Source organism: Selenomonas ruminantium AC2024 (assembly GCF_000687995.1).
Classification (GTDB): Bacteria; Bacillota; Negativicutes; order Selenomonadales; family Selenomonadaceae; genus Selenomonas_A; species Selenomonas_A ruminantium_B.
On record NZ_JIAC01000001.1, the window covers coordinates 807,400 to 865,070 of the forward strand.

Genomic DNA, 57,671 nt, shown 5'->3' on the forward strand with positions numbered 1-57,671 from the left:
CTTTATCTCCATCCAAACCTTTAATTCGCAGGATTTTACCACGAAGACCAGTCCTGACTTTTACGATTTTATCGTGGTGGATGAAATTCATCATGGCCCGGCTGACAGTTACCAGAAGCTGCTGAATTATTACCGGCCCAAGATTTTGTTGGGGCTTACAGCCACGCCGGAACGATTGGATGGAAAAAGTGTTCTGCCTTACTTCGGGGATAGGATTGCAGCAGAAATCCGGTTGCCGGAGGCCATCGAGCGGAAGCTCTTGTGTCCTTTCCAGTATTTTGGTGTTACCGATAATGTGGATTTGACGGATGTAAAATGGACGGCAGGTGGTTACGATAAGCAGGCACTTAGCAATGTGTACAGCCTCAGCGGTAAGGTAGCAGAACGGCGGGCGGATTTAATCGTCAACTCGTTGCAGCGCTATGTGACGGATGTACTGGCAGTAAAGGGGCTGGGCTTTTGTGTCAGCGTCGAACATGCCAGCTTTATGAGTGACTATTTCAATCAGATGGGGATTCCGTCCTTGTGCCTTACGGGGCAATCTCCCCAGGCTGATAGGGATAGCGCACGAAAGCGGTTGGCGCAAGGGAAGCTGACCTTTATCTTTGTTGTGGATATTTATAACGAAGGGGTAGATATTCCAGAAATCAATACGGTACTCTTTCTGCGCCCGACGGAATCCCTGACCATCTTTTTGCAGCAGTTGGGGCGTGGATTGCGCCTTTCGCCGGATAAGGAATGTTTGACCGTACTGGATTTTATCGGGCAGGCCAACAAAAAATACAGTTTTACGCACAAATTTGCGGCGCTTTTAGGCAATACTTCTCATAGTGTACAGCAGGAAGTGGAAAATGGCTTCGTCTCTGCACCAAAGGGATGCTATATTCAGTTGGAAAAACAAGCGGCTAAGTATATTCTGGATAACATCAAAGGGGCTTATGATACCCTGCGGGGGATAGCTGGACATATTGCCAGCTTTGCCGATGATAGTGGGTTGACCTTGACGCTGGCAAATTTTTTGCACTACCATCACATGGACCCGCGTCAGCTTTACCGGCAAAAGAGTTGGCAAAGTTTTACCCGCATGTGTGTGCGGGCGGGCGTACAGGCTGATTTTGAGCCGGAACCATTGGAAGAGCAGGTAAATCTGAGTATCGTCTTTCAGAAGCTCGCCGTGGCAGATTCCCAGCGGTGGATAAAATTTTTGCTGAACTTGTTGCCCCGCTTGGCGGAGACGGATTTTGACTGTCTTTCCTTGTTAGAAGCACGGATGCTACAGATGTTTTACGTAACGGTATGGGGCGAATATGCAAGTGATTGGCAGGCCGGGAACGTGCGGGATAATCTTGCAGCGTTGGCGAATAGTCCCCATATTTTAGCCGAAATGCAGGAGCTTTTGCGTTATCAACTGGATGGCATTGACTTTATTGATGAATCGGTGGATATTGGCTTTGCCTGCCCGTTGGATTTGCATTGCACTTATACCCGTGACCAGATATTGGTAGCGATGGATTTTGACAAGCCAAATACTGTGCGTGAGGGGGTTAAGTGGTTGGAGGACAAGCAAACAGATTTGTTTTTTGTAACCTTGAACAAGGCGGATAAGGAATATTCGCCCACGACCATGTATGATGATTATTCACTCAATGAATGGCTGTTTCATTGGCAGAGTCAGAGCGTAACGACGGTGGAATCGCCTACGGGGCAACGTTATCTTCATCATCAGGAACAGGGCAGTAACATCCTTTTGTTCGTGAGGGAGTTTAAGAAGGACAATCTGACTGGCGGCGCCGCGGCCTATACCTATTTGGGGCGGGCGAATTACGTAAGCCATGAAGGCGAAAAGCCTATCAATATCGTGTGGAAGCTGGAACAGCCCATTCCAGCAAAATTCCTGAAAAAGACCAATAAACTCGCAGTGGGCTGATATATTTTTATGACAAAAAAGCTGTTGCACATTTTTGCGCAACAGCTTTTTCTTTGTTGAACTATTTTGCGGTCTGCACTTCCGGCAGTTCTTCTTTGTTCATTTTACTGGACAGATAATTGGCTGCAAGTGAGCCGGAGATGTTGTGCCAAACGCTGAAGATGGCGCCGGGGATGGCAGCGGCAGGGCCGAAGTGGAGCATGGCTAGGCTAGTCGCTAAGCCGGAATTTTGCATGCCGACTTCAATGGAGATAGCCTTGGCTTTGGCAATATCCATATGAAGGGCCTTTGCCAGCAAAAAGCCGGTGCCGTAGCCCAAAAGGTTATGGCACATAACAACAGCCATAATCAAGAGACCGGTTTCCATGATTTTCTGAGAGCTTACGGCAACTACGCCGCCGACAATCAGCACAATGGCGATAACGGAAACCAGTGGCAGGACTTTGACGACTTTTTGTACCTGCGCCTCAAAGAAGGAATTGATGATAAGCCCTGCGACGATGGGCAGAATGACCACCTGTACAATGGACATCATCATGGCCGCCAGGGAGATTTCCACCCAGGCGCCTGCCAGCCACCAGGTCAGGAGCGGGGTGACAATCGGAGCCAGTACGGTGGTGGTCATCGTCATGGATACCGACAGCGCCACATCCCCGCGGGCCAGGTACGTCATGACATTAGAAGAGGTGCCTCCGGGGCAGGTGCCGACGAGGATTACACCAGCGGCAAGCTCAGGTGGCAGGCCGAAAGCTGTAGCCAGAAAATAAGCCAGCAGGGGCATAATGGTGAACTGAGCCAGCGCGCCAATGAATACATCCCGAGGCCGTTGGAACACCAGCTTGAAATCTGCAAGCTTTAAGGTCATGCCCATGCCGAACATGACGATGCCCAGCAGCATGGTGATGTTCGGGGCTGCCCATTTGAAGCTCATGGGTTCAATCAGGGCAATGGCCGCGATGGCGATAACCAGTACCGCCATGTACTTGGAGATAAGAGCACTTAGTTTTTCCAGATAATACATAAGACCAAATCCTTTCCTCTATGATGTTTACAATGTTACAAGTGTATATAAGAAAAGTCAAGGATAAAAATGGATAATTGTTTCTATATAACGGAAAAAATATTACACCTAGTATTGAACTGGGTGAGAAAAAGTGCTACAATGTGTCCATATTGAGCAAAAGGAGGAGTTTTATGCATACTTTGAATGTAGAAAAAAGCCGCTGGACGGCGCGAGAGATTAGTCTTACGGCGGCCATGACGGCTGTGGTGTTCTTATTGACGTTTGTGCCCAAGATTCCCATTCCTTTGGGCTATGCCCATTTGGGAGATGCGGCCATCTTTGTGATGGTCTGCCTGGCAGGGCGGCGGGAAGCCTTGGTGGCTGCCTGTGCCGGTTCCATGCTGGCGGATTTTATGGGAGGATTCCCCCTGTGGATAGGGCCGACCCTCATCATCAAATGGGCCATGGCTGAAACGTTCCTGCACGTATCTGACATGTCAAATGAGGATTTTATAAAATCTCCCCGCACGCTGTTGGCGCTCGTGCTGGCCTGCCTGGTGATGGCGGCCGGGTATACGGCCTTCGGGGCGGTGCTCTATGACAGTCTGGCCGCAGGACTCGCTTCAGCCCCGGGACTTTTGGCTGAGGGGGCCGTGAATATTCTGGCCTTCTATGGTGCTATCAAGCCGTTGGAAAAACTGTTTCAAAGCCGTTTGTAATTGCATAAGTCATGAAAGGCTGCTAACAAAAAGCAGTCTTTTTTACATCTTGCAATGATATAAAAATAACAAAAATAATATATGATATTGTTTTTGTTATTGCAAATAACAGGAGGGCATGTTATAATGACTTTGTGAATGAAAGATGTATAACATTTTATATAAGGAGTGATGATAGTGAATATTCAATATCGTCAGGAATCCGTTTGGATTGGCATTGATGTGGGAACCACCGGGGTTCGTGCTATTGCCTATGATATTACCGGCAGAAAGGTAGCGGCAGCAGAAGCCTTTTATCCGTTGCTTACGCCGCACCCGAATTGGGCTGAGGAAAATCCGGCGCAGATTTTTTCAGCAGTGCAGGAGGTAGTTGGCAAGGCCGCAGCTGACTTGAGATACAAGAGCCGTCAGCTGGCAGGTATTTCGTTGAGTACGGTCATGCATAGTTTTGCCGGATTGGACGCGAACTATCAGCCGCTGATGGATATGCAGACCTGGGCAGATAGCCGCAGTGCGGAAATCGTGCGGGAAATGAAAACAGATGAAGACTTATGCCACCGTTTTTATGAGAAGACCGGCTGCCCAATCCATGCCTCTTATCCGCTGGCTAAAGTGCTTTGGCTGCGCAAGAATCATCCGGATTTGTTTAGGCAGATGCGCTATGTGGGTTCGTTGAAGGATTATATCTTCTATGGGCTGACAGGTAAATGGCTCATTGATCATTCGGCAGCCAGTACCAGTGGTTTATACAACGAAGTGAAGATGGATTGGGATGATGAAATACTCGACTATGCAGGGCTAAAAAAGGCACAGCTGCCGCCAGTTGTATCTACGACACATATGGAGAAATTGCAGGATGGTGCAGCTCAAGCTATGGGATTGCCTGCAGGCCTGCCGGTGGTTATCGGCGCGACGGACGGTGTACTGGTCAATGTGGGCATTGGGGCCGTACAGCCGGGGCAGCTCAGTGCGACAATCGGCACCAGTGGCGCTCTGCGGATGCTGACGGAAAAACCACTGACGGATAAGAAGATGCGTACATGGTGTTATAATCTCGTGGACGATATGTGGGTAGCCGGTGGAGCTATCAATAATGGCGGTATGATTCTGCGTTGGGTGCGGGACAAGGTTTGTCACTATACGCCTCATCATCTGGAAAATCTCGATGTGGATGGTTATGACCTCATGACCATGAAGGCAGCGCATGTGGCGGCTGGAGCGGAAGGCCTCATCATGCTGCCAAGCTTTACCGGAGAACGCGCGCCTTATTGGAATTCAGAACTTCGGGGGATGTTTTTTGGACTGTCCCTGAATCACAGCCGTTCCCATATGATTCGTGCCTGCATGGAGGGGATTGCTTACAGCATGAACGCGGTAATGCTGGCATTGCGGGATTTTGGGGAAATCAAGGATATTCGGGTTAGCGGCAGTTTCACAAAGTCAGAACTATGGCTGCAGATTCTGGCCAATGTACTCAATGAAGAACTGATTTTGCCCGACAACAGCGAAGGTGCAGCTTTTGGGGCGGCGGTGCTGGGCTTTATTGCCAGTCATGAACTGGCGGGTATCGGCGCGACCAGAGATTTGGTCAAACCCAAGCGGATTATTCGTCCGGATAAGGATGATGTAAAAGTTTATCAGGAACTTTATCGGATTTATGACCAGTTGTATTGGAAATTGCAGCCGGAACTTGCGGCTATCGCAGCGTTCCAACAGGCGCAGGCATAAGGAGGCAGGATAATGGAAAAGAAAATGGATATCGGCATGGTGGGGATGGCCGTGATGGGCAGTAATCTGGCCCTCAATATGGCTGACCATGGCTTTGACGTAGCCTGTTACAATTACACGCCAGATTTGACAGAAAAAGTGTTGCGGGAGCATCCACATAAGCATATGCATGGGTTTTTCAATCTGCAGGAGTTTGTGGATTCCCTGCAGAAACCTCGCCGCATTATGTTGTTGATTATGGCAGGGGAACCGGTGGATTCCATGATTGAGCAGCTCACGCCACTTTTGGAGCCGGGGGATATTATTCTCGATGGGGGGAATTCTTACTTTGGGGATACCCGGCGGCGACAAGCAAAGCTCCAACAGGCCGGTATCCATTATTTCGGGGTGGGAATTTCCGGCGGGGAAAATGGCGCTCGCAAGGGGCCGTGCATCATGCCAGGGGGAGATAAGGAAGCTTATGAATTTGTACGGCCGGTCTATGAGGCTGTAGCGGCTAAGGCAGATGGTCAGCCCTGCTGCAGTTATATCGGTCCGGATGGAGCCGGGCATTATGTGAAGATGGTGCATAACGGCATTGAATATGCGGATATGCAGTTGATTGCCGAAGCTTATCTGCTATTGAAATATGCTGGGGGGTATCGCAACAGGCAGATTGCCGAAATCTTTCATCAGTGGAATCAGGGAGAACTCAGAAGTTTCCTGATTGGTATTACGGCAGATATCTTTGCTGAAGATGATGAGTCAGGCGGACAATTGCTGGATAAGATTGTGGATAGCGCCGGGCAGAAAGGCACAGGCCGCTGGACCAGTATCGAGGCTTTGCGGCAGGGGGTGAATACTTCTCTGATTACGGCGGCCTGCAATGCGCGGGTGATGTCTAATCTGTTATCGGAGCGGCAGGAATTGGGCAGAATCATTCAGCCTGCCTGTGCGGAGACTAAGCTAGATGGTGATTTTGTGGAAATGGTGCGGCAGAGTCTGTACTTGGGCAAGATTGCCGCTTATGCACAGGGGTTTGATCTTTACCGTTCCGCAGATGTGCATTATGGCTGGCAGTTGGATTTGGGGCAGATTGCCGCGATTTTCCGGGCAGGTTGTATCATTCAGGCAGACTTCCTGAATCGAATCACCGCAGCCTTTACCGCTAATCCGCAGCTGGATAATCTGTTGCAGGATACGTTCTTCGCAGGCAAGGTCAATGAAAATCTCGCGGCTCTGCGCCAGACGGTGGCCCATGCTGTACAGCTGGGGATTCCGGTGCCGGCACTGGCTTGTGCGGTGGAATACATGGATGCCCTGCGCGGTACGCCGTTAGGGGCGAATCTGATTCAGGCACAGCGGGATTATTTTGGAGCACACACCTTTAAGCGTATCGATAAAGAAGGCTCGTTCCACCATGAATGGCAGAAAAATTTCTAAAATTCGCATTCAATTTTGACAAGGGAGGTCTATGATTATGCCGCTTATTATTTTGGCAGTTGGTATTCTCTTTTTGTTTTTCCTGATTGTGAAGGTAAGGCTTAACAGTTTTTTGGCCTTGCTCCTGGTTGCTGGTCTGGTCGGGTATGCCGAGGGACTGCCCGAGGGCCAGATTATCCCCGTGATTGAAAAAGGTCTGGGGGGAACCTTGGGGGGCTTGGCTATTGTTGTTTCTTTCGGCGCCATGCTGGGCAAGCTCATGGCAGAAAGCGGCGGTGCCCAGCGCATTGCCACCACGCTGATTGATGTGTTTGGCCGCCGTTGGGTAAAATGGGCTGTAGCTTTGACCGGTTTCATTGTCGGCATAGCGTTGTTCTATGAAATCGGCTTTGTGTTGCTGATTCCTCTGGTCTTTACCATTGCCACGGCAGCGAGAATTCCCTTGCTGGAAGTGGGCATTCCGATGGCAGCAGCTTTGTCCGTAACCCACGGCTTTTTACCCCCACATCCCGGTCCTACGGCCATTTCCATCATTTACAATGCCGACATTGGTTTGACACTGCTCTATGGTGCCATCATTGCCATCCCTACGGCCATCGTGGCTGGCCCGGTCTTTGCCAATACCACGAAGCATATTCAGCCGGAAGTGCCTGAGGGCATGCAGAGCAGCAAAGTATTTGCTGATAATGAAATGCCGGGCTTTGGCCTTTCGGTGTTCACAGCTATGGTTCCCGTGGTATTGATGGCAGCTTCGGCTATCGCCAAGCTGACATTGGCTCCCGCTTCGGCCATTTATCAGTGGCTGACCTTTTTAGGAACGCCGGATATGGCGCTGACCATTGCAGTGGCTACGGCTATTTACACCTTTGGCCTGCGGCAGGGCAAGTCCATTCCTGAAATCATGAAAATATGTGAAAGTGCTGTACTGACCATTGCCATGATTCTCTTGATTGTGGGCGGCGGTGGTGCGCTGAAACAGATTCTTATCGACAGTGGCGTAGGCAATTATATCGGTGAGATTGCCGCCAAGTCGCAGTTATCTCCCCTGTTGCTGGCGTGGACGGTGGCAGCAGTAATTCGTACGGCTTGCGGCAGTGCAACGGTAGCTGCCCTGACTGCAGGGGGCATCGCCGCACCGGTGGTGGCCGTGACCGGTGTGAATCCCGAACTTATGGTGCTGGCTACAGGTGCTGGCAGTCTGATTTTCAGTCCCCCGAATGACCCAGGGTTCTGGCTCTTTAAGGAATTCTTCGGCTTGACGGTCAAGCAGACCGTGCGTACCTGGTGCGTGCTGGAGACAATCATCTCCGTGATGGGGCTGGCCGGGGTTCTGGTTCTCGAAGCGATAATCTGACATTATACAAAAAGCCTTCCGTTTCATTTGGAAGGCTTTTTACATAGGGAAAAATCATGTATAATATCCCTGAAGGATGTTAGAAAAGAGGAACCAATATGAAGGATCAGGTTTTACCGATTTTACGCAGTGCTTATGAGGATTTGACAAAATCGGAAAAAAAAATAGCCGATTATATAACCGGCCATAAGGATGAGATTATGGGGCAGACAGTGGCGGAAATTGCCAAAAACACCGCCAACTCGGAAATTACGATTTCCCGCTTTTGTAAGAAGTTGGGATTCAGCGGTCTGCAGGGATTGAAGATTGCATTGGCCACGGAACTGTCGGCGGCAGGTGAACAGTCCTATCAGGACATTAATAAGACGGATGATGAGGCCGCTGTGGCGGGTAAGATTTTCCGTAATATCACAGATGGTCTGCAAGATACATTGAAGATTTTGGATTTTTCCCTGATTGCAGCAGCGGTGGATCTTTTACAGTCAGCCCGCCGGGTGGCCATTTATGGTTTTGGTAATTCAGCCACGGTCTGTCAGGACATGGAAACGCGCCTTTTGCGTTTTGGCATGGCCGTACAGGCTTTCGATGATGTGCATATGCAGGTGACTTCAGCCGCGTTACTGGATGCCCGCGACGTGGTGATTGCCGTTTCCCATACGGGCGCGAACAAGGATATTTTGGAATCCTTGCGCATAGCCCGCCAAAATGGGGTGAAAATCATTGCGATCACGAGCTATGCACAGTCGGAACTGGCCCGCAATGCCGATATTGCGCTGGTGGGCATGGGGCGGGAGGTCCATTACCGTTCGGAAGCGGCGGCCTCACGGCTGGTGCATATGGCTATCGGCGATATCCTTTATACCTGTCTGGCTATGAAAATGCCAGAGCAGTACCATGCCAATCTGCAGAAGATGCGTGAAGTCATTGCGGCCCGCCGCTTGTAAGCTGTTTCAGCAATGCGCGGCAGCCTTTATCGGCATCCTGATAAGTCACTTCGAAGTTGCCGGTGTACCATGGGTCCGCAACTTCCCGTTCTTCGCCGGCAAAGGTCAGGAGCAGATGGCATTTACCCTGCGGATCGCCGCCGGTCAGGCGATGGAGGTCGCGCATGTTTTCTTCATCCATGGCGATAATATAGTCAAAAGCATCATAATCAGCCCGCTGAATCTGGCGGGCTTTTCGTTTGGCAAAGGGAATGCCGTGAGCCTGCAGGGCACGCTTGGTGCCAGGATGGGTGTCATTGCCGATTTCATCCGTGCGGCAGGCTTTGGATTCCACGAGGATTTCCTGCTCCTTACCCGCCTGACGAACCAATTCTTTCATGACAAACTCGCACATTGTGGAGCGGCAAATATTGCCATGGCAAACGAAAAGTATCTTAATCATTGTTGACCTCCTGGAAAAGTTTTTTCTATCATAGCATGGGTGGCGTCTTTAGGGAAGGTATATTTGGCGGTTATTCTGCAAATTTTTACAGGTGCAAGCGGTGCCTTTGTGGTATCATATAGGGAAGGATATTACGAAGGGGGATTATTATGGAGCCGCAGCAGTTGGGCTTTCAGGTGGACTTATCCCGGTGTGTGGGCTGCCGGGCTTGTGAAAAGGCATGTCAGCACAAGCATCCGGATTTGCCGCGGGCCTTCCGCCATGTGGATGAATGGGCGGGTGACAGGCGGGAGCAGGGCTTTTTGTCCATGTCCTGCAATCACTGCACATCACCGGAATGTATGCGGGTATGTCCAGCTGGCTGTTATGAGAAGCGCCGCAATGGCATTGTCCTGCATAACAGCGCCAAGTGCATTGGCTGTGGCCGTTGTGTAGGAGCCTGTCCTTTCCATGCCCCCAGAATTTTGCCCCATACGGGGAAAGTGGGCAAGTGTGATATGTGCCGGGAGCGGCTGGCCGAGGGAAAGCAGCCGCAATGTGTGGAGGCCTGCCCGGTGGAGGCCTTGCGGCTCTGTGTAATGGATGGGCAATATATGAACTCGCAGGATTATCCCCTGGTGCGTTACACCCAGCCTTCGTTGAAATTTATCAAGGCTAAGCAGCCGAAGTGCTTTTGGCGGGAGGATAGAGATGGAAAAAGATAAGGAAGAACTTTGGCAGGCGGAAGATATCACCGGCAAGCTGATGGTGGTACAGCGTTACACCGGGCTGGAAATGGTCTTGTTGGATAATTTGGGGGAACTGCGGGGCACGACGCCGAAGTTTCAGGCGGAAAAACTTTCTTTGCTGCGCCGCAAGCGGCAGGCTCTGCAGAAAAATGAGTTAAAGACCTTTGCGGGCTTGACGGTTTTGCCGTTGGAGCAGAATAAGCAGCCTTGGGGCTGGCTGGTGGCGGACTGTCCGCAGGAAAGCATGGCGGAACCGGTCTGGTGCCTGTTCTTGGAGCTTAGCCTGCAACTGACCTTCCTGCTCTGGCATGAGGGCGAGCTTAATGCCATGGTGCGCAGACACAGGGAGCAGTTCCTTTACGATATTCTCTATCATAATTTTGCTTCTTCCGAAGAGGTTATTAACTTAGGCAAAAATTGGAATATGCGGTTGGACAAACCGCATCATGTGGTGGTGGTGGAATTTGACCGCCCCTTGCAGGGAAACCGGCAGGAGCAGCTCTTGGCGGAGCTGGATAAGGAATGGATGCGGGTGCTATCGGCTCGCTTTGTGCAGCCGGTTTTGATGCTCTTGCGGATGCAGCTGGTGATTCTCTTTGAAGATGACCGCACGCCGCCACGCAATCAGAGTGAGCTGGCTGAGATTATGACCGATGCCATGGCCAGTATCAAAGAGGCCTTCCCCACGATTCCGCCGTTCTCCGTGGGTATTGGCCGCTTGCATTATTCGGTGTCAGAAATCTGCCGCAGTTTTCAGGAGGCACGGCAGGCGCTTAGTTTGGGGCGCTTCCGTCAGCCAGAGAACGGCATTACCTGTTATGATGAATTGGGCGTCTTGAAATTGTTGTCGCATATCCGTATGGAGGAATTGGACGATTTTGCCCAGGAGGCGCTCGGGGTGCTGATGGAGTATGATGATGCCAACGGCACGGAGCTTCTAAAGACGCTGGAAATTTACTTTCAGGAAAATGAATCCATGCCGCTGGCGGCAGAACGGCTCTTTATTCATGCCAATACTTTGCGCAATCGCTTGAAGAAGATTGAGACGGTGCTGGGCGTGGAGCTGAATCAGGCGGATGTGCGGGTGCGGTTCTATGTGGCCTGTCAGGCGCTGCGGATTGTGCGGCATAGTATGTAATATGATTTCTTGGCGGAAGGCGCGGGGCAGTGGAGGTCTGCCATGCGCTAATCCGTTGGACTAAAAATATTTTTTGCCTTTATATGCGGTCTTAAAAGTCAAAACTCGCTGTGCTCAGACAGTTGACTTTTAAGGCCGCTTTTTTGGTGGGCAAAAAATGTTTTCTTAACGTCCAACGGCTTACGCTGCTGTCAGTCCTCCACTGCCCCGCTTAATGCCGTCATTTTATTTGCTGTCATTGCGGTTGTATTTTTTTACAAGATAAGTTTGAATCCTTGGCGAAAGTTACAGAATAAATCAGTATTATCTGTATTATAATAATTTTTAATGAGGATATTGTTTTAGGCTATATAGGCGGTGACATTATGGAAGATGTGAGGAAGTGGCGGCAGAAGGCGGCTATATACCGGCTTTTGGCGAAGTTTTATGCCGGGGATTTGTCGGCGGGGCAGGAAGCGGCCGTGCGGATTGGCGCTTTGCTGGGTATCAGCCCGTTGGTGCCGCCGGTGGATGATGAGGGCCGGCATGATTTTAACCGGCTGTTTGTGGGGCCGCAGAAGCTATTGGCACCGCCCTTGGAGTCCTATTACCGCAATGAGGAGCATCTGCCCATGCAGGAAGAAACTATGGCGGTGCGAGCGGCTTATGGGGAGGCTGGGCTGGAACTTATCGCGCAGAATAAAATCCCCGATGACCATGCCCAGTTTGAGTTTTATTTTTTGAGCTGTTTGTTGGAAGCGGTGTGCCGCTATCAGGGCGAGGCACTGGCGCGGCAGGCGGCGGAAGCGTATCGGCGTTTTTTGCAGGAGCATCTGCTGCTCTGGGTCTTTGCGCATCTGCGGGCGGTGGATAAGGGCTGTTCTTCCACGTATTGCCGGGAAGTGGCCGGTGCCATATATCATTTTATGCGGTGGGAAAAGGAGGCTGTAAGCCATGAAGTTTGACACGAAAGAGTTTAGCCGTCGTACCTTTATCAAGGGGAGTCTGGCGGCAGGAGCGGCCTTGGGGCTGGGAACAGCTCTGGACCTTTCGGGTTCGCCCTTTCAGGCGGCCAAAGCCAAGGGGGAGAGCAAGATAGTGCATAGCGCCTGCCCGCGTAACTGTTACGATACCTGTTCCATCCTTTCCACGGTGGAAGACGGTGTATTGAAGCGCGTAGAAGGAGATAAGGCCAATACCTATACCCGCGGGCGGCTCTGCGCCAAGGGATTTTCCTATACCCGCAGCGTCTACAGTCCTGACCGCATCAAGTACCCCATGAAACAGGCGAAGCGGGGCAGCGGCAAATGGGAGCGCATCAGCTGGGATGAGGCCTATGACATCATCGCCAAGAAGATTCTGGCCATCAAGAAGGAATACGGCAATACCCTGCCTATCTGTCTCGACAAATACTCTGGCAACTTCAATCTGCTGAATTACTGTGTGGAAGGCATGATGAGCAGCATCGGCCATACCACCCGGGCTACGGGTACGCCCTGCTGGCCAGCGGGGATTGACGCCCAGACCTTTGACTTCGGCACGATTTGGAATAATGACCCGGAGGATATGGTCAACAGCAAGTATCTGATTATCTGGGGGGCAAATCCTTCCTGGTGTTCCGTTCACTCCATGCACCTTGTCATGGAGGCCAAGAAGCGGGGCTGCAAGATTGTGGTCATCGACCCCATTTTGACGCAGACGGCTTCCAAGGCGGATTGGTTTATCCAGATTAAGCCCAGCACTGACGGTGCTTTGGCTTTGGGTATCGCCAAATACCTGCTGGACAATAATATGGTGGATTACGGCTGGCTGGCCGCCAATGCCAAGGGCTATGAGGAATTTTTCAAATACGTCCGGGAAAAGATTACCTTGGATTGGGCCGCAGAAAAGACTGGCGTCAAGAAGGAAATCATCGAGCAGCTGGCTCGCGAATACGGCACGGCTAAACCGGCTAGCATCTGGATTGGCTACGGCATGCAGCGTCATACCAATGGCGGCCAGAATGTCCGCAGCATTGATGCTTTGGCGGCTATGACGGGCAATATCGGTAAGAGCGGCGGCGGTGCTCAGTATGCCCAGCTGCAGACCTGGGGTGTCAAGTACAACGTCATGGGCATGAAGGCTCCGGCGGGCACCACCACGACAAAGGACAGGATTATCAACATCAACAATTCGGCGCAGGAAATCCTCGACGCCAATGACCCGCCCATCAAGATGCTCTGGATTGCCTGCCGCAGTCCGCTGACCCAGGCGGCAGAACCCCAGAAAATCAAAGAGGCTTATGACAAGCTCGATTTGGTGGTGACGGCAGACCTCTTTATGAATCCCACCGTGCAGATGAGCGATATCGTCCTGCCGGTAACCACGCCCTTTGAAACTTGGGGGCTTAATGTGTCCTACTGGCATTACTGGTGTGCCCTCAATGAACCGGCCATCGAACCCCAGTATGAAGCCAAGAGCGACTTGGAAATTGCCATGGGGCTGTCCAAGAAGCTCAATGAACTGGAGCCGGGCAGCTGCACATTCCCAACAGAAGGCAAACTAGAAGATTGGGTAGCCGCAGAATTTACCCCGGACTTTTTGAAGCAGTTCGGCCTTACAAGCTGGGATGAACTCAAAAAAGGGCCCCGCAAGGCGGTTACGGGACTAATTGGCTGGCAGGATGGCAAGTTCAAGACACCTTCGGGCAAATACGAATTTGCTTCGGAGACGGCGGTCAGCGAAGGCCATGAACTGCTGCCGGTCTGGACGGAAGAGATGAAGACGCCGGAGAAATATCCGCTGCGCCTCATGTCACCGCATTGGAAGCTCAGCATCAACGGCCAGTTCCAGAATCTGGACTGGATGATGGATATTCACAGCGAGCCAGTGGTGGAGATGCACCCGGAAACGGCAGCGCGCTATCATGTGCAGAACGGCGATATGGTGAAACTCTACAATGAGCAGGGCGCGATTACCCTCAAGGCAAAACTCACGAAGGTTACGGCCCCTGATACGCTGGTGGTTTATGAAATGTGGCTCAATGACAAGGATTTCAACGTCAACAATACATTAAAATCCCTGCCAGCCGATATGGGTAAAAAAGCTACAGGAGCACCGGGCATTGCCTTCCATGATAATTTTGTAGCGCTGGCGAAAGCCTGAAAGGAGTGAGAAGAATGGGAAAAAGATATGCCTTTTTGGTGGACACCAGCCTCTGCATTGGCTGCAATGCCTGTGAAAATGCCTGCAAGAACTACTATCAGCAGGAGGCTTCCGTCCACTGGCGCAAGGTTTACTATATGCAGGAAAAGGATTTGCCCCAGCCGCTGCGGGTGGGCGTGTCCCTGGCCTGCAATCACTGTGATGACCCGGCCTGTCTGAAAGCCTGCCCTGCCGGCGCTTACAGTAAAGACCAGCATGGTCTGGTGCGTCACGATAATGACCGCTGCATTGGCTGCAAGCTCTGCACCATGGCCTGCCCCTATAACGTGCCTTGCTATGACAAGAATCTGGGCAAGGTGACGAAATGCGAAATGTGTGCTGATAGGCTGGCTAAAGGAGAAGAACCGGTCTGCGTAGCCAGCTGTCCCATGGGGGCCATTCGGGTGATTGACTTAAACGACCCCGAAAATGCCCAGTATGCAGATACTCTGCCGGGCCTGCCGCCTGTGAATATGACAAAACCTGCCACGCGGTTTGTACTGCCGTTGGAACAGAAACAGGATTGGAGGGCTGAATGATGATGGACTTTAGCGAACTGCCCTTGGTGATTTTCACCACCTTATCCCAGATGGCTGTAGGTGCTTATGTGACCATGTACCTTTTGGGGCGCAGCAACCATATTGGGGAAAAGACGATTTCCTTGACCTCTAAAATCGTAGTGGTGCTGATGGCACTGGCCATGGCAGGTGCCTCTACCCATTTAGGCGACCCGTTGGGCGGCCCGTGGGCCCTGCTGGGACTAGCGCATTCGTGGCTGAGCCGGGAGATTTTCCTGATGGGGGCCTTCTTGGGGCTGGCGTTCCTCTATGCGCTGCCCCAGTTGCAGAAAGTGCGGCGCTGTCTGGGATTCTGCGGTTCCGTGGCTGGCATTCTGGGCATTATTGCCACAGCGATGGTCTATACCCTGCCGGCAAGACCTGCCTGGAATACGGCTTATCCCATGATGTTCTTCTTCCTGACGGCTTTGGCCGCAGGCCCGCTGTTGACGGCATTCATTGCGGTTAAAGCAGAAGGGCATGTCTGCAAGCCTGCACTGCAAATGGCAGAGCTGTTATTACTGCTGGAACTCTTGGTCACGGTATTTTATCCCATTACCCAGGGGGCGAATCTCAATATGCCCCTGGGCTGGCTGGCAGTACGCTGCGCCGTGGGGCAGCTCATTCCGGCTGTTATGCTTCACCGTCAGGCTGCGGCGGCTGGAGAACATAATCTGCTTTTGCCGCTCCTGCTGGTTATAGCCGGTGAACTCTTAGGTCATCAGCTGTTTTATGCCAGTGTTCTGCCCTATCCGTTATTTCCCCAGTAAGATGTGAGATTAGAAAAAAGGAGCTGAATGTATATTTTTACAATCAGCTCCTAATATTTTTGTAAAATATTACAGTATAACAAAGACTTATATGTCGTATAATATTTTACATGATGTTCTGCGGCACTGTTCCATCCCTAATCCCCATTGGTCAGTGCTGTCGGCGAGCTTCCCCAGTTCGCAATAAAAAATGGCGCCCCGACTGGAATTTTCCCCAAATATTCCAGTCGGGGCGTATTATTTTGCTGGTGAGAAAAAGCTGTTCACCGCTTAACCTGCAGCAGAGCCAGCATCATCTGGCGCATACCGTTGATGGTATCCTGCAGCTGTTCGATACGTGCTTCCAGCAAAGCGACGTTTTGTTCCTGGTCCTGCGGCATGGAAGGATTCAAGACAATGGGTTCCGTCATAGGTTTCTTGTCATCAACAGCCTGTTCTGACATGTCAGGCTGATAGAGGACATACTGGCCCTTGCCCTGTCCCTTGGCTTTATAGAGAGCCTGGTCGGCGTGGGCAAAGAGTTCCTTGTAACTTTGTCCGTGCGCCGGATATTGGGCCGCACCAATGCTGATGGAAAAGGACTGATGCTTGCCATCGGCATGAAAGACCCGTGTGAGCCGACGGCAGAGGCCGTGACAATGGCGGGCGAGAATATCGGTGCATCCCATACCTGGCAGAAGGATAATGAATTCATCGCCGCCGATACGTCCCTTGATGTCACTTTGACGGAAGTTGCGGCGAATGGCCTGACCCACTTCGTGAAGCACTTTATCCCCAAATAGATGCCCGAAGGTGTCATTTATCGCTTTGAAATCATCGGCATCAACAATCAGCAGCGTTGCTGTGTCCTTCTTGGGACACATGCGCCGCAGAGCAGCCCGGATTTGCGTTTTGACGGCGCCTTTGCTCAAAAGTCCCGTCAAATCGTCTGTGTTGGCACGGCGGCAGACGCGCTCCTGCCAAAGTTTTTCTGCCTGAATGTTGCGGATGTTGCCAAAGGCCATGGCAGGACGCTGTCCCTGGTAATAGGTAACCAGATGGACTTCCGACCAAAGCCAAAGCGGCTTTTTGGTGCTGCGCAGGCGCAAGCGGGCTGTCAGATGGTTGTGCCTGCGGCTGGCAGGTCGTGAATGATAGAGGCGGTGCAGATAGTATTCTAATATGCTGGCATCGTCCGGGTGAACAATACCTTCCAGCGCTAACCGCGTAGAGGCCCGGGGAAAATGGTCAGGCAGGTCATAGCGGTGAGCTGTGTCTGACTCCCGGAGTTGAAATGTGTCGTCGGTCAAATCCCATTGAAAGAAGATAACATCGTTTGCAGCGTCTAAAGCTTCGTATACGGCGGGATTGAAATGGCTGGGAACGACCGCATACGGTATAGCCATAAGAAACTCCTTTAGTTATAATTTTTCCGTAAACTTTATATCATTATAACAAGTAGTAACAACTGTTGCAAGCATAAATTGGGACTTTAGCACTAAAAGCCGCCCCGATGAGGGGGCGGCTTTGCTAATTAGTCCCGCCGAATAAAGTCGGCAATGGATTTGCGGATGGGTTTTTCTGCTGGGGGTGTTCCTGTACTTTGTCCGATGGCTTCGGCAAGTCCCGGAATGTGTTTGCTGGGCTCGGCGTGGTGCATAGGCGTAGCACCGGCTGCGTTGACGGCAGAGAGGCCGGGGATGTTCGGCAGGGAGCCCGCGGGAGCAGCTGGTGCAGCTGCGGGCGCCTCTGCGGCGGGCATGGCAGAACTTGCGCTCAGAGGCGTAGCGGACAGGGATGGCGTGATGGGCACATCCCGGCTGGTGAGTTTTACTTCCAGCGTGTCTCCGTTTTTCACCGGGTCGGTGAAGTCTACGGGCTGGCCGTTGACGAGAATGGTGAAGTTCACCCGGCTGGTGGCAGCGGGGGGCTGGAAGTTTACCGCGAGCAGGGCATCGCTGACGGTTGTGGTCAGGCGCTCGCTGGTATGGTAGGTGACTTCACAGCCATCATCAATGATGGTGCCGGGGCTGGCAGTGCGGCCATTGACCATCAGCTCCACATTGGCAGAGGGAATGGCAAATTCCTTATCTTCGTAATAAATCATCACGCTGGTATCGGTGTTCTTGATGTTCAAAATCTCGCCGAGCTTCGGGTCTTCGTCGGCCATGTATTCCACATGGTCGCCCTCATGGATGGGCATGGAAATGCTGGCCGGGGCATCGTTCAGCAGAATTTCCGGCGTGCAGCTGTAGAGGGTATCCTTGCCGTTGAGCTTATAGTGAATCTTGCGCCCCGTGGGGGGATAGCCTGCAGCCAGCAGGGCTTCGCCAAGGCTTTTGAATTCCCGGCTTTCGATTACATCACCGTCTGCCAGCAGTTGGTCAGCTTCGGCTTCTTTGCCGTTGACCGTGACCCGTTGGCGGATGTGTTTTTCGCGGCCGTTGATATAGATGGTGTATTCCTGTCCAGCCGTGACCAAATCGCCCAGGCGGACCGTGGGCGTAGTGCCGTTTTCGCCGGGGATGACCGTGATGCGGGCGCCGTCACGGATGACGGTATCTAAGCTGGCTTCTTCCTCACCCAGCATGATTTTGGCAAAGGTGCCCAGCGTACCCGGGAAGAATTTTTTCTCGGTGCCGATATTGACCATCAGGCCCAGACCGGGATGGCCGTTATACTTGCGCAGATTGATGCCGGCATTTAAGAGGGCATCGGATACGGTGAGCTCCCGGAAGTTGAACAGGCTGTATTCCTCATCGTTGACATAGACGGAGAGGAAGTGCAGGGTGTTGAGGGAGGCGATTTTGAGAATGCCCAGAGGAGTTACGGCATCGGGATAGTGAAGTTCTTCGGGAATGTCCACAATGCCATCCACCATGTCAGGCTTGCGCACGGCGACGCGGTTTTCCGGCATGCCCAGAGCATCGGCCACGAACTTTGCCAGGCCCGGCGTCTGGGAGCCGCCGCCTACCAGCATAACGGCCTGCGGCGTGTCCCCATTGAGTTCGAAAATCTGCTTGGCAATGGCGTTGGCCAGATTTTCGATATTGGGCAACACAGGTTCCAGAATTTCCTTGGCGGTCAAGGTGTATTCCGTGCCCAGAATATCGGTGAATTTCACATCTTCGCCGCTGGAGGCCTGCCGTTTGATGCGCTCGGCAATATTGAAGTCCAGCAGGAAGCGCTGGCTGATGGCTTCCGTCACTTCATCGCCGGCCAGTGGCACCATGCCGTAGGCAATGACGGAGCCATTCTTGGTGATGGCCACGTCGGAGGTGCCGGCGCCGATATCCACGAGCACCAAATTCAGATGGCGCATGGTGGGCGGAATCAGCACATTGATGGCGGCAATTGGCTCCAAGGTCAGGGCGCGCATTTCCAAATTGGTCGCATGGAGGGCGCTCTGCATGGAGTCGATGACCTGCCGCGGCAGGAAGGTGGCAATGACGACGGCCTTGGCCTTTTTGCCTCGCTGGCCAATCAGCATCTTGAGCTGGATATCGTCCAAAACATAGCGGATGGTGCTGTAACCCACGCAGTAATAGCGGCTGGGGTCATCCACCGTGTGACTTTCCGCCAAAGCGGCCTGTGCGGCCTGCACGCCGGCAAAGTCGAGGTTGCGCTGTTGTTCGGCGGTAATCAGGCCGTTTACTTCCATCTCCGCCTCGGCGGTCATGGTGTAGAGGGCGCGTCCGGCGGCAGCTACGGCCGCGGTCTTTATCGGGCCTGTCTTTTCAATCAGGGAATTTTTGACCTTTTCCACGATGGCGGCCACCTGGGGCACATCGTGAATCTGGCCGTCCAGCATGGCCCGGGTCTTATGTTCCAAGCGGTCGGTCGCAATAACATGGAGGTTTTCATCGTCGCCTTCCTCGGCTACGATGCCGATAACGCTACGGGTGCCGATGTCCAGCGCAAAGATGCGTTCATGCTGTTTCACCGCTTTGGGGGGCGGCGTCTTGATGACATTGATGGCCTCTACCACTTCGGGGCTCAGTTCCTCGACGGGAGGTTCAACCGCTTTGGCCTTCTTAGGCGCGCGGGAAGCTGTCTTTTTCGGTGCCGCCGGTTTGGCGGCTGTTTTTATATCGTCAGTACTTTTCTTTGTGGTCGGCATAAAAAAACTCCTCACTGCTTGTAAAATTGTCAGGAAATTAAAGGTTATTTCTATTATTTCGCGAAGTATACATTATAATCCTGTTTTTACGAGGAAAATCTTATATTTAGTCGTTACAGAAATGAGAGTGATACTATGACAGGAAATAGAGAAGTAATTACCGGCAGTGATTTCAAGCGCATGGTTTCTGGTGCTTACAGTGAGTTCTTGCTGGAGTATGAAGAAATCAATCGCATGAAAGGGGCAGGCAGCATGCCCGGCACCCATGTGCTCAGAACGATGGGCGCAGCCATTATGCCGTTAAAAGACACGAAGGATGATAGCATTGGCGGCCTTAGCCGCCGAGTCGCCGCCGGAGCACAGTTCGGTGCCCGGGGCAGTGCCGGTGTGGTGCTGGCGCAGATGTTCAGAGGTCTGGGCAAGGGCCTTTTGGGCAAGCATAATGCCACGAGTACAGAGTTTGGCAAGGCCTTCCAGTACGGCATCCTTTATGCCCAGCGGGTTATCCCTGAGCAGCCGGAGCGGCCCATCATCACGCTGGCGAAGGAAGTGGCCAAGGGTGCCTATCATGCAGTGCGCGCCAACAAACCCATTTCGGAGATTTTGGAGACGGCCATCGCTGCAGGCGAAAAGGCTTTGGCTAAAGTAGGCGAGGAAGATGCCGGTGCTCGGATTATGTTCTCCTTCCTGCAGGGATGCCTCAAAGGTCTGGATGGCAATTTCGTCTCGCCGGCAGTAAGCCTGTCCTTGGGCCTTGAAGCGCAGCAGGCCGGATTGCCTGACCCCCGCAATGATGTAATGCGTCCCTACTGCGTGCGGTTCTCAGTGAAGAATGTTCAGGTGGACATGGAGGAACTGGAAGCGCACCTGAAGGAATTTTCCACCTTTGCCTTGGTGGAGCGGGCGGCAACCGGTGTGGATGTGCATCTTCATACGGACCATCCCGGCAAGGTCATTGAGCAGGCCATTGGCTGGGGGCCGCTGAAGGGCATTCACGTTACCAATATGAGTGAACCCCATACGCTGGCTGCCCATGATGCCATCATGAAGGTGGCGCTGCTGGCGGTAGCGGAAAACAAGGTGCAGGCCAAGGAACTGCAGGAGCAGGGCGTGCAGATTATCGCTACAGGCAGCGAGATGGAAAGCCCCTCGGTAGCTGAACTGGTCAACGCCGCGCATAGCGATTTGGCGTATGCCTATGTGATGGTGGCCTGGAACCGCGATTTCTGGCAGGCATTCCGACAGGTGAAGCGGCTGCTGGGTGAACGCATTGAACTGGTGCTCTGCGAGACGAAACAGCAGCAGGCGGCAGCTATCCATGCGTTTGACCCGAACCTCACGGCGGTGGAAAATGCCATTGTCATGCGGGAAGCGGCGGAAGAAGCAAAATAAAAGAAGTTCGATAGAATATAAAGCATAGTTCGATATAAAAGAGTTCGATGTAAAAGACGCCCAGTGGCTGATAATACTTTCCCTTTGCTTATACAAGCTTGTCTAACGCGACGGGAAAGCATCATCAGCCACTGGGCTTTGTTCGTCTTTATTTATTTTTCCATCGTTTATGCGTTTGTTGCGGAAAAAATTGCCTTTAGTCTTTCGGCTACCATCTCTGGTGTGATGGCTTGCATGCAGGCGTTGGTCTGGTGCTGGCATTTTGTTTTGAGGCAGCGCCGGCATGCATGGGGCGTGATTACGAATTCGTGTCCTGCGGTCAGCGGGCCGTAGACGTCGGGCTGGGTGGGGCCCCAGAGGGAGAGGGTCTGGCAACCTACGGCATCGGCGATGTGCAAGGGGCCGGTGTCGCAGGCGAGCAACAGGTCGGCAGACTGCAGAAGGGCTGCAAGCTCCGTAAGGCTGGTTTGTCCGGCGATGGAGAGGCTTGGGCGCTGCAGCAGGGCCTGAGCTTTTTGGATATACGCTTTGTCATTGGGTGCGCCGCAAAAGACAATCTGCACCTGTGGAGGCAGGTCTTTCAGCGCTTGTCCGAAGTTTTCCGGTGCCCAGTTCTTGTCCGGCCAGGTGGTGCGAAGGGTGACCATGAGAATGGGGCGGTTCATGTCAATGCCATGCTGCTGCCAGAAGTTTCCTGCAAACTCCTTGAGGTTTTGGGGCAGGTTAAGCGTCAGTCCGGGGGTGAAATTTGACATGTCAAATCCCAGAGGCATCAGGACACTTAGATAGCGATGTACCTTATGCGGACTTTCGATATTGGGTGCCATATCGCTCATGAAGAAGGGGTTGCCCTCGTGGCGCTCGTGAATGCCGATGCGCCGTTTTGCACCGGACAGCAGGGCCAGAATGCCTGTCAGGAACAAGCCCTGAATATCCAAAACCAAATCAAATTGCCGGGCCTTTAAGAGTGCCCGGGCTTTTTTTAGTTCCCGGCAGGCGGCGGGCAGGTTGAAGCTGGCAAAAGCCTTGTCCAAGGGCCGTCTGTCCCAGATAAGGAGCTCATCAATATAGGGATTTTCCGCCAGCAGTTTATCGGCAGGCGGGCTGACCAGCCAGGTGATATGGCAATCCGGCTGCAGTTTCTTGAGCTCTCTGGCCACGGGGGTGGCGTGGAGCACATCACCGATGGCAGAGAGCCGCAGGATAAGGATTTTTTCCCCTATTTTATTTTTCATAAAGGTTGGTTTTGCCTTTCATCCATAGTACAATAAAATGATAGGTTTATATTAGCACACTAACGGGAGATTGTCCAAAATGTTGAAGGATATTACGATAAAATCATTGGCCAGTGATACGGTGTATAAACGGGGGCTTGATTATTACCGTGAAAGAGTCGTGGACGATTTGACGGCTCTGAATGAGGCCAAAACGGAATGGCAGGCCTATGTTTATGGTACGGAGAATTACGAAGTCTATATAAAGCTCAACCGGCGGGGAGACAATGTGGAGGAATACGACTGTGACTGCCCCGCAGCCAAGCAGTATCTTGGTGCCTGCAAACATGTGGTGGCAACGCTCTTAGCCATTCAGGATGAGCAGGAGATGGACCTGCCCCGCAGTTTGTCCGCTGAATTTGCCAAATTGGGTGTGACCACGGGCCGCAATATGCTGAAGCAGAAGGAAAAGGAGCAGCAGGAACGGCAGAGCCTGGCCAGCCAGCGGATGTTTTCCTTTTTCCGGGAAGCGGCGGAGGCAGATAAGGCAAGGATAACCGTGGGACAGGCTGAGTACGCCCATCTTGTTCCCCGGCTCTTTGTGGATGAATACTATGGCACCTACAAGCGATGGCTGGAATTCCGTTTCGGTCTGGATAAACTCTATGTCGTGAAAAATGCGGCATCCTTTGTGGAGGCAATGGAAAAGCACGAAGACTGGCAGCTCGGCACGAAGAACAAGGTGAATCTTTCGCAGGTGCATTGGGGCGATGAACAGTCGGCACAAATCTATGCCCTGCTCCAAAAATATTACCGCACGGAGCAAGGAATGTTTGCGGCGGGTTCGACCAATCATTACTACTATATGAGTTATCATTCCTATCTCTTTGACCAGAAGCAGTTCCGTCTCTCGGAGGATGCCCTGGCCGAGTTCCTGACCATTATGGGCGACAGTCCCTTTGAATTGCGCCTGAACGGGGCCGAAATAGAAACGGTGCAGGCGGTGCAGGGCAATCCACATATTGAACTGGAATTGCAGGAAAACGAGGGCTATGGCGAACTCTTGGTCAGTGATGCGGAAATTGTGCCCTTGGATGAATCCTGCCGTTTCGTTTATCAGGAAGGAAAGATTTTCCAGACGGAGAAAAAATTTGCCCAAGGCTTACAGCCGCTTTTGCGCACTTTTGAAGCGGCGGAAACGGTCAAAATCCGTCCGCAGGATATGACGGCCTTCTTCGGTCAGGTGCTGCCCCAGATAGAAAAGGCGGCCGAGATTAAGATTGCGCCGAAGTTTATGGAAGAATATGTGGTGCATCCTCTGACGGCGGAGCTCTATATCGACTACGAGGGGGACGGCATTGCGGTGCGTCCCAAGTTCGCCTATGGGGATGCGGTGTTCAATCCGCTGGTGGAAACGGAGCCGCCGCTGCGGGATGGACGCAAACTGGTGCGGGACGAGCAAAAGGAGCAGGAAGTCATCCTGCGGCTCACCCACTACGGCTTCAAGAAGAAGCGGGACCAGATGGTGCAGCGGGATGAGGAAAAGAGCTATGAGTTTTTGACCGAGGAACTGCCGAATCTTCCCGAATGGGTGGATGTGTTCTACTCCGATGCCTTTGCCAATCGTCCGGTGCGTCCTATGCCCAAAGTTACGGCAGGGGTCAGCGTCAACGATTTCGATTTGCTGGAAGTGACCTTTAACGCCAAGGATTTGGACTTCAACGAGCTCATGGAAATTCTGGACTCCTACCGGCAGAAGCGCAAGTATCACCGCCTGCGGGACAAGAGCTTCATCACCCTGGGGGACCAGCAGATGCAGGCCATTGCGGATTTCGTGGATAACACGGGGATTGCTGCCAGCAAGGCGCAGGGCATGAAGGTGGAATTGCCTTTGTCTCAGGCCATGTATCTGGACGAACTGGCGCGGGCGGACGAGGCCCTGCGGCTGGAACGCAGCAAGGCATTTCGCACCATTGTGCGGGATATCCGCCATCCCGAGGAGAGCACTGCCGAAGTACCGGAGAGTCTCAGGGGGATTTTGCGTGAATATCAGGTGACGGGTTTTAGCTGGCTGTCCACCTTGTCCCAGTATCATTTGGGTGGAATTTTGGCGGACGACATGGGCCTGGGCAAAACCCTGCAGGTCATCACCTTTCTCGTATCCCAGCAGGATTACAAGGAGCCGCCCTCTTTGGTCATTGCGCCTACTTCGCTGATGTATAACTGGCTGGAGGAAATCGCCCGCTTTGCGCCGGAACTCAAGGCCTGCGCCGTGGCCGGGACGAAGGCAGAGCGGCAGAAAATACTCGACGAAGCCGACGCCAGTTTCGACGTGCTGATTACCACTTACAATATGCTGAAGCGGGATATCGATATGTACGAAAAGCGGCGCTTCCGCTATGCCTTTTTGGATGAGGCCCAACATATTAAAAATCCCACGACGCAAAACGCAAGGGCCGTCAAGCGGCTCAAAACCAGCGGTTATTTTGCCCTGACGGGTACGCCGATTGAAAATACGCTGACCGAACTTTGGTCCATCTTTGACTTTTTGATGCCGGGGTATCTGCTCTCGCATAAGAAGTTCAAAGACCGCTATGAAACGCCTATCGTGCGGGAACAGGATGAGCGCAGCCTCAAAGACCTCAAGCGTCATGTGATGCCCTTCATCCTGCGGCGCATGAAAAAGGACGTGTTGACGGAACTGCCGGACAAGGTGGAGCGCAAGATGGTAAGCTCCATGACACCCAAGCAGGAGAAGGTCTATCAGGGCTGGTTCCTCAAGAGTCAAAAGGAATTTGCCCAGCAGCTGGCGGCAGGAGATGACAGCCGTATCAAGATATTGGCCATCCTGACCCGCCTGCGGCAGATTGCCTGTGACCCGGCCATGTTCCTTGAAGGTTATACCGGCGGCTCCGGAAAGCTCGACCAGTTGGAAGAAGTGGTCAGCGAAGCCGTGGAGGGAGGCCATCGTATTTTGATTTTCTCCCAGTTCACGACCATGCTGGCGCATATCGGCGAGCGGTTGAAGCAGCAGGGGATTGGCTATTATTATCTCGACGGCTCCACGCCATCATTGGAGCGCATCCGCTTGGTTAAGGCATTTAATGAGGGCGCAACGCCTGTGTTCTTGATATCGCTCAAAGCGGGCGGCACGGGGCTCAATCTCACTGGTGCGGATATGGTTATCCACTTCGACCCGTGGTGGAATCCCGCAGTGGAAGACCAGGCCACGGACAGAGCTTACCGCTTGGGGCAGAAAAATAACGTGCAGGTCATCCGCATGCTGGCCAAGGGCACCGTGGAGGAAAAAATCTATGAGTTGCAGCAGAAGAAAAAATCCTTGATTGACCAGATGATACAGCCGGGAGAGAACTTCCTGTCGCGGCTGACGGATGAGGAGATAAGAGAACTGTTCCAGAAGTAATTCCTGTTCGATGCGTAGGTGCTTAGTTCGAGGCGCGTAGGCGCGGGGCGGGTACTTGTGCTTTCGCTTAGCCGTCTGGCTAAAATTATTTTTTGCCTTTCAATTCAGTATCCTGACCAGTCAAAACTCGCTTTGCTCAAACAGTTGACTGGTCAAGATAAAACAGCGGTGGGCAAAAAATAATTTCTTCACGCCAGACGGCAAACGCTACAGCTCAAGCACCCGCCCCGCGCCTACGCGAAGGAACTACCGTGCGGATTGATAAGCCTTCCCCTTGAGGGGGCGGATGAGGTGATGTTTTAGTTCTCTTCACTGCAGGAATCATCAGTGGCTTTGACGAATTGGCAAGGGAGAAAGGATGTGGCAGTTATGAGCGGCAATATTTTCGTATGTTATCCTCGCTGTACTACCTGCAAGAAGGCGGAGAAGTGGCTGGCGGAGCAGGGGATTGTGGTTGCGGTGCGGGATATAAAGGAAGATAATCCCACGGAGAAGGAGTTGCGGCAGTGGCATAAAAAGAGCGGCCTGCCGTTGAAGCGTTTCTTTAACACCAGCGGTCTGAAGTATAAGGAACTGGGGCTGAAGGACAAGCTCCCTTCTATGAGCGAGGATGAGCAGTATACCCTGCTGGCTACGGACGGCATGCTGGTGAAGCGGCCTATTCTGGTCAGTGATAAAGGTGTGCTAGTGGGCTTTAAGGAAAAGGAATGGCTGGAAAAACTTATATAAATGGCAAAATCCCGCATCTTGTTTAAGGTGCGGGATTTTTGCCGGGTGTGGTTTCAAATAGTGCCGCGCAATACAGCGTAGGCGGCCATCAGATCGGTGATGAGGGCGAAGGCAACGCAGAGGGCGATGATGGTTTTGGCAAGCAGGTGTTTACCTTCGGTTTTCAGCCGGCGATAGAAGAACAGGTACAGGCCGAGGAATAACGCGGCGTTGAAGCCAATCATTTCCACGATAAGGGCGTTGTGTCGGGTGAATTGCATAAGATTACTTTCACAGAAGAGGGTAAATATGCCCACAAGGATGACTAAGAGATACCTGACCTTAAAGCCCACCCGCTTTATCTGTATGAGAGCGAATAATATCATAATGGCGGCAAGGGCAAGATACCAGGCTGTTTGGGAAAAGATGTGTAGCAGGAAAAGACCGCTGAAAATAAGGAGAAAAGCTAAGAGTCTGCGTACGTTTGGATTCATGGTGATACCTCCTGATCTTTTTTTTCAGCATAGCATAGGGGGATTAAAATTTACTTAAAATTTCCATTAAGTATTTCGCCTTTTCACCGATAGTAGGAATAGAGAGACTATTGGCAAGGAGGGATAGAAATGGCAATGATTGCCCGCGTGGCAGAGGATAAGCAGAGCTTATTGCAGACGGAAACCGTCTGGCAGAAGATGCAGAAGGACACTTCCCCGCAAAAGGAGAAGGAGGACACAGTAATCGGCAAAGCGGCGGAGGTCTATATCAGCAAAGAAGGGCGCAAGCTCAGCGAGGAAGCACTTGACCCTTTGACCCGCCTGTCGCAGACGGATTTTATGACGGACGCGGAAAAGCAACTGTCCAAGCTCTGGCAAGAGGAGCAGGACAAGGCCGAGTACAAGAAACAGGCGGCAGAGATTGAGGAGCGTCTGGCCAAAGATGCAGGGCTCACCGACAAGGAAAGGGAAGATTTGCAGGCCCAGGCGGATAAACTCAAGGAAAAGGGCATGACTTTGGATGATAAGCTCTATGCGCTCTATGACAAGAAAAATGGTATCGAGAAGAATATTGCGGAAAATGATGGTAAGTATATGGCGGCGGATATTGCTGGCCTGCAAAAGCAGATTGACCAGTTGAATCGAGAGATTTACAATGCTGCCGCTGACATAACCCGTGATGGGAAGATGAAAGATTTTCTGACACAGCAGGTGTTGAAGGAGCGGGCAGATTTGGGAATTGCCGCCAATAAAGCGAAGATTGCCAATGCGGAGTTGGAACTGCGGGATAGTGAGGCTTCCGTGACCACCCGCACGGCCGAGCAGATACAGAAGCAGGCCGATGAAAACGGCAAGTATCAGCCAACCGCTGCTGATGTGGTACAGGAGGCCGTGGAGGAAGGTAAGGCCAGAGCTGAGAAGGCCGAGGAAGAAACAGGTAAACTAGCTGACAAAGGCAGAGAATCAGCTCTCAATATGCAAAGCAATCTGGTGCAGGAAGCTAATCGTGGTGCAGACGCGGGGACGGATGAGAAAATCATCAATCACACGGAAGATATCAAAAAGCTGACTATAGAAGATGCCCTGCAACGCTAAAAAGAATAAAAGGAATTAACTGCTCTCCCAGTGAGGGCAGTTTTTATTGCCATAACGTAAATTAAACAAATTGCACTCAATAATAAAAAAATAAAAACAGGACTTTTGCCGTATGAAATCGAATAGGATATATTGTGTGAGCCTCTGGAGGTGATGGAGATGAAGCAGGAACAAGGTATTGTTTTGGAAACAGATGGCCAAACGGCGAAAGTCAAAGTGGGGCGGCATGAAGAGTGCGGCTCCTGCGGAGCCTGCAGTGGCGCGCAGAATGTGGTGGTGGAAGCAGCCAACCCCTTGGGAGCGAAAGCGGGCCAGCGGGTGCGTTTTGAATTTCGGGAGGAAAATGTGTTGACTGGGGCTTTCGTGGTCTTTATCCTGCCCTTGGTTTTCGGCGGGGTAGGCGCGGTAATTGGCCACTTCATGGCACCGTGGCTTGATGCCACTGGCAGCCTGCCTTACGTTTTGGGGGCACTGGTGTTCTTCCTGATTGCCTTAGGCCTGGTCAAGAAATTTGACCGGCGGGCGGCGCAGGATAAGGCGGCCAAACCTGTGATTATCGAGATTTTGGATAATCAACAGTCATAATATATTTTAGGAGACTATACAAGAGGTGATTGTATGTTCGAAAGCTTTCTAGGGGGCATTCACCCCAAAGACGGCAAGGAACTGGCTAAAGATAAGCCAATCGAAGATATGCCGGTGCCGCAGGAACTTGTGGTTCCGATGGGCCAGCATATCGGTGCGCCCTGCACGCCGACGGTCAAAGTGGGCGATGAGGTGAAGCGCGGCCAGCTTATCGGTACGAGTCCGGCGTTTATGCACGCCGATATTCATGCACCGGTATCGGGCAAGGTGGTAAAAATCGAGCCACGTCCCCATTCCGGAATGGGCAGCTGCATGGCGGTGGTGATTCAAAATGACGGCAAAGATGAATGGGCGGACGGCCTGCCAATGGAGCGCAACTGGCAGAGCATGGAGAATGAGGAAATTCTCGCGGCGATTCAGAGTGCCGGTATCGTAGGTATGGGCGGGGCAACCTTCCCTGCACATATCAAATTGAAGCCGAGCAAGCCTGTAGACATTTTGATTTTGAATGGCGCGGAATGCGAGCCATATCTGACCGCTGACTATCGGCTGATGTTGGAGGAAGGCGCAAAGATTATCACCGGCACGCAGATTCTGCAAAAACTGTTGGGCGTCAAGCGCACGGTTATCGGCATCGAGGACAATAAGCCCGAGGCCATCAAGGCGATGGAGCAGGCGGCAAATGGCACGAATATTGAAGTGGCGGCCTTAAAGACCAAGTATCCGCAAGGCGCGGAGAAAATGCTGATTAAAGTCATCAGCGGCCGTGAGGTGCCGATGGGCGGCCTGCCCATGGATGTGGGCGCTGTGGTGCAGAATGTGGGCACGGTGGCGGCGATTGCCGATGCCGTGGAACACGGTCTGCCGTTGACGGAGCGCATTACGACCGTAACGGGTGATGCCATCAAGGAGCCGAAGAACCTGCGTATCCGCATTGGCACCCCCTATCAGGCAGCGATTGATTACTGTGGCGGCTTTGCGGAAAGCCCCAAGAAGCTCATTGCAGGCGGCCCGATGATGGGCATGGCTCAGGCAACTACGGCAGTGCCGGTGATGAAAGGTTCTTCAGGCATTCTGGCGCTGACGGCAGAAAAAGTTGACCACGGCCCGGAGATGAACTGCATCCGCTGTGGCAAATGCGTCAAGGCTTGTCCGATGGGACTTGTGCCTTCCATGCTCTCGATTTTATCGGAGCGTCAGGCATATGATGCTTGTCGTGATGAATACGGTTTGATGAACTGCGTGGAATGCGGCTGTTGCACGTTTGTGTGCCCGGCCAAGCGCAATATCGTACAGTATATCAAGAATGCCAAGGGCTTTATTCGTGCCGAGCAGATGAAGGCCAAAGCTGCGGCTGAGGCCAAGAAGGCACAGGAAGCGGCAAAGAAGGAGGCGGAAAAATGAGTGAAGAAGCAGTAAAACAGGAAACAGCAAGCTCGCTGTTTACGGTTTCCGTATCTCCGCATATTCGTGATGATGAAACCATCAGCCATATTATGTGGCAGGTTAACGCGGCGCTATTGCCGGCGGCACTCTTTGCCGTCTGGTGGTTTGGTGTCCCTGCACTTATCAATATGATTGTCGGTGTGGTCTTTGCGGTGCTTGGTGAATATCTCTGGCAGAAGGGAATGCACCAGCCCATTACGGCCTTTGATGGCAGTGCCTGCATTACGGGCCTGCTACTGGCTATGTCGATGTCTCCCGTATTGCCGCCTTATATGGTGGCTATTGGTTCCCTGCTGGCGGTTATCGTAGCCAAGCAGTCCATGGGCGGCTTGGGCTTTAATATCTTTAACCCTGCCCATATCGGACGCGCGGCACTCATGGTGTCCTGGCCGGTAGCGATGACGACCTGGACGAAGATGGCGGATGCCAGCGGTGGCGTGGATGCCATGACCTCGGCAACGCCGCTCAATATTTTGAAGATGCAGGGTTATGATGCCCTGATTGCGACTTTTGGCAGTCAGTCAGACCTCTATTGGAATCTCTTTATCGGCACGCGCAATGGCTCGCTGGGCGAAACCAGCACGCTTTTATTGCTGCTTGGCGGGCTGTATCTGATTTGGAAAGGCTATGTCAACTGGCAGGTGCCGGTGACGATGATTGCTACGGTGGCCATTCTTACCTGGATTTTTGGCCCCGCAGGACTCTTTACCGGTGACCCGGTGTTCCATGTGATGGCAGGCGGGCTCATGCTCGGTGCCTTCTTTATGGCGACCGATATGGTGACGATTCCCATGACCATTAAGGGGCAGCTGATTTTTGCGGTGGGTGCAGGCGCACTTACTGTGCTTATCCGTCTGGTGGGCGGCTATCCCGAAGGGGTTTGCTATTCCCTGCTTCTGATGAATGCCGTGACACCGCTTATCGATAGGTTCTGCAAACCGCGTATCTTTGGGGCAGGAGGTGCAAAATAATGAGCAGCAACGAACATTCTACGTTCAAGATTGCCTTTAATTTGGCGGCGGCCTGCTTTATCTCCGGCATCGTCATCGGCTCCGTGTACTTCGTGACGGCTCCTGTGGCAGCGCAGAAAGCTGAGGAAATGAAACAGGAATCGATGAAGTCGCTGGTGCCCGAAGCGGAACACTTCACGGAAGTGGCCGGCCATGAGGGCTGGTTTACAGCCGAAAAAGGCGGCAAGGCTATTGCTTATATCGTGCCCTCTGAAAGCAAGGGCTATGGCGGCAAAATCAAAATGCTGGTGGCCGTGACGGCAGACAGCAAAGTTATTGATTTTTCGATTTTAGAGCATAACGAAACGCCGGGGCTTGGCGACAACGCGCAGAAGCCCGAATTCCGGCAGATGTTTGCGGGGAAGGGGGCGGATAAGTTAGAAGTCACCAAAGACCCCGCAAATAAGGAAAACATTCAGGCCATGACCGGCGCGACGATTTCTTCCCGCGCTGTGACCAAGGGTGTGCGGGAAGCTGTGGAAGCAGTCGCCGCCTACAAGGCTGAGGGAGGTGCGAAGTGATGAAGGAACATTGGCAAATCTTCAGCAAGGGGCTTATTGCCGAAAATCCGATTTTCATTCTGGCGCTGTCCCTGTGCCCGGCACTGGCTGTAACAACGACGGTTATCAATGGGCTGACCATGGGCCTTACGGTGACGTTTGTTATTACCACCAACAATGTCGTGGTGTCCATCGTGCGCAAATGGGTCAATCCCAAGGTGCGTGTGCCCGTGTATATCACCTCGATTGCCACGATTGTCACGGTGGCCCAGCTCGTTTTGCAGGCGTATTTTCCGGTGCTCTACAAGGCTATGGGCATCTATCTGGCGCTTGTGGTGGTGTTCGCCATCATTTTGGCGCGGGCGGAGGTGTTCGCCTCGAAAAATGGCGTCTGGAAGTCTTTTTTGGATGGCTTCGGCATGGGCTGCGGTTTTACGCTTGCGATGCTCACGATTGCCGTTATTCGCGAACTCTTTGGCGCTGGCACCATCTTGGGTGTGCCGGTCTTCGGTGAGGGCTACAATCCCATGCTGATGATGATTCTGCCGCCGGGTGCCTTTATCCTGATTGGCTATTTAGTTGCGGCTTGCAAGACCTGGAATGCCAAGCAGGAAGAAAAGGCCCGCTTGGCGGAGTTAAAAGCAGGAAAGGAGGCCTAAATTATGGGAGAGTATTTAACTTTATTTATCGGCGCGGTTGTGGTCAATAACTTCGTGCTGACGAAATTTTTGGGCCTTTGTATCTTCTTCGGTATCTCCAAGAATTTAAGCGCTTCGGTAGGCATGGGCATGGCGGTAACCTCCGTTATGACCATGAGTTCCATTCTTGCGTGGATTGTCTACTTCTTCGTGCTGGAACCCTTGGGGCTGACCTTCCTGACGACGATTGTGTTCGTCGTGCTGACGGCCAGCTTTGTGCAGCTGTTGGAACTGGTCATCAAGAAACAGGCTCCGGCGCTCTACAATATGTGGGGCATTTACCTCTTGCTGATTGCCACCAACTGTATCGTGTTGGCTGTACCCCTGCTCAATGTCGAGAGCAATTACAGTCTCTTGAAGAGTATCGTCTTTGCCATCGGCTCCGGTCTGGGCTTTGCGGTAGCCATCATCCTCATGGCGTCTTTGCGGGAAAAATTGGTTTACGCCAACGTGCCCAAGCCGTTGCAGGGCATTGGCATTGCCTTTATTCTGGCGGGAATGCTTTCTCTGGCCTTCCTGGGCTTTGCAGGCATGTTGTGAGGTGTAGTAAATGGAAAAAGCAATGATGATTATCGTCGTGCTGGTCGGTGTCGGGTTGTTCTTCGGCATCGTACTGGCACTGGCGGATAAGAAATTCTATATGGCGGTGAATCCGCTGATTAACGAGGTGGAGGAAATCCTCCCCAAGGGGCAGTGCGGCGCCTGCGGTTTTGCGGGCTGTGCCAAATATGCTGAAGCTGTGGTCGAAGACCCCAGCGTTGCGCCAAATCTCTGTGTGCCGGGCAAGGCGGCTGTAGCGGCTAAGGTTGCTGAACTGACAGGTAAGAAAGCCGAAGTGACCGAGCCTAAGTATGCCACGCTCAAATGCCGCGGTACGAAAACCGCGGCCGCCATGGCAGCCCATTACGAGGGTGTGCCGGACTGTGCGGCGGCCAAACTCATTCAGGGAGGCCCAAAGGGCTGCAAGTTTGGCTGTATCGGTTTTGGCAACTGCGTCAAGGCCTGCCCCTTTGGTGCCATGAGCATGGGCGCTGACGGCCTGCCTGTGGTGGACAAGGATATCTGTACCGGCTGTGGCAAGTGCGTAGCGACCTGCCCACAGGCCATCCTGACACTCAAGACATTCAACGAGCCTGTGGAAGTGCTCTGCAGTTCCCACGACAAGGGACCTGCGGCCAAGAAACTCTGCCAGAACGCCTGCATCGGCTGCGGCCTTTGCATGCGAAATTGCAGTCATGGCGCGATTAAGATTGACAATTTCGTAGCCGTCGTGGATGGCAGCAAGTGCGCTGAATGTGCGGAGCCGACTTGCCTGGCTAAGTGTCCGACTGGGGCGATAAAGTCTGTTATAGATGTAACCGTAGCACAAAAGACGGCGTAAAAGCAGCACCGCGCCAGCCATTGTGCCCTTTCGCTCAGACCGCTGGCTAAAAGAAAAATTTTCCATGATATATGGGTAAGCACCTAAACTCACTTCGTTCAGACAAAGGTGCTTACCCATATTTTAGTAGAGGGAAAATTTTTCTTTCTTAACGCCAGCTGCCAGACGCTGCAGTGCACAATGGCTGGCGCTCCGTTGCTTTGTCGGACGTGTTTTGCTCATCACTGTGATTGGCTCACGGTTTTTTGTCCGGGTATTTGCTATAGTGATGGCAAAGAGATTGGTTTTGAAGGGAGTGTTTTCCATGTCTAAGGTTTTAATCATTGGCTCCGGGCCTGCGGGGGTATCGGCGGCTCTTTATGCCCGCCGTGGGGGCACAGAGGTTACGGTGCTTAGCAAGGGGCTGGCGCTTAGCGGTTTACATAAAGCAGAGAAGATTGAAAATTATTATGGGCTGGCGGAGCCGGTTTCCGGGGCGGAACTTTATGCCCGAGGAATTGAGGGCGCACGGAAAATCGGTGTGGAGTTTGTGGAAGATGAACTGCTTTCGCTGATGTTCAATGATTCCTTTACCGGCTTTCAGGTGACGGGGAAGGAGCAGGCGTTTGAGGCGGATGCGGTGATTGTAGCCACAGGCGCTTCCCGTCAGTCACTCAATGTGCCGGGCGTGAAAGAATTTGCAGGTAAGGGCGTGAGCTACTGCGCCACCTGTGATGCGTTCTTTTATCGGGGCAAGACCGTGGCCGTGGTTGGTGCAGGCGTTTATGCCCTGCATGAAGCCCAGGCCCTGCTGCCGCATGCGGCGCAGGTTTTTATGCTGATCGATGGTGCAGAGTTGTCAGCGGAAGTGCCGCCGGAAATCAAAGTGCGGAACGAAAAAATCGCCGCCATAGAAGGCGGCGAGCGGGTTGAGAAAATTGTCTTTGCCGATGGCAAAGAGTTAAAGCTGGATGGCGTATTTATGGCTTTAGGCACGGCCGGCAGTACTGCCATTGCCAAAAAAATCGGTGCCCAGCTTGACGGCAACAACATCAAAATAGATGCCCATGGCGCTACAAATGTACCGGGGCTCTTTGCGGCAGGCGATTGTACCGGCGGACTGCTGCAGATTGCCAAGGCGGTGTATCAGGGGGCTGAGGCGGGGCTGGCGGCAGTAAAATATCTGCGGACTAAATAGCCCAGCCGTGGTGCAGTGGCCCTGCGCCATGGCCAAGGTTGAGGCCGGCCTGCAGGGCGCCCGTGATATAGGCTTTGGCGTTCTTTACGGCAGTAGTTAAGTCTTGCCCTTTTGCCAGATTGCTGGCAATGGCAGAGGACAGAGTACAGCCGGTGCCGTGGGTGTTGGGATTGGCGATATGTTCGCCTTTCAGCCAAAGAGGACCGTCTGCGGTATAGAGCAGGTCGTCCGCATCCAAGTGGCGGTGGCCGCCTTTGCAGAGCACATTGCAGCCGTAAGTTTCGTAAAGTTTTTTGGCGGCGAGTATCATATCTTCATGGCTCTTGATTTCCATAGCGGCCAAAACCTCAGCTTCCATAAGATTGGGGGTAATGACTGTGGCCAGTGACAGAAGTTCTTTCTGTAGGGCGGATATGGCATCTTCATTCAGTAGCCTGGCCCCGCTGGTGGCTACCATTACGGGGTCAACCACGATGTTTTTCGCGTGATACTGGTTGAGCTTGGCGGTGATAACTTCAAGCAGTTCGCGGTCAAAGACCATGCCCGTCTTGACGGCATTCGGGAAAATATCGGTAAAAACGCTGTCTAATTGTGCGGCCAGCATTTCCGGAGCAGTTCGAACAACTGCTGTGACGCCTGTGGTATTTTGCGCAGTCAGGGCGGTGATGGCGCTCATGCCGTAGACACCATTGGCCAGCATGGTCTTGAGGTCAGCCTGAATGCCTGCGCCGCCGCTGGAGTCGCTGCCAGCAATGGTCAGTACGGTTTTGAGTTCGCATTTTTTTACCATGATTAAAACTCCTTTGCCATAAGCTGTCGCAGATTCGCGGCGGCTTTTTTGATGTCTTTTTGGGCAAAGATGGCTGACACCACAGCGGCACCAGAAATGCCCGTGTCGGATAGTTTAACGATATTATCTGCGTTAATGCCGCCGATGGCCACTACGGGAATATCAACAGCGGCTGTAATGGCTTTCAGTGTATCAAGGGGAACTTCGACGGCATCTGTTTTTGTGCCGGTGGGAAACACCGCACCCACGCCTAAATAATCGGCGCCATCCCGGCAGGCGGCGATGGCTTGCTCGACAGTCTGTGCCGATACGCCGAGAATTTTATCCGGGCCCAAAAGTTTACGGGCCTTGGCGGCGGGCATATCGTTCTGCCCGATATGGAGACCATCGGCATCACAGGCCAGCGCAATGTCCAGATTATCATCCACGATAAAGGGAACATGATAGCTTTGGCAGAGTGATTTTATTTCCTTGGCAGTGCGCAAAAATTCATCAAAGGGCAGATGCTTTTCCCGCAGCTGCACGCAGGTTACGCCGCCTGCCAAGGCTTTTTCGACTGCTTCGGCAAGGGCTGAGCCATTCAGCCAGCGGCTGTCGGTGACGGCATAGAGCTGCAAATCGGTGGCGGCAATATTAGCGGATTTCATATTTTGCCCCCTTTGTCAGTTCCTCAGCCGTCAGATGACAGATGGCGTCGATAATGCGGTTGCGGTAGGTGGCATTGCCTTCGTGAGGAAGAAGGTGCTTATGGGCAATCTCGCCGGCAAGTCCCATAGCCATTACGGCAACTGCGGCGGCTTCTAAAGGTTTTGTGGCATTTGCGGCAATGCAGGCGGTAACGAGCGCCGAGCACTGGCAGCCGGTGCCTGTGATGCGGCTCATTTCCGGATGGCCGTTGCGGATAATATAGCATTGTTTGGTGTCAGCGACCAAATCAATGGCACCGGTAATGGCCACAATGGTGTTTAACTTTTGGGCGGCCTGCTTGGCAAATTCGCAGGAATGGTCAAGGTTTTCTTCGGTTACGCAGTCCACAGCGGCGGCATCTACGCCCTTAGTGTTACCTGTGCCATGAATCAGCGTCTTGATTTCCGAGATATTGCCCCGCACGCAGATGATGCTGTCCGTCTGTAAGATATCGAGAGCAGTCTGCGTCCGCAGTTTGGTGGCACCGGCTCCCACCGGGTCGAGGACAACCGGATGGTTTAATTCTTTTGCTTTGCGGGCGGCGCGCAGCATGGCCGGGATGGTGCGTTGGTTGAGCGTGCCGATATTCAGGCAGAGCCCTGCGGCCAGCTGCGTGATTTCAGCCGCTTCGGCTGCATCATCTGCCATAACGGGGCTGGCTCCGCAGGCCAGCGTGATATTGGCCACATCATTTACCGTCACATAGTTGGTAATGTGGTGAATCAGCGGCGTGTTCTTGCGAATGTTTTCCCAGATGTTAAACAAATCAATTCCTCCTTCAAGTGGAGGGAAAAGGGCAAACGAAAAGGACTATCCAATTTTGGATAGTCCCGAATGACGTTATTCCTACTTCCCTACGTTGGCATTATCCAAATCAGGTGCGGTCGAAGTGCATAACTTCCTCTCAGCCCGTCTGCGAGCTCCCGTGTATGTGATTGTTATCTTTTACTTTAGCTGTTACGTGCTGGTTTGTCAATGGGCTTATCTTTTTGGGGGGGAATTGCGTTCGCAGTTAGAACTCTGCTGCTTGTTGTGGCGGTATTTTGCTGTTACAATAATTAGCAGAAAGATATTGTCAGCAGGAGGAGCAATGGTCAGGATTAAGGATGTAGCCAGGGAAGCTGGCGTGGCACCGAGTACGGTGTCGCTTGTGATGAATAAAAAAGGCTATGTATCAGAGGAAACCCGCCGTAAGGTGGAAGCGGCCATGAAAAAATTGCACTATGTGCCCAGTGGCGTGGCACGTAGTCTATCATTGAACCGGACCAATACCATCGGGGTTATTATGCCTTCGGCAGCTCATCCCTTTTTTGGTGAGCTCATTGGTGAACTGGAAACGGCGTTGTATAATGCCGGGTATAAGATGGTGCTTTGTTGCACGCATGCCAAAGATAATGCTGAACGTCATTTTGTAGAAATGTTGAAACGGCGCAATATGGATGGGATTATCATGGGGGCGCATTCTCTGGATGAAGGGCTTTATGACAATCTTGAGCGGCCGGTGGTAGCTTTTGACCGTTACTTGAATGACTGTATCCCCATTGTGCACTGTGACCATTGTCAGGGCGGAAAACTAGCGGCGGAGACTTTTTTGCGGCACAGCTGCCGGCACGTAGTGGAAATTGTGGGCAGCAGCATTATGAAAACACCCGCGGATGACTATCATCGGGTAGCAGCGGAAATTCTGACCAGTCAGGGTGTGAAGGTTGACCGGATTGAAAGACCGTGGAATGAACCGTCCTATGCAAGTTTTATGCAGATAGCCCGGCAGCTGTTTGCTGACTACCCGGATGCTGATGGAATTCTGGGGGCAGACCTTTCCGTATCGGCCTGTCTTTATGTGGCGCAGGAGAGAGGACTGCGGGTGCCGGAGGATGTAAAACTGCTGGCCTATGATGGTACGCTGATTACACAGATGGGAACGCAGCCCCTTACGGCTATTCGGCAGCCGATAAAGGAACTGGCAGAACTGACCGTATGTAAGCTCATTGCCATGATTAAAGGCGAACAGGATTCACAGCCGTGGATGATTGCCCCCACGTTTCAGCCAGGGGCTACTTGTTGAAGCCGCTGGCTAAAGGCAAAAATTCTTGACAAACAGACAGGTGATGTTATAATAATGTTTATCGAACCGGTTCGATAAACTAGAACTGGTTTTTCTCGGCAGCTTCACCCTTTACAGGTCAGGAGCTTTAATCCCCTTTGAAATAAGTGCTGATTGTAAATAGTTTTAGTGACAACCGGTTATCCCCATTCCGGATACAGCTTCCCCAGCTGAAAAATAAAACATCTAAATCTATTACTTGACAACAAGAAGAACTTTATTTCAACGCAAAACAGGCTGGCTATAAGTACTCGCTTATAGTCAGCCTGCTTTTTTTATGTTTAGAAGAACAATATCAGCGTCACCGCGATATTCACTACCGTAGCCACGGCTACCGGGATAAAGGTGCGCTTAGCCAAATCCATGGGGGAGAGGCCTGCGGCACCGGCCACGACAATCATGACGGCGGCGATTGGGGAGAGGGAACGTGCCAGGTTGGACACGAAGTTCATGGGCAGTACTAAGAGCACCGGAGCAATGCCAGAGAGTGCGGCAACTTTCGGTGCCAAAGGTACGAAGGCAAAGAAGGTTGCGTTGCCGCTGCCGGTGATGAGGGTGGCGGCGATGATGATGCTGACGAAGACGAACATCATGCCGATACCGCCGAGGCCAGCGTTCTGGGCACTTTCAATCAAGGTGTCGATAGCGCCCAAAGAGATAAGGCCCTTGGAGAAGGTTTCGGCAGCTACGACGAGGGTAACAACGGTGGCCATCTGCAGGCCCATGCCGTTCCAGAAAGAGCCGATGTCCTTGCAGGCTTTGAGGCCATCACGGTGGCGGATAAACTCAATGAGCATGGTCAGGAAGATGCTGACCAGCGTAGCCAGGCTGATGTCCATCTTGATGCCCGTGTTTTCGTTGAGGCCGAAGAACAGCACCAGGAGCAGGGGCAGGGTGGGCAGCAACGCGTAGAAGGCAGGCACATCCGGCGTTTCCTGGGCTTTAGCCTGTTCGGCGGTCACAGCGGCAGATACATCCTTGCCGGCCATTTCATCCGGGTTCTTGGCATCCAGATAGCGCTGGACGAAGAAGTGGGCAACGGCCAGTGCGCCTACGGTGCAGAGACCGACGGGCACCTGATACTGCATAAAGTAGGGCACAATCTCCATGCCGATGAGTTCTGCGGCAAAGATGTTGTCAGCCCCGGCCGGGCCCCAGCCCGGAGCGGAAGTGGTGGCGATGACGGCGCAGGCGGCAATCCGGCTGACACCCAGGCGCACCAGCACCGGATACATGGTCACCATGAGCAAGAGGCCGAAGCCGGAAGCGGAACTGATGAACATGGCCAGGAAGTTGCCCAGCACGGAAGTCAGAGCCAGCACCATATAGGGATGGCCCAGTTTTTTCAAGGGCTTGATGGCGATGCGTACGAGGGACGTGCTGGCGCCAATGCAGTCCATATACTTGGAGAAACCGCCAATCAGCATAATAATCATACCGAGCTTAGCGGCACGGCTGCTGAAGGCCAGGCTGATGGACTGGATGATATCCAGCCAGGGGGAACCAGTTGTCTGCTTGGCCGGGAGAATTTCGCCCAGACCAAAGACCAGGGTCAGCACCATCATAACGATGCCGGCGGTAAAGAGTACAGGCTGCGCCGGGTACTTTTTGAGTACGAAGCGGGCAACCCAGGCCACCACGACGATGGCGATGAGAAGACCTAACATAATGATACCTCCAAAGTTAGCAACATTACACATAGTGATGTTTTCTGTGTACGTTGCTCGTGCAATATTGTATTACCAAAACTTATCATAAGATAATAATTAATAATACATAATTATCATACAATATCTTTTATCCTGCCGCAAGAGGGATTTTTGCCGATGTAGGTTTGTACAAAAATGTGAATCGAATTCATTTTTTCCTTCACAGAGGCTGACTTTTCCGATATAATAGAAAACAGAATGAAATGTACAGAAACGGGGCGATGCAATTATGGAAGAGAAAATGGGCCGCCGGGAGCGCAAAAAACTCCTGTCACGGCAGGCGATACTGGACGCAGCTGTGGTGGTGTTCAGCAAGAAGGGCTTTCGTGAAGCATCCATTGCGGACATTATGAATGGTGCGGACCTGGGCACAGGCACCTTTTACAATTACTTCCAATCCAAGGAGGAGCTCCTGGTACATCTCCTTGGACGGTTGGTCGCAGAGGTCAACGCCGCCATCAAGGATTTGCGGAATGAGGGGCGCCCTGCATGCGAGCAGCTTTCGGTGGCCTGCACCTTAACTGCTAAATTTCTGGATGAAAATCGCTATGTTTTGCCCTTGTTCTTGGCGGCGGCAGACCATTCGGGCCTGCCGGAGGATGCGGAGGAGCGCAAGTCCGTGCCTACCCCGGGCTTTAAGCCACTGTTCGAGCGCATCCTGAAGGAAGGACAGGAAAATGGCGAGGTGCGCAAGGATGTGCCTGCCGAGCTGATTACGGAGATGTTTCACTCTATCTATCAGGCCACGGCCTTCAGTAAACTGGACATTTCCTTTCAGGAAAATGTGGCGATGAAAATGCGGCTGCTGCTGGATGGGATTAAGGTGCAGACGGCTGAATAATTTGTGTATTGTGTTTTAGGAGAAGGAATCAGATGATTAGTGTAACGAAACTGTTGTTCGCGCGGGAATACTACGGCGATAACCTGCGCTATACGAAGAACGCCCATACCATGAGAAATGGGGCGGCTGAGGGCATGGGGCCGGTGGTGGTCTGGAATTCCACCAAGACCTGCAACCTCAAGTGCATGCATTGTTACATGGGCTCGGATGCCCAAAAATATAAAGACGAGCTGACCACGGAGGAAGCCAAGAAGTTCATTGACGATTTGGCAGACTTCCATGTGCCCGTATTGTTGTTCTCCGGCGGCGAGCCTTTGATTCGGCCGGACTTCTTCGAGCTGGCGGAATACGCTCAGAAAAAGGGGGTAAGACCTACCCTGTCCACCAACGGCACCTTGATTACCCGGGAAGTGGCCCAGCGCATCAAGGATATCGGCGTGGGCTATGTAGGCATCTCCCTGGACGGCCTTCAGGATGTCAACGATAAGTTCCGTGGGGTAGAAGGCTCATTCGAGAAGGCCATGAAGGGCATTGAAAACTGCGTGGCCGTTGGCCAGCGGGTGGGCCTGCGCTTTACCATCAACCACCACAACATTCAGGAGTTGGACAATATCTTTGACTTTATCGAAGAAAAGGGCATTAACCGGGTCTGCTTCTATCATCTGGTGTACTCCGGCCGTGGCGAAAAGATGGTCAATCAGGACGTGACCCCGGAAGAATCCCGCAAGGCTATGGATACCATTATTCGCCGCACCCGGGATTTTGAGGAACGAGGCCTGGAAAAGGAAATCCTCACGGTGGACAACCACTGCGACGGCGTTTATATGTACCTCAAGGCACTGGCTGAGGGTCGGGATGAAACGGCAGAGCAGATTAAGAAGTATATCTCCATGAACGGCGGCAACCGCTCAGGTATCGCTTTCGGTGAGGTTGACCCCTTGGGCTATGTGCATCCTGACCAGTTCACCCAGCATCATACCTTCGGCAACGTGCGGGAACGGAAGTTCGGGGATATTTGGTCAGATGTCAGCGCCAGCCCCATTCTGGCCGGTCTGAAAGACCGCAAGCACCTCCTGAAGGGCCGCTGCGCCAAGTGCAAGTTCCTGGACAACTGCAACGGCAACTTCCGCACCAGAGCAGAAGCGGTTACCGGGGATTTTTGGGAGTCGGACCCCTCCTGCTATCTCACCGATGAAGAAATCGGCATCAAGTGAGGAGGGCGCAACATGAAAATTGTATCCTGGAATACGACCAACAACTGCAATATGTACTGCGCCCATTGCTACCGTGATGCAGGCTGCAAGGCTGAGGACGAACTCTCCACGGAAGAAGCCAAAAAGCTCCTGCGGGAAATCGCCAAGGCGGGGTTCAAAATCATGATTTTCTCCGGCGGCGAACCGTTGACCCGTCCGGATATTGTGGAACTGGTGAAGTATGCGTCTGATTTGGGGCTGTTTCCCGTGTTCGGTACCAATGGCACGCTGATTACGCTCGAAATGGCCAAGGCCTTGAAAGAGGCCGGGGCTAGAGGCATGGGCATTTCGCTGGATTCGCTGGACAAGGAAAAGCACGACAAATTCCGCGCCTTCCCCGGTGGCTGGGACGGCGCGGTGCAGGGCATGAAGAACTGCCGCGAAGTGGGCCTGCCCTTCCAGATTCATACGACGGTGATGGATTGGAACCAGCAGGAACTCGAAGCGATGACGGATTTTGCTGTGGAAATCGGCGCTAAGGCGCATCATTTCTTCTTCTTGGTGCCGACGGGCAGAGCCGCAACGATTGAGGAAGAATCCCTGCGGGCGGAGCAGTATGAAGATGTGCTGACCCGCATTATGAAGAAACAGCAGGAAGTGGATATTGAATTAAAGCCGACCTGCGCGCCACAGTTCCTGCGCATTGCTGACCAGCTGGGCATTAAGACGCGATTCCATCGTGGCTGTCTGGCAGGGCTCAGCTATTGTATCATCAGCCCGCGGGGCAAGGTACAGCCCTGCGCTTACCTCAATATGGAATTGGGTGATGTGCATGATACGCCATTTGATGAAATCTGGAATGACAGCGAAGTGCTGAAGAAACTGCGTACGCTCGAATATAGCGGTGGGTGCGGCAGCTGCAACTATAAGGGCGTTTGCGGCGGGTGCCGGGCTAGAGCGGCTTATTACCATGGCGGGGATTATATGGCGGAGGAGCCTTGGTGTCTCTATCATGGACGCAGAGGCGAATAAGAAGGATTATCACCGTGGGTTCGTGGTGGTCGGGCGGGGCCGTCAGCATTGCCACGATTCCGCTTAGCCCCTTTGCTAAAATATTTTTTTGCCTTTTATATAACGGGAAACGTCTAAACTCACTGCGTTCAAACAAAGACGTTTCCCGTTATTTTTAGTGGTATGGGCAAAAAATATTTCTTAACGCCAAGGGGCAAACGCTCCACTGCGGCAATGCTGACGGCCCCGCCCTGAGTTACTTTGCGCATCGGTGCCCTCGCGCCGGTTGACATCGGCGTTGTGGGGCGTGTCTGTTATGAAAGTGTTGGAAATAGAAGAAAAGGTCGTTAAGCTGCAGCATTGAGACTGAGGGCGTGAACCAAAATCAACAGAGCAGCAGGCACTAAGGCGGAGCGGCCGGGAACTGGCCACAGCGAAGCGTATGGCCGCTGGCGTAAAGAAAATCATTTTTGCCCACCACAAAAAGAAACGCCAAGCACTTTTGTTTGAACGCAGTGAGTTTAAGTGCTTGGCGTTTTATCCTAGGCAAAAATGATTTTTAGCCAGCGGTCTTAGCGTAGTCGGGGCCAGTTCCCGGCCGCTCCGCCGCCTTCTCTGATGATTTGTAGCCTTTAAGCTACCAGGCGCGGTTATTTATTCATAATCGCATCCACGGACTTAATGCATGCATTGCGCAATCCGTATTCTTCAAGTGCCGTTACCCCGCGGATGGTAGTCCCTGCCGGGCTGCAGACATTATCTTTGAGCACGCCTGGATGGGTACCCGTAGCGAGCTGAAGTTTTGCCGAACCGAGCACCATTTGGGAAATCAGCTTATAGGCATCTTCGCGTTTTAAGCCATATTTTACTGCCGCATCACCATAAGCCTCGATAAAGAGGTCGACAAAGGCCGGGCCGCAGCCAGTGACGGTGCCGCCAATGCCCATGAGATTGCTGGGAAGTTCCTGCACCAAACCCACAGCGGCAAAGAGTTTTTTGATTTCGGCGTGTTCCTCTGGCGTAAGAGTATTGTGCTCCTCAAAGAGCAGTACCCCTTCACCGACCATTGCCGGCGTGTTGGGCATGATGAATTGCAGGCGGACGCCGACAGGCAGGACGCTCTCATAGCGTGCAAAGTCCCAGCCGGCGGCGATGGAGATTAGGGCTTTGCCCTTTAATTTATCGCCAAGTTCTGTCAGGACGCTCTCAATCTGGTAGGGCTTGCAGGCCATTACCAATGTATCGCAGGTATCTGCCAGTTCCTGCACGGTCTTAACTGCCGTAAAGCCGATAGCGGCGGCATTTTTGGCCAGCTTTTCCTGATTGGGGGCAAAGGCGTAGACTTTTTCCTTGGCAATGGCGCCCGCGTTGATAAAACCTGCGGCGAGTGCCTGCGCCATATTGCCCATGCCGATAAATCCGAGTTTTTCCATCATGTACCTCCTGTAATATATAAAGATGTTTTTTCGACAATCACTGCTATTATTGTAACATAAAATACAGGCCTCCAAAGTCCCAGTAAGAAAAATTTTTAGCGGGGGTTGTTTATTTTAGATTGTGCGTTATAATAAGTAAACCGTTTGCTTTTTGGCGATTAGTTTGAGGTGAATAGAATGTTAAACACAAGGGACATGGATATGCTTCATGGCTCTTTTTGGGATAAGCTGATTATTTTTGCGATTCCCTTGGCCCTTACCGGTGTTCTGCAGCAGCTCTTCAATGCGGCAGATGTGGCCGTTTTGGGGCAGTTTGTGGGCAAGAATGCCATGGCGGCCGTGGGCAATAATATCTCTGTTATCGGTATCTTGGTCAATCTCTTTATGGGGCTTTCGCTCGGCTCGAATGTGGTGATTGCCCGCTTTATCGGAGCGAAGAAGCCGGAAAAGGTTGGCACAGCTGTGCAGACGTCTTTTGCTTTGGCGGTGGCGACAGGTTTTGCCCTGCTGCTGTTTGGCGAGCTGATGGCTACGCCGATTATCAACTGGTTGGATGTGCCGGCCGAAGTTGAGGAAATGGCGGAAACCTACTTGCGGGTGTATCTGCTCGGCCTGCCTTTTATCGGCATGTATAACTTTGAAGCGGCTATTCTGCGTGCCCGCGGGGATACGCGTACGCCGCTCTTGGCGCTGGCCGCAGCCAGTGTGGTCAATATCGCACTGGACTTGCTCTTTGTCCTTTGGGGCTGGGGCGTTATGGGCGTGGCGCTCGCTACGGTTGTGGCTACCGGCGTCAGTGCCTTTATCCTGTTCTGGTTCCTGACCCATTCGCAGGATATTTTGCGCCTGCATTTTGACGGCTTTGTTTTGGACGGCCGTCTGTTGCGGGATATTGTGGCCATTGGCCTGCCCGCGGGGATTCAGGGTATGGTCTTTTCGTTCTCGAATATTTTGATTCAGGCGGCGGTGAACAGTTTGGGGCCGGATGCCATGGCGGCATCGGCGGCGGCTTTTGCCATTGAGGTCAATGTTTACTGCGTGCTCAACGCCTTTGCCCAGGCCACGACGACTTTTGTGAGTCAGAATTACGGTGCGGGCAATCTGCCACGCTGCTTCCAGATTACCAAGGTGGGACTGGGACTGGATGTCGCCTTTACCGTGGCGATGGGCGTTATCGTGATTGGCTTTGCGCGGGAGTTCCTGTCTCTGTTCAATGCGGATGAAACCGTCGTAGAACTTGGCATTATCCGCTTCTGGTATATCGTGGCGCCGCAATTTTTGCAGGTCTTTATCGATGTGCTGTCTGGCGCACTGCGCGGCTATGGCTTTTCGCTCCCGCCGGCAGTGCTCGCGCTCGTGGGTATTTGCGGCGTGCGCATTACCTGGCTGTATACGCTGTTCCCTGCCAGCCCCGACTACGCCACCTTGATGGCTTGCTATCCCGTGAGCTGGCTGATTACCGGCATCTTTATCGCCATCCTCTATCGTTACTGCCGTGGACATATCAAATTGATTCGCGTGTGAGACGTGGTAGGGGCAAACGTATTCAAGATTAGGTAATGTTAATATATAACGGGAAACATCTACACTTGTTGTGTTCAAGTAAAGACGCTTCCCGTTATTTTAGTGTTAAGGTATTTTGATTTTTATGCCAGCATGTAAAGAATTTATTTTGGGAATTTTATATATAAATCCAATACATTGTCTATCTTAATGATTTGCCAAGTACCATCAGCGAGTTTCTGCATGCGTAAATCAACAAGGAAATTATCCTTTAAATCATTATCGTAAAAATCTAGTGAAATAACACATAGATCCTTGTTGAAAAAACGCTTTGCTTTTATGCCATTGTATGTAGTAGATTGTTGTGAGTTTTTTAAGAAGAAATCAGATAAATTGTTTTTAGATTTATTATTGGACTTTGAATTATTATTAACTGTAAATGATTTTTTTATGTCACTTTCCAGCTCGGTGATATGAGATTCGCGCATATCATTTAAATAATCCATTGCCATTTTTCGTTCTAGTTTGCTGAGGGATGTGTTTTTATTGACTTCATAGGGCAAAACATTATCGTAATAATCCGCTATGATATTATGTAAGTCAACATGTTTGTTAAAGGTATTTAAATCATTTTGCCCGATGGCTTTTATCACAATTTTTAATGTGTATTCTGGCGTTGATGTGTAATATTTATATCCAAATATTGCACCGATAATCACCACTAAACAAATTGTGAAAAAGGATATCTGTTTTGTGGTGAAGCCTCCTTGTTCATTATTATCCATCCGTGCTACCTCCTTTTTGTAAAACTAAAAGGAAATTAAATGGGAATTAAATGGGAATTATCTCATCTGATAATTCGCGAGCCGATATAATCTATAACGCCATTTTTTACGGCAAAGCGCAATAAGCAATTGTCGTTGTTAATGGAGCGAAATTGATATTCATACAATGTAGAGCCATTGTATTCTGTTTTTCCATAGGGATCGCCATAGGCTTGTAATATCTCCTGAACGCTGTCTCCTTGTCGTAAACCACGTTTTGTTTGTACGCGGCTGCTATTGGAATAGAGACTTTCCACATGGCCATTGGCTACAATAATTTCCCAATCTGGGTAGTAATAGTGAGTAAAGCCAGAATCATCTAGTTTAGACGGCTTTTCTTCCTTACCTAGACGTCCCTGTAATTGATCGAAGGACAAACATAAATCAACTGGTCCTAAAGCTGTTTCCGTGGCTGGTTTTGTTGAGATATCCAGCATTTGAGCTGAAGAAGCAGCATTAGTATTGGCGATTTTGGTATCTGCTGGTTTGGTGGTTTTTTCACTTACCTTATCGCTGGCTTTATTTTTCTTAGGAGAATTGAGCTTATCTTTAGTATCAGATATTATATCTTGTTCAGTATAGTGGGGCTGTTCTTCAATTAGGTAGTAAGTACCACCAGCTAAAATTAGTAAAAGCATTCCACAGAGAATGGCAAGATTTTTGGCGTTGGCAGATACGGAACTGTTTTGCTTATTTTTATTTGCTTTGGCCATAAAATTAAACATTGCTAATAAAAGCACAAGTGCTACTACAGCAAGCCCGATGACACGGTCTTTATGCCAAATTCTAAAATCTGCTTTAACAGTGGAGGTTTCATTACCAATTAAGGCAGCGGAAAGATCCCAGTAAAGTTCTTTACCTTCATTGGTGACTTTGGTGGCATTAGTGTTGCCGGAGGGATAAGGCAACTTTAAAGTGAAGTCAAATTTCATATCAGAAAGCATTGACTTAGCCAGGGTTTGTTGTTCTTGAGGTAAATCTTTGATGTCTTTGTTGTCATTATTGTTTTCAAAGATTAAATCCAAGGAATAAGAGTCGAACAACAGCCCTTTTTTCATTTGTATGCCATTATTTAGTCCCTTGTGTGCATCGAATAAATTGACATCCTTAGCCATGGTGCGGATATCCTTATAATTCGTTTCCGCATGGAATCCTTTCAGATTGCCATTAGATACGCTGTCTACCTTGGCATCGGGGGAGTTCTTGGTGACGTCTTTTTTAGCTTGTTCAATTTCATCTTGCAAAAACTCGTTACCAACCATGGTGCGATTCAGTATAACACTGCCATCTTCGTGAATTTCAATGTCTGCTTTTACTTGAAAGCAACCGCTGGTTAGCATTGTCACTAAGATTAGGCAGAGGGTAAGGAAGAGTGTATTTTTTTTCTTGGTCAATGCTCTCACCTCTTCTACAATAACTTACTGTTAAAGCTTAATATTCTTTATAAGCAATCCTAATATACCTGTAACAATAATGGAAAAAATCCAACCAGGTAACTGTAGTGAACCTAAAACAATTGTGCGCTGCAAGGCTTCTTTCCAACCTTTTAGGATACCAGAAAAATCTGGAGATACGCCTAGTTTATGCGCAAGACAACCGCTGCCACCGATACACATTAAAATGCTACCACCGGTAAAAGCATAGAAACCTGCTGAAAAGCTGAAGGCGGCTTTGGCTGCAGCCTTACCTGTACTGCCTAAAAGTTGTGATACTTCATCCATGGTAGAATGATATTCTAAAAATCCTACTGCTAATAAGAGCAGTAAGCCTGTACCGATAACTGGCATTATATCGACCTGCCCTTGGGCATGAAAATAAAGGGCGATTACAGCAAAGAGGGCGATGGCAACTGTAACAAGTCCGCTGATTTCAGAGATGGAAAAAGAACCAAGTCCACCTAAAACACTTATCATGGGTAAAAAGGGTGACAGGATTACCAAAACAGCACCAGCATAAGCAGTTTTCCCTAAAACATCAGGACTAATAGTGCCAGCTTGAGATTGTGTTCCTTGAGGTCGTGTTACTTGAGTTTGTGCCACTTGAGGCTGTGCTACTTGAGGTTGAGGAGGCGCGGTGTCAGCTGGTGGCGGCTGGGGGGGCGTAGTGTTTGGCGTTGTAGGGGGCGTAGGTAGTTGGGCTTCCAGTTTAGTTCCGCATTCTGGGCAGAATAAAACATTATCGGGCAGGTTTTGACCGCAGTTATTACATTTTTTCATGGTTGCATTCCTCCTGATTTTTATTCCATTCGTGAACCGGTCTTTTTAGATGATTTTTCGTCAATTAGCCAAGTGTTACCTTGTAAAATCAGAGTAGCTGTCCCTGCGAAAGTTTGAACCATAACTTTACCACCAGCAACTCTATCTTTAGCTGTTAATTTATAACTTAGGACAACGCGATTAGGACTAGAAGAAGTGATTTTTAGATCTGTAACACTACTATATATGGTGTTGGCAAAGCCTTTGACAAAGTTGTCATAAATACCCATTTGATTTTGTTCGCGCTTGGTAAGCATATTATATGCTTGCTGATATTGACGATTGGTGATAGCCTGATGATAATTCTGCATAACTTTTATAGCCGCATTACCTGATTGATTTGTGTTTTGGGAAGTGTTTGCAGGGGCGTTTAGCCATGTTCGCATGTATTTTACTTTGCCGTTACTAATTACAAAACGTAGAACGCCAGTTTTATCATCAGCAGTTTTAAGAGTATAATCATATGCAATACCATCGACTACGGATACTTTCTGATATTCTTGGCCATAATTTTGTAAGACTTCATCTTCCGTAGTGCCTTGATGTATTCCTCGCTTTGTTCGAGCATCTGGGGATTTAGAAATTACTTCTATAGCAACATCGTTATTGAAAAATACATCTACATCTGCGAATGAATAGAGTTGGCCGCCAACTTTTTTGGTTATATTGTTCTCTGTTCCTAATAACTCATGAACATGTTCTAATTTATTGCCCAGCTCAACACCTTCAATTGACAAATCTGACTCAGCGTTTGCCCAAAATTCTGTAGAGGATACTGAATCTTTATCTTTGGTTTTACCTGTAAAGGAAATATCTGTAGATGTTGCTTCTACCCCGAAATAGTATTTAGCTAATACGCCGCCAGTTACGCCTAAGGTTATAATTAGGACTATACCTAAACCAATCATTATCTTAGGCGATATGTGTATTTTAGGAGAGTTTGATTTTTTTGGAGAGGGCATTGCTTTATCATTTTTAGAAATATTTGGTTGTATAGGCTTAACTACAGTGGGCACTTCTGTTACAGGAGCTTGGGGGCGAGGTGCCCCACATATTGTGCAGAATTTTCCTGCATTGGTTTGCCCGCAATTGCATGTCCAACTATCATCATTATCGGTTATAGAACTATCATTTGCTGGTGGCGTTATTTGAGGCCGCGCTTGTCCGCAAATAGTGCAAAATTTACTGTTGTTTTCGTGGCCACAGCTGCAGAGCCAAGTTCTATTGTTATCTTGTAGTTCGCTCATTATTGACACCTCCTAACAGTTGCTTATTTGGTTTGTTTGCCATTGGCGTTATAATACTTATACTGGCTAACTGAGCCATCGCTGTTACGCTCTACTACCAGCTTATGATAGTAATGTATCTTACCGTCATTCCTGAGTGCAGCATTTACTTTTTCGTCATTAATACCAAAATACGCTACTTCTGATACTCGTCGATGAGTATCACAAACTCTACGCCATTTAGCATATTTTGCCTTTGTTAATGCGGGTTGTCCATCAGCGTCATAATAGGTTAATTCTTTTATGTTTCCCACATCATCGTAGGCGTAGCCCTTGCCGTAGATATCTGCATATAATTCGGCAGCATTTCCATCTGCATTTTCAGTTTCTATTTTAGTTAAATCACCATCATTGTTATATGTAAATCTGTAAATAGGTTGCGGTGTGACGGAGGCTGTACTTTTTGATGACCATAATTCCCCGTTGGCATTATAGAAGGATATTTTATTGGGAGAAAAATTATTTTCATCATATGAACAGGTGAAATATGAACAATAGCGTTCGTAATTACCACGAATTTGGTCAAATACTAAAGTATAAATACTCATGTTACCATTCACCATTTCACCATCCGCACCCAAGAACTGTTTTTTGATTAAACGATTTTGTTTGTCGTACTGCCATACAATACGTGCCACATCACCCAAAAATGGATATAGCCGCCCATCCATATCGGTGCTTTCCATTCCCACAGGTAATCTATGCATAATGAAATTACTATCATAGTAGAATTTTAGTTGTAAATCATCACCAGATTTTAGCCAGCCGGATAATTTTATTGTCTCTAATAAATTATGATTGTAGGTGAATTTCGCTATCAAATCATGTCCGTTGTTGGAAACTGGCGTCATATCTGTAGTTAGATACTCTGCCTTGTCTGGTAAGCTGCTCTTATTCGAATTTGTAAAACGAATTGCAGCTATGTCAGCTTGCCAGCTGACAGGCTTGTCGTTATCAGAAAGGAAGTTATATGTCATATTACCGTTATCTTCGTAATTTATAACAATCTTAGCAAAGCGGTTAGAGACGTTTACGAGGTCTAATCCCCAGTAAACATTTATTGGTTTATCATTATATACGGCAACAACTTCTTTGATGCGTTTTAATTCGTCCAATTCGACTTTATAGACAACGCCTTTGTGGGCAGCCTCGCCATTTACCTTTTCTATGCCAACAAACTGTCCATGTGGCAACAAATAGATGCGTTTATAGTAACCAGCATCTAGTCCCTTGTCTTGCCCTTCCCAGGGGAAATTGCATCCAGAGATTAGGAATGTAGTGATAATTAATACTAATAATACAACTTTTCTGGAAATTGTATGTGTATTCATTTCAGTCACCTCCGCTTATTCCCTTTCAGAGATTTGACGTAAACCGGCATTGATCATGATTAATAAGAAAAGCCATACAGCTATGGTGAGGAAGATTTGCATTATAGGCAGTGTAGAGGAAATTTCAACGGGCATATCCCACATGCCGTGCATGATTATGACCACGACTAAAAACTGTAAAAATTTGGGATGAAGTATTATCTCAGAATCAATAAGGTCCTCTTTTTTCACCATAGCCATGGCTGCACCGGCTAATCCGGTCCAAGCGACATGACCACCTAAGGCCAGTATGCCACGTAAATAAATTATCTCTGTTATATCGTCACTGCGCATAGCGTAACCGGCTGTTTCAAAAACCGCAAAACCTGCGCCAACGGCTGCACCAATCAATAGTCCATTAAGAATGTATTTTTTCTTAACGGAGTTCAGGTAGTAGGCAACTACAATTATTTTTCCCAGTTCTTCAACTATACCGACCATCATGGCACTGGTAATGGTCCAGGTTCTGATATCTGCTACCTCATATAATATGCAAGTAGTAAGGAGTGAGGCTACGCCACCAATGAAAAATATTTTTGTAACTTCGAATATGCTAATATTACGTGGCGCGTTGACTTCAAAGAAAAATATGACAGCAGAAAAGGGAACTACTAGCGCACCAATAAAGATTATGCCGGGAATGGCATTAGCGTTGTGGAAATGTTTTGCCATAAACAACAAACCGATAAATGTAGCTGCAAGTACCATAAAAACTCTGGAATAAAGCCATGGTCGTGGCCAGGCACTAGATATTTCCTCCTCTGGAGGTGTAGTTTTGACTGTTCCACAGCTGAATAATTCCTCAGCCTCTTCGGTAGTGTGTTTTTTTCCAACACTTATGACAAGGTCTTTCAAGTTTAAATCGACATTTCCGGTACCGCCGGTCATGGCGTTTACATGTTTCACAATACTATTGAAGCCTTGTTTTGCTTGTGCTCCCAAATCAGCATTAGGCAGAGTGGTTTGAGAAGATAGGTCTGTGGTAGGAGCGGTCATTTCAATTTGTGATACCGGTGAAGTTTGCGTCAGCTCGAGCTTGTGACCACATTCTGGACAAAATATTCCTTTGGTGTCAGGCAGTTTATTTCCGCAATGTGGGCAGAAATTAAGATGTAATGACATGACTATACCCCCTCTATAAAATACAGATGATGTTTTAGAGTCAGATTATGGAGTATATTTTATATGGATATATTTCTACGGGGTGGGGGACATTCCTGCCCGAAAGTTTGACTTTTCCACAAAAATTATGGTGCATTGTGCTATACTAATGGTTGGAGACCTTTGTGAAGCCGAAAGGAAGATGACCATTATGGCAGAGTACAATCCCCGTTCTTTGCGGGCAGAGGAGTTTATCAATCACGAGGAAATCCTGGCAACTTTGCAGTATGCTCAGGAACACAAGGACGATTACGCGCTAATCGACGAAATTTTAGAAAAGGCCCGGCCGGTAAAGACTGGCACGGGCTATATTTGCAAGGGGCTGTCGCATCGGGAGGCATCGGTGTTGCTGGCCTGTGAAAATCCAGACAAGATTGCCCGGATGTTTGCGATTGCCGAGGAAATCAAGCAGGCTTTTTACGGCAACAGGATTGTGCTCTTTGCACCGCTCTACCTGTCAAACTACTGCGTCAATGGCTGCGTGTATTGCCCCTATCATGGGCAGAACAAGCATATTCCCCGCAAGAAACTCACCCAGGAGGAAGTGAAGGCGGAGGTTATCGCCCTGCAGGATATGGGCCATAAGCGGCTGGCCATCGAGGCCGGGGAAGACCCGGTGAACAACCCGTTGGACTATATTCTGGACTGCATTCATACCATCTACAGCATCAAGCATAAAAACGGTGCCATCCGCCGTGTGAATGTAAATATCGCGGCGACCACCGTGGAAAATTACCGCAAACTCAAAGAGGCAGGCATTGGCACCTATATTCTCTTTCAGGAAACCTACAATAAGGAAAGCTATGAACGGCTGCACCCCACGGGGCCGAAGCATGATTATGCCTACCATACCGAAGCCATGGACAGAGCCATGGAAGGCGGCATAGATGATGTGGGCCTTGGCGTGCTCTTTGGCTTGGAAGGCTATAAGTATGAATTTGCCGGTCTGCTCATGCACGCAGAACATCTGGAAGCTGTGCATGGTGTCGGCCCGCATACCATTTCCGTGCCGCGCGTGAAAAAAGCCGACGATATCGACCCCGATGCCTTTGATAACTCCATCAGCGATGAAATCTTCACCAAGATTGCGGCCTGCATTCGACTGGCTGTGCCGTATACCGGCATGATTATCTCCACCCGCGAATCTGAGCAGGTGCGCGAGCGAATGCTGCAGGTGGGTATCAGTCAGGTCAGTGGGGCCAGCCGTACGAGCGTGGGCGGCTATACGGAAAAGGAACGGCCGACGGATACGGAACAGTTCAATGTGTCCGACCAGCGTACCCTTGATGAGGTCATCAAGTGGCTGATGGAGACGGGGCATATTCCCTCCTTCTGCACCGCCTGCTATCGGGAAGGCCGTACCGGCGACCGCTTTATGAGCCTCTGCAAGAGCGGGCAGATTGTCAACTGCTGCACGCCCAACGCTCTGATGACGTTGACGGAATACCTTACAGACTATGCCAGCGAGGAAACGCGGGAACTGGGCTATCGGCTCATTGATGAGGAGTTAAAGAAGATTCCCAAGGAGAAAGTCCGGCAGATTGCCGCAGAGCATATCGAAGCCATCAAACATTCGGATAAGCGGGATTTCCGGTTCTAAAGAAAGTCTTGAACTTGGCTGCTAAAACTGCTAGAATGAACAATAGGTTTCCCTCGTGGGACAAAAACAAATAAATAGAACGGGAGCTCGCAGACGGGCTGAGAGGAAGTTGCGCACTTCGACCGCACCTGATTTGGATAATGCCAACGTAGGGAAGATTTTTATAGACCGGGAAGGACTTTATTCAAAGTCCTTCCCTTTTTTGTGTTTTGGAGGAGGCAATAGCAGATGAGCAGAATTTACACAACGCAGATGGATGCAGCACGTCAGGGAATCATCACGAGGGAAATGGAAATCGTGGCGGCCAAGGAAAAGATGGCGGCAGAAGATTTGCGGGCGCTGGTGGCTGAAGGCAAGGTGGCTATTTGTGCCAATAAGAACCACAAAGCACTGAATCCCGAAGGTGTGGGCAGTATGCTAAGGACGAAAATCAATGTGAATCTGGGGGTATCTCGGGATTGCAAGGATTACGATTTGGAAATGCAGAAGGTCATGAGCGCTGTGGATTTGGGGGCTGAATCCATTATGGATTTATCCAGTCATGGCAATACGCAGCCTTTTCGCCGCAAGTTGGTGGCCGAGTGCCCGGCCATGATTGGCACAGTTCCCATCTACGATAGTGTCATACATTATCAGCGGGACTTGGCAGAACTTACAGCGCAGGATTTTCTCGATGTCATTCGTCTGCACGCTGAGGATGGCGTGGACTTTGTGACCTTGCACTGCGGCATTACGCGGGACACGGTGCGGCAGATTCGGAATCAGTCGCGCAAGATGAATATTGTCAGCCGTGGCGGAAGTCTGGTCTTTGCTTGGATGAGCATGACCGGGGAGGAAAATCCCTTTTATGAATATTTCGATGAGATTCTTGACATCTGCGCGGAGTATGATGTGACGATTTCCCTGGGGGATGCCTGCCGTCCGGGCTGTCTGGCCGATGCCACGGATAACTGTCAGATTGATGAGCTCTCCCGTCTCGGGGAACTTGTGGAGCGGGCCTGGAAGCGCAATGTGCAGGTGATGGTGGAAGGGCCGGGGCATGTGCCCCTCAATCAGATTGCTGCCAATATGGAAATTCAAAAGACGCTTTGCCATGGCGCGCCCTTCTATGTGCTGGGGCCGCTTGTTACCGATATTGCGCCGGGCTATGACCATATCACGGCCGCCATTGGCGGGGCAGTAGCCGCCATGCACGGTGCCGCGTTCCTCTGTTATGTGACGCCCGCAGAACATTTGGCTCTGCCCAATCTTGAGGATGTGCGGCAGGGGATTATCGCCAGCAAGATTGCCGCGCATGCTGCTGATATTGCCAAAGGATTGCCAGGGGCACGGGAAGCGGATGATAAGATGGCGGCGGCCCGCCGGGTGCTGGATTGGGAAGCGCAGTTTGCCTGTGCGCTGGATGCGGAAACGGCGCAACGAATCCGCCAGAGCCGTATGCCGGAGGACGGCCATAGCGAAACCTGCAGCATGTGCGGCAAGTTCTGTGCCGTGCGCAGTATGAACAAGGCCTTGAATCACGAATATATCGATATCCTGTAATGTGTGCGTGCTTTTTAATATCGCAAATTATAATTGCGGGAAACTGTAACTGCGGCAGGATTTTTTTGCTTGGTTCGCGAAATAATGCTTGTTGATATTGTTTACAACTGCAAGGAGGTTATACGAATGGATTTTATTGAACTGGCGAAAAAGCGTTATTCCTGTAAAAAATTCCAGCCGGATAAAGAAGTGGAACAGGAGAAGCTGGACCGGGTTCTGTTGGCGGGCCAGCTGGCGCCTACGGCCAAGAACAGCCAGCCGCAGCATGTCTATGTACTGAAATCCGAGATGGCGCTGAAACTCGTGGATGAATTGACGCCCTGCCGTTATGGTGCGCCAGTGGTTTTGGCTGTGGCCTACAACAAGACGCAGTGCTTTACCTATCCCGGTGATAAGTATGACTCCGGCGCGGAAGATGCCACCATTGTGGCCACGCATATGATGTTGGCGGCAGCAGATGCGGGACTCGACAGCTGCTGGCTGAATTTATTTGACCCGGACAAGGCGGCAGAAGCCTTGGAACTGCCGGCAGATGAAACGGTTGTCATGCTTTTGGATGTGGGCTATGGGGCAGAAGGTGTGCGGCCTCTGCCGAACCATGAAAAGACGAAAACCATGGAAGAGTTGGTCTCTTATCGCTAATCTTCATTTTGTTTTCATAGTCAATCATTATATTTTCATTTAACTTTGTTATACTTCATCTTGTTCGAAGGTTAGCGTTAAGCAAGACTGGAGGAAACAAGATAATGAATCAGATGAAGAAGATTAGCAAGAACATTACCAGCAACATTATGAAGAATATGCGTCTGCAATATGTCCGCACCTCGCTCGCCAAAATCACCGCTGTGATGGTGGTGACCATGACGGTGCTGGCCCAGAGCTTGATTGCCGAAGCGCAGGAGGCTGAGCCTGACATTACGCGGGATATGCGGGCGCTGGAGCAGAATGGAGTCTACCTTACCGGGCTGACGCATCGCATCAAGGCTGAGGACAGCTTGATGCAGAAGATTCTGTCCGATGCCGTGAAGGATAACGTGAACTTGGGGCAGGCCGCTGACGGTATCAGTGATGTACTGCGCTATACCCTCGTAATAAAGGACGAGGATTACAGTCATCGGGTGCCCGAAGCCATGAAAAAACTCACCGCCAGCGGCTATGAGGTGGTGAAGTTCAATAATGCCTGGGGCGGCAAGTTCTATCAGGGTATCAATGTGCAGCTCATCAGCCCTTCGGGCGTCAAAA

The 57,671-nt window shown here is 50.9% G+C and carries 50 protein-coding genes and 2 riboswitches (2 of these 52 only partly in view); of the genes, 33 read left to right on the forward strand and 17 right to left on the reverse strand.

Features of this window, described 5'->3' with window-relative positions:
* Positions 1-1,927, forward strand: partial view of a DUF3427 domain-containing protein gene (locus P157_RS0103740; protein ID WP_026759831.1) — the 3' portion only. Its footprint begins 1,250 nt before the window's first position; 1,927 of the gene's 3,177 nt are visible here — the last part of the coding sequence; its start codon lies off the left edge, out of view; its stop codon occupies positions 1,925-1,927.
* A gap of 61 nt (positions 1,928-1,988) precedes the next feature.
* Here P157_RS0103740 and P157_RS0103745 read toward each other — a convergent pair whose 3' ends face one another.
* Positions 1,989-2,948 (reverse strand): bile acid:sodium symporter family protein, encoded by a 960-nt coding sequence (locus tag P157_RS0103745; protein ID WP_026759832.1) that lies wholly within the window; start codon positions 2,946-2,948, stop codon positions 1,989-1,991.
* Between the two features lie 173 nt (positions 2,949-3,121).
* Between P157_RS0103745 and P157_RS13785 the strand changes: the two genes are divergently transcribed.
* From P157_RS13785 to P157_RS0103770, 5 genes are all read left to right on the forward strand, one after another.
* Positions 3,122-3,649 carry an ECF transporter S component gene (locus P157_RS13785; protein WP_026767124.1) on the forward strand — a complete coding sequence of 176 codons (528 nt, stop codon included), beginning with the start codon at positions 3,122-3,124 and terminating at the stop codon, positions 3,647-3,649.
* 171 nt (positions 3,650-3,820) lie between these two features.
* Entirely contained in the window at positions 3,821-5,377 is a 1,557-nt protein-coding gene (locus P157_RS0103755; protein WP_037368102.1) for a gluconokinase, read from the forward strand.
* 12 nt (positions 5,378-5,389) lie between these two features.
* Positions 5,390-6,799, forward strand: a complete 1,410-nt coding sequence (gnd, locus tag P157_RS0103760; protein WP_026759834.1) for a decarboxylating NADP(+)-dependent phosphogluconate dehydrogenase — start codon at positions 5,390-5,392, stop codon at positions 6,797-6,799.
* 37 nt (positions 6,800-6,836) lie between these two features.
* On the forward strand, positions 6,837-8,153 hold the full coding sequence (locus P157_RS0103765; RefSeq protein ID WP_026759835.1) for a gluconate:H+ symporter: 1,317 nt from the start codon (positions 6,837-6,839) through the stop codon (positions 8,151-8,153).
* A gap of 98 nt (positions 8,154-8,251) precedes the next feature.
* The gene (locus tag P157_RS0103770) at positions 8,252-9,097 is read left to right on the forward strand and encodes a MurR/RpiR family transcriptional regulator (protein WP_026759836.1); all 846 of its coding nucleotides are present in this window, start codon (positions 8,252-8,254) and stop codon (positions 9,095-9,097) included.
* Here P157_RS0103770 and P157_RS0103775 read toward each other — a convergent pair.
* The gene (locus tag P157_RS0103775) at positions 9,075-9,539 is read right to left on the reverse strand and encodes a low molecular weight protein-tyrosine-phosphatase (RefSeq protein ID WP_026759837.1); all 465 of its coding nucleotides are present in this window, start codon (positions 9,537-9,539) and stop codon (positions 9,075-9,077) included. The two genes, P157_RS0103770 and P157_RS0103775, sit on opposite strands and share 23 nt — an antisense overlap.
* Positions 9,540-9,688: 149 nt before the next feature.
* Here P157_RS0103775 and P157_RS0103780 point away from each other — a divergent pair, with 149 nt between their 5' ends.
* The 6 genes from P157_RS0103780 to P157_RS0103805 all read left to right on the forward strand — a co-directional run bounded on the left by P157_RS0103780 (position 9,689) and on the right by P157_RS0103805 (position 15,894).
* Positions 9,689-10,243, forward strand: coding sequence for a 4Fe-4S dicluster domain-containing protein (locus P157_RS0103780; protein ID WP_037353468.1), 555 nt, complete (start codon positions 9,689-9,691; stop codon positions 10,241-10,243).
* Positions 10,230-11,405 (forward strand): PucR family transcriptional regulator, encoded by a 1,176-nt coding sequence (locus P157_RS0103785; RefSeq protein ID WP_026759839.1) that lies wholly within the window; start codon positions 10,230-10,232, stop codon positions 11,403-11,405. Before P157_RS0103780 ends, P157_RS0103785 begins: the two co-directional genes overlap by 14 nt.
* Positions 11,406-11,770: 365 nt before the next feature.
* Positions 11,771-12,349 carry a TorD/DmsD family molecular chaperone gene (locus tag P157_RS14835; RefSeq protein WP_051598481.1) on the forward strand — a complete coding sequence of 193 codons (579 nt, stop codon included), beginning with the start codon at positions 11,771-11,773 and terminating at the stop codon, positions 12,347-12,349.
* Entirely contained in the window at positions 12,339-14,528 is a 2,190-nt protein-coding gene (locus tag P157_RS0103795) for a molybdopterin-dependent oxidoreductase (RefSeq protein ID WP_026759840.1), read from the forward strand. Before P157_RS14835 ends, P157_RS0103795 begins: the two co-directional genes overlap by 11 nt.
* A gap of 14 nt (positions 14,529-14,542) precedes the next feature.
* On the forward strand, positions 14,543-15,106 hold the full coding sequence (locus P157_RS0103800) for a 4Fe-4S dicluster domain-containing protein (RefSeq protein WP_026759841.1): 564 nt from the start codon (positions 14,543-14,545) through the stop codon (positions 15,104-15,106).
* On the forward strand, positions 15,103-15,894 hold the full coding sequence (locus tag P157_RS0103805; protein ID WP_080695376.1) for a dimethyl sulfoxide reductase anchor subunit family protein: 792 nt from the start codon (positions 15,103-15,105) through the stop codon (positions 15,892-15,894). The genes P157_RS0103800 and P157_RS0103805 overlap by 4 nt, the downstream gene beginning before the upstream one ends.
* A 263-nt stretch (positions 15,895-16,157) precedes the next feature.
* On the opposite strand, the gene P157_RS0103810 is transcribed toward P157_RS0103805, so the two are convergent.
* Complete coding sequence (locus P157_RS0103810) at positions 16,158-17,279, reverse strand: GGDEF domain-containing protein (protein ID WP_026759843.1); 1,122 nt, start codon at positions 17,277-17,279, stop codon at positions 16,158-16,160.
* A gap of 128 nt (positions 17,280-17,407) precedes the next feature.
* Positions 17,408-19,993, reverse strand: a complete 2,586-nt coding sequence (locus P157_RS0103815; RefSeq protein ID WP_026759844.1) for a cell division FtsA domain-containing protein — start codon at positions 19,991-19,993, stop codon at positions 17,408-17,410.
* 135 nt (positions 19,994-20,128) lie between these two features.
* Here P157_RS0103815 and P157_RS0103820 point away from each other — a divergent pair, with 135 nt between their 5' ends.
* The gene (locus P157_RS0103820; RefSeq protein ID WP_026759845.1) at positions 20,129-21,385 is read left to right on the forward strand and encodes a DAK2 domain-containing protein; all 1,257 of its coding nucleotides are present in this window, start codon (positions 20,129-20,131) and stop codon (positions 21,383-21,385) included.
* A gap of 167 nt (positions 21,386-21,552) precedes the next feature.
* Here P157_RS0103820 and P157_RS0103825 read toward each other — a convergent pair whose 3' ends face one another.
* A complete protein-coding gene (locus P157_RS0103825) occupies positions 21,553-22,620 on the reverse strand; it encodes a glycosyltransferase family 9 protein (RefSeq protein WP_026759846.1) in 1,068 nt (355 codons plus the stop codon).
* A gap of 79 nt (positions 22,621-22,699) precedes the next feature.
* Between P157_RS0103825 and P157_RS0103830 the strand changes: the two genes are divergently transcribed.
* Together P157_RS0103830 and P157_RS0103835 are read left to right on the forward strand one after the other, a co-directional pair.
* Positions 22,700-26,023, forward strand: coding sequence for a DEAD/DEAH box helicase (locus P157_RS0103830; RefSeq protein ID WP_026759847.1), 3,324 nt, complete (start codon positions 22,700-22,702; stop codon positions 26,021-26,023).
* Positions 26,024-26,392: 369 nt separating this feature from the next.
* Entirely contained in the window at positions 26,393-26,752 is a 360-nt protein-coding gene (locus P157_RS0103835) for an arsenate reductase family protein (protein WP_026759848.1), read from the forward strand.
* A 53-nt stretch (positions 26,753-26,805) separates the two neighbouring features.
* Here P157_RS0103835 and P157_RS0103840 read toward each other — a convergent pair whose 3' ends face one another.
* Positions 26,806-27,225, reverse strand: coding sequence for a hypothetical protein (locus P157_RS0103840; protein WP_026759849.1), 420 nt, complete (start codon positions 27,223-27,225; stop codon positions 26,806-26,808).
* Between the two features lie 129 nt (positions 27,226-27,354).
* Between P157_RS0103840 and P157_RS14840 the strand changes: the two genes are divergently transcribed.
* From P157_RS14840 to P157_RS0103885, 9 genes are all read left to right on the forward strand, one after another.
* On the forward strand, positions 27,355-28,320 hold the full coding sequence (locus P157_RS14840; protein WP_051598482.1) for a hypothetical protein: 966 nt from the start codon (positions 27,355-27,357) through the stop codon (positions 28,318-28,320).
* Positions 28,321-28,479: 159 nt separating this feature from the next.
* Positions 28,480-28,905, forward strand: coding sequence for a SoxR reducing system RseC family protein (locus P157_RS0103850; protein WP_026759850.1), 426 nt, complete (start codon positions 28,480-28,482; stop codon positions 28,903-28,905).
* 33 nt (positions 28,906-28,938) lie between these two features.
* On the forward strand, positions 28,939-30,309 hold the full coding sequence (gene rsxC / locus P157_RS0103855) for an electron transport complex subunit RsxC (protein ID WP_026759851.1): 1,371 nt from the start codon (positions 28,939-28,941) through the stop codon (positions 30,307-30,309).
* Positions 30,306-31,322 (forward strand): RnfABCDGE type electron transport complex subunit D, encoded by a 1,017-nt coding sequence (locus tag P157_RS0103860; RefSeq protein WP_026759852.1) that lies wholly within the window; start codon positions 30,306-30,308, stop codon positions 31,320-31,322. The genes rsxC and P157_RS0103860 overlap by 4 nt, the downstream gene beginning before the upstream one ends.
* The gene (locus tag P157_RS0103865) at positions 31,322-31,882 is read left to right on the forward strand and encodes an RnfABCDGE type electron transport complex subunit G (RefSeq protein ID WP_026759853.1); all 561 of its coding nucleotides are present in this window, start codon (positions 31,322-31,324) and stop codon (positions 31,880-31,882) included. Before P157_RS0103860 ends, P157_RS0103865 begins: the two co-directional genes overlap by 1 nt.
* Positions 31,882-32,520, forward strand: a complete 639-nt coding sequence (rsxE, locus tag P157_RS0103870) for an electron transport complex subunit RsxE (protein WP_026759854.1) — start codon at positions 31,882-31,884, stop codon at positions 32,518-32,520. The genes P157_RS0103865 and rsxE overlap by 1 nt, the downstream gene beginning before the upstream one ends.
* Positions 32,521-32,523: 3 nt before the next feature.
* Complete coding sequence (locus tag P157_RS0103875) at positions 32,524-33,099, forward strand: electron transport complex protein RnfA (protein WP_026759855.1); 576 nt, start codon at positions 32,524-32,526, stop codon at positions 33,097-33,099.
* Between the two features lie 10 nt (positions 33,100-33,109).
* Positions 33,110-33,940, forward strand: a complete 831-nt coding sequence (gene rnfB, locus P157_RS0103880; RefSeq protein WP_026759856.1) for an RnfABCDGE type electron transport complex subunit B — start codon at positions 33,110-33,112, stop codon at positions 33,938-33,940.
* 304 nt (positions 33,941-34,244) lie between these two features.
* Positions 34,245-35,117 carry an NAD(P)/FAD-dependent oxidoreductase gene (locus P157_RS0103885; RefSeq protein ID WP_026759857.1) on the forward strand — a complete coding sequence of 291 codons (873 nt, stop codon included), beginning with the start codon at positions 34,245-34,247 and terminating at the stop codon, positions 35,115-35,117.
* Here the strand turns inward: P157_RS0103885 and thiD are convergent.
* From thiD to thiM, 3 genes are read right to left on the reverse strand one after another with little or no spacing between them, the layout of a single operon-like run.
* Positions 35,110-35,907 (reverse strand): bifunctional hydroxymethylpyrimidine kinase/phosphomethylpyrimidine kinase, encoded by a 798-nt coding sequence (gene thiD / locus P157_RS0103890; RefSeq protein ID WP_026759858.1) that lies wholly within the window; start codon positions 35,905-35,907, stop codon positions 35,110-35,112. The two genes, P157_RS0103885 and thiD, sit on opposite strands and share 8 nt — an antisense overlap.
* A 2-nt stretch (positions 35,908-35,909) precedes the next feature.
* On the reverse strand, positions 35,910-36,554 hold the full coding sequence (gene thiE, locus P157_RS0103895; RefSeq protein ID WP_026759859.1) for a thiamine phosphate synthase: 645 nt from the start codon (positions 36,552-36,554) through the stop codon (positions 35,910-35,912).
* Positions 36,541-37,365, reverse strand: coding sequence for a hydroxyethylthiazole kinase (thiM, locus tag P157_RS0103900; protein ID WP_230578492.1), 825 nt, complete (start codon positions 37,363-37,365; stop codon positions 36,541-36,543). The genes thiE and thiM overlap by 14 nt, the downstream gene beginning before the upstream one ends.
* A 62-nt stretch (positions 37,366-37,427) precedes the next feature.
* A riboswitch (TPP riboswitch) is annotated at positions 37,428-37,531 on the reverse strand.
* 153 nt (positions 37,532-37,684) lie between these two features.
* On the opposite strand from thiM, the gene P157_RS0103905 reads away from it, so the two are divergent.
* Entirely contained in the window at positions 37,685-38,659 is a 975-nt protein-coding gene (locus tag P157_RS0103905; RefSeq protein WP_026759861.1) for a LacI family DNA-binding transcriptional regulator, read from the forward strand.
* Between the two features lie 320 nt (positions 38,660-38,979).
* Here the strand turns inward: P157_RS0103905 and dcuC are convergent, their stop codons facing one another.
* Entirely contained in the window at positions 38,980-40,365 is a 1,386-nt protein-coding gene (gene dcuC / locus P157_RS0103910; protein WP_026759862.1) for a C4-dicarboxylate transporter DcuC, read from the reverse strand.
* A 271-nt stretch (positions 40,366-40,636) separates the two neighbouring features.
* On the opposite strand from dcuC, the gene P157_RS0103915 reads away from it, so the two are divergent.
* The 3 genes from P157_RS0103915 to nirJ2 are packed head-to-tail and all read left to right on the forward strand — an operon-like array spanning position 40,637 to position 43,473.
* Positions 40,637-41,248, forward strand: coding sequence for a TetR/AcrR family transcriptional regulator (locus tag P157_RS0103915; RefSeq protein WP_026759863.1), 612 nt, complete (start codon positions 40,637-40,639; stop codon positions 41,246-41,248).
* Positions 41,249-41,280: 32 nt separating this feature from the next.
* Positions 41,281-42,462, forward strand: coding sequence for a putative heme d1 biosynthesis radical SAM protein NirJ1 (gene nirJ1, locus P157_RS0103920; RefSeq protein ID WP_026759864.1), 1,182 nt, complete (start codon positions 41,281-41,283; stop codon positions 42,460-42,462).
* A gap of 12 nt (positions 42,463-42,474) precedes the next feature.
* A complete protein-coding gene (nirJ2, locus tag P157_RS0103925) occupies positions 42,475-43,473 on the forward strand; it encodes a putative heme d1 biosynthesis radical SAM protein NirJ2 (RefSeq protein ID WP_026759865.1) in 999 nt (332 codons plus the stop codon).
* Between the two features lie 629 nt (positions 43,474-44,102).
* Here the strand turns inward: nirJ2 and proC are convergent.
* Positions 44,103-44,888: a pyrroline-5-carboxylate reductase gene (gene proC / locus P157_RS0103930; protein WP_230578438.1), complete on the reverse strand. Its 786-nt coding sequence runs from the start codon at positions 44,886-44,888 to the stop codon at positions 44,103-44,105.
* A 177-nt stretch (positions 44,889-45,065) separates the two neighbouring features.
* Between proC and P157_RS0103935 the strand changes: the two genes are divergently transcribed.
* Entirely contained in the window at positions 45,066-46,412 is a 1,347-nt protein-coding gene (locus P157_RS0103935; protein ID WP_026759867.1) for an MATE family efflux transporter, read from the forward strand.
* Between the two features lie 143 nt (positions 46,413-46,555).
* On the opposite strand, the gene P157_RS0103940 is transcribed toward P157_RS0103935, so the two are convergent.
* The 6 genes from P157_RS0103940 to P157_RS0103965 form a co-directional block, all read right to left on the reverse strand.
* Positions 46,556-47,176: a hypothetical protein gene (locus tag P157_RS0103940; RefSeq protein WP_026759868.1), complete on the reverse strand. Its 621-nt coding sequence runs from the start codon at positions 47,174-47,176 to the stop codon at positions 46,556-46,558.
* Between the two features lie 62 nt (positions 47,177-47,238).
* Positions 47,239-48,609 carry a DUF3153 domain-containing protein gene (locus tag P157_RS0103945; protein WP_026759869.1) on the reverse strand — a complete coding sequence of 457 codons (1,371 nt, stop codon included), beginning with the start codon at positions 48,607-48,609 and terminating at the stop codon, positions 47,239-47,241.
* Positions 48,610-48,639: 30 nt separating this feature from the next.
* Positions 48,640-49,431, reverse strand: coding sequence for a zinc-ribbon domain-containing protein (locus tag P157_RS15445; RefSeq protein WP_026759870.1), 792 nt, complete (start codon positions 49,429-49,431; stop codon positions 48,640-48,642).
* Between the two features lie 20 nt (positions 49,432-49,451).
* Positions 49,452-50,717: a zinc ribbon domain-containing protein gene (locus P157_RS0103955; RefSeq protein ID WP_026759871.1), complete on the reverse strand. Its 1,266-nt coding sequence runs from the start codon at positions 50,715-50,717 to the stop codon at positions 49,452-49,454.
* A gap of 23 nt (positions 50,718-50,740) precedes the next feature.
* The gene (locus P157_RS0103960) at positions 50,741-52,087 is read right to left on the reverse strand and encodes a hypothetical protein (protein WP_026759872.1); all 1,347 of its coding nucleotides are present in this window, start codon (positions 52,085-52,087) and stop codon (positions 50,741-50,743) included.
* Positions 52,088-52,102: 15 nt separating this feature from the next.
* Positions 52,103-53,248 (reverse strand): PrsW family glutamic-type intramembrane protease, encoded by a 1,146-nt coding sequence (locus P157_RS0103965; RefSeq protein ID WP_026759873.1) that lies wholly within the window; start codon positions 53,246-53,248, stop codon positions 52,103-52,105.
* 190 nt (positions 53,249-53,438) lie between these two features.
* On the opposite strand from P157_RS0103965, the gene hydG reads away from it, so the two are divergent.
* From hydG to P157_RS0103985, 4 genes are all read left to right on the forward strand, one after another.
* The gene (gene hydG, locus P157_RS0103970; protein WP_026759874.1) at positions 53,439-54,887 is read left to right on the forward strand and encodes a [FeFe] hydrogenase H-cluster radical SAM maturase HydG; all 1,449 of its coding nucleotides are present in this window, start codon (positions 53,439-53,441) and stop codon (positions 54,885-54,887) included.
* Positions 54,888-54,956: 69 nt separating this feature from the next.
* Positions 54,957-55,060, forward strand: a riboswitch (TPP riboswitch).
* A gap of 55 nt (positions 55,061-55,115) precedes the next feature.
* The gene (gene thiC, locus P157_RS0103975; protein WP_026759875.1) at positions 55,116-56,429 is read left to right on the forward strand and encodes a phosphomethylpyrimidine synthase ThiC; all 1,314 of its coding nucleotides are present in this window, start codon (positions 55,116-55,118) and stop codon (positions 56,427-56,429) included.
* 126 nt (positions 56,430-56,555) lie between these two features.
* Positions 56,556-57,071: a nitroreductase family protein gene (locus P157_RS0103980; RefSeq protein WP_026759876.1), complete on the forward strand. Its 516-nt coding sequence runs from the start codon at positions 56,556-56,558 to the stop codon at positions 57,069-57,071.
* A 104-nt stretch (positions 57,072-57,175) separates the two neighbouring features.
* Positions 57,176-57,671, forward strand: partial view of a hypothetical protein gene (locus tag P157_RS0103985; protein WP_026759877.1) — the 5' portion only. 188 nt of this gene lie beyond the right edge of the window; 496 of the gene's 684 nt are visible here — the first part of the coding sequence; its start codon is at positions 57,176-57,178; the stop codon falls past the right edge of the window.

What these genes read in the sequence shown, in the direction of transcription:
- P157_RS0103815 (WP_026759844.1), bottom strand. Translation starts at nt 19,993, where the DNA reads ATGCCGACCACAAAGAAAAGTACTGACGATATAAAAACAGCCGCCAAA.
- P157_RS0103755 (WP_037368102.1), top strand. Translation starts at nt 3,821, where the DNA reads ATGATAGTGAATATTCAATATCGTCAGGAATCCGTTTGGATTGGCATT.
- gnd (WP_026759834.1), top strand. Translation starts at nt 5,390, where the DNA reads ATGGAAAAGAAAATGGATATCGGCATGGTGGGGATGGCCGTGATGGGC.
- P157_RS0103805 (WP_080695376.1), top strand. Translation starts at nt 15,103, where the DNA reads ATGATGATGGACTTTAGCGAACTGCCCTTGGTGATTTTCACCACCTTA.
- P157_RS0103820 (WP_026759845.1), top strand. Translation starts at nt 20,129, where the DNA reads ATGACAGGAAATAGAGAAGTAATTACCGGCAGTGATTTCAAGCGCATG.
- P157_RS0103935 (WP_026759867.1), top strand. Translation starts at nt 45,066, where the DNA reads ATGTTAAACACAAGGGACATGGATATGCTTCATGGCTCTTTTTGGGAT.
- P157_RS0103865 (WP_026759853.1), top strand. Translation starts at nt 31,322, where the DNA reads ATGAGCAGCAACGAACATTCTACGTTCAAGATTGCCTTTAATTTGGCG.
- P157_RS0103905 (WP_026759861.1), top strand. Translation starts at nt 37,685, where the DNA reads ATGGTCAGGATTAAGGATGTAGCCAGGGAAGCTGGCGTGGCACCGAGT.
- proC (WP_230578438.1), bottom strand. Translation starts at nt 44,888, where the DNA reads ATGATGGAAAAACTCGGATTTATCGGCATGGGCAATATGGCGCAGGCA.
- P157_RS13785 (WP_026767124.1), top strand. Translation starts at nt 3,122, where the DNA reads ATGCATACTTTGAATGTAGAAAAAAGCCGCTGGACGGCGCGAGAGATT.
- rnfB (WP_026759856.1), top strand. Translation starts at nt 33,110, where the DNA reads ATGGAAAAAGCAATGATGATTATCGTCGTGCTGGTCGGTGTCGGGTTG.
- P157_RS0103795 (WP_026759840.1), top strand. Translation starts at nt 12,339, where the DNA reads ATGAAGTTTGACACGAAAGAGTTTAGCCGTCGTACCTTTATCAAGGGG.
- P157_RS0103965 (WP_026759873.1), bottom strand. Translation starts at nt 53,248, where the DNA reads ATGTCATTACATCTTAATTTCTGCCCACATTGCGGAAATAAACTGCCT.
- P157_RS14835 (WP_051598481.1), top strand. Translation starts at nt 11,771, where the DNA reads ATGGAAGATGTGAGGAAGTGGCGGCAGAAGGCGGCTATATACCGGCTT.
- P157_RS0103745 (WP_026759832.1), bottom strand. Translation starts at nt 2,948, where the DNA reads ATGTATTATCTGGAAAAACTAAGTGCTCTTATCTCCAAGTACATGGCG.
- P157_RS0103780 (WP_037353468.1), top strand. Translation starts at nt 9,689, where the DNA reads ATGGAGCCGCAGCAGTTGGGCTTTCAGGTGGACTTATCCCGGTGTGTG.
- thiE (WP_026759859.1), bottom strand. Translation starts at nt 36,554, where the DNA reads ATGAAATCCGCTAATATTGCCGCCACCGATTTGCAGCTCTATGCCGTC.
- P157_RS0103775 (WP_026759837.1), bottom strand. Translation starts at nt 9,539, where the DNA reads ATGATTAAGATACTTTTCGTTTGCCATGGCAATATTTGCCGCTCCACA.
- P157_RS0103980 (WP_026759876.1), top strand. Translation starts at nt 56,556, where the DNA reads ATGGATTTTATTGAACTGGCGAAAAAGCGTTATTCCTGTAAAAAATTC.
- dcuC (WP_026759862.1), bottom strand. Translation starts at nt 40,365, where the DNA reads ATGTTAGGTCTTCTCATCGCCATCGTCGTGGTGGCCTGGGTTGCCCGC.
- P157_RS0103785 (WP_026759839.1), top strand. Translation starts at nt 10,230, where the DNA reads ATGGAAAAAGATAAGGAAGAACTTTGGCAGGCGGAAGATATCACCGGC.
- P157_RS0103800 (WP_026759841.1), top strand. Translation starts at nt 14,543, where the DNA reads ATGGGAAAAAGATATGCCTTTTTGGTGGACACCAGCCTCTGCATTGGC.
- P157_RS0103825 (WP_026759846.1), bottom strand. Translation starts at nt 22,620, where the DNA reads ATGAAAAATAAAATAGGGGAAAAAATCCTTATCCTGCGGCTCTCTGCC.
- P157_RS15445 (WP_026759870.1), bottom strand. Translation starts at nt 49,431, where the DNA reads ATGAAAAAATGTAATAACTGCGGTCAAAACCTGCCCGATAATGTTTTA.
- rsxC (WP_026759851.1), top strand. Translation starts at nt 28,939, where the DNA reads ATGTTCGAAAGCTTTCTAGGGGGCATTCACCCCAAAGACGGCAAGGAA.
- P157_RS0103850 (WP_026759850.1), top strand. Translation starts at nt 28,480, where the DNA reads ATGAAGCAGGAACAAGGTATTGTTTTGGAAACAGATGGCCAAACGGCG.
- P157_RS0103840 (WP_026759849.1), bottom strand. Translation starts at nt 27,225, where the DNA reads ATGAATCCAAACGTACGCAGACTCTTAGCTTTTCTCCTTATTTTCAGC.
- P157_RS0103770 (WP_026759836.1), top strand. Translation starts at nt 8,252, where the DNA reads ATGAAGGATCAGGTTTTACCGATTTTACGCAGTGCTTATGAGGATTTG.
- P157_RS0103955 (WP_026759871.1), bottom strand. Translation starts at nt 50,717, where the DNA reads ATGAGCGAACTACAAGATAACAATAGAACTTGGCTCTGCAGCTGTGGC.
- P157_RS0103860 (WP_026759852.1), top strand. Translation starts at nt 30,306, where the DNA reads ATGAGTGAAGAAGCAGTAAAACAGGAAACAGCAAGCTCGCTGTTTACG.
- nirJ1 (WP_026759864.1), top strand. Translation starts at nt 41,281, where the DNA reads ATGATTAGTGTAACGAAACTGTTGTTCGCGCGGGAATACTACGGCGAT.
- P157_RS0103940 (WP_026759868.1), bottom strand. Translation starts at nt 47,176, where the DNA reads ATGGATAATAATGAACAAGGAGGCTTCACCACAAAACAGATATCCTTT.
- P157_RS0103765 (WP_026759835.1), top strand. Translation starts at nt 6,837, where the DNA reads ATGCCGCTTATTATTTTGGCAGTTGGTATTCTCTTTTTGTTTTTCCTG.
- rsxE (WP_026759854.1), top strand. Translation starts at nt 31,882, where the DNA reads ATGAAGGAACATTGGCAAATCTTCAGCAAGGGGCTTATTGCCGAAAAT.
- P157_RS0103835 (WP_026759848.1), top strand. Translation starts at nt 26,393, where the DNA reads ATGAGCGGCAATATTTTCGTATGTTATCCTCGCTGTACTACCTGCAAG.
- P157_RS0103960 (WP_026759872.1), bottom strand. Translation starts at nt 52,087, where the DNA reads ATGAATACACATACAATTTCCAGAAAAGTTGTATTATTAGTATTAATT.
- hydG (WP_026759874.1), top strand. Translation starts at nt 53,439, where the DNA reads ATGGCAGAGTACAATCCCCGTTCTTTGCGGGCAGAGGAGTTTATCAAT.
- nirJ2 (WP_026759865.1), top strand. Translation starts at nt 42,475, where the DNA reads ATGAAAATTGTATCCTGGAATACGACCAACAACTGCAATATGTACTGC.
- thiC (WP_026759875.1), top strand. Translation starts at nt 55,116, where the DNA reads ATGAGCAGAATTTACACAACGCAGATGGATGCAGCACGTCAGGGAATC.
- P157_RS14840 (WP_051598482.1), top strand. Translation starts at nt 27,355, where the DNA reads ATGGCAATGATTGCCCGCGTGGCAGAGGATAAGCAGAGCTTATTGCAG.
- P157_RS0103830 (WP_026759847.1), top strand. Translation starts at nt 22,700, where the DNA reads ATGTTGAAGGATATTACGATAAAATCATTGGCCAGTGATACGGTGTAT.
- P157_RS0103885 (WP_026759857.1), top strand. Translation starts at nt 34,245, where the DNA reads ATGTCTAAGGTTTTAATCATTGGCTCCGGGCCTGCGGGGGTATCGGCG.
- P157_RS0103915 (WP_026759863.1), top strand. Translation starts at nt 40,637, where the DNA reads ATGGAAGAGAAAATGGGCCGCCGGGAGCGCAAAAAACTCCTGTCACGG.
- P157_RS0103810 (WP_026759843.1), bottom strand. Translation starts at nt 17,279, where the DNA reads ATGGCTATACCGTATGCGGTCGTTCCCAGCCATTTCAATCCCGCCGTA.
- P157_RS0103875 (WP_026759855.1), top strand. Translation starts at nt 32,524, where the DNA reads ATGGGAGAGTATTTAACTTTATTTATCGGCGCGGTTGTGGTCAATAAC.
- thiD (WP_026759858.1), bottom strand. Translation starts at nt 35,907, where the DNA reads ATGGTAAAAAAATGCGAACTCAAAACCGTACTGACCATTGCTGGCAGC.